The organism is Arthrobacter agilis (genome assembly GCF_006494655.1).
Taxonomy (GTDB): Bacteria; Actinomycetota; Actinomycetes; order Actinomycetales; family Micrococcaceae; genus Arthrobacter_D; species Arthrobacter_D agilis.
This window is the reverse complement of sequence record NZ_VHIM01000007.1, coordinates 172204-224285: the sequence shown is the minus strand read 5'-3', so window position 1 is coordinate 224285 and position 52082 is coordinate 172204. Positions and strand designations below refer to the sequence as shown.

Annotated in this window: 51 protein-coding genes, 1 pseudogene and 2 riboswitches (1 of these 54 running past the window's edge); of the genes and pseudogenes, 22 read left to right on the top strand and 30 right to left on the bottom strand. The window is 69.3% G+C overall.

Annotation, left to right across the window (positions count from 1 at the left end):
* A partial coding sequence (locus FJV46_RS12425; RefSeq protein WP_140995578.1) for an integrase core domain-containing protein occupies positions 1 to 126 on the top strand: 126 nt, incomplete at its 5' end.
* A 53-nt stretch (positions 127 to 179) separates the two neighbouring features.
* Here FJV46_RS12425 and FJV46_RS12420 read toward each other — a convergent pair.
* The 5 genes from FJV46_RS12420 to FJV46_RS12400 all read right to left on the bottom strand — a co-directional run bounded on the left by FJV46_RS12420 (position 180) and on the right by FJV46_RS12400 (position 3309).
* On the bottom strand, positions 180 to 821 hold the full coding sequence (locus FJV46_RS12420) for a vitamin K epoxide reductase family protein (protein ID WP_087026373.1): 642 nt from the start codon (positions 819 to 821) through the stop codon (positions 180 to 182).
* A 5-nt stretch (positions 822 to 826) separates the two neighbouring features.
* A complete protein-coding gene (locus FJV46_RS12415; protein WP_087026369.1) occupies positions 827 to 1531 on the bottom strand; it encodes a DsbA family protein in 705 nt (234 codons plus the stop codon).
* Positions 1532 to 1621: 90 nt separating this feature from the next.
* A complete protein-coding gene (locus FJV46_RS12410; protein WP_087026365.1) occupies positions 1622 to 2371 on the bottom strand; it encodes a cation efflux transmembrane domain-containing protein in 750 nt (249 codons plus the stop codon).
* Positions 2371 to 2682, bottom strand: coding sequence for an ArsR/SmtB family transcription factor (locus FJV46_RS12405; RefSeq protein ID WP_306298273.1), 312 nt, complete (start codon positions 2680 to 2682; stop codon positions 2371 to 2373). Before FJV46_RS12405 ends, FJV46_RS12410 begins: the two co-directional genes overlap by 1 nt.
* Positions 2683 to 2832: 150 nt before the next feature.
* Positions 2833 to 3309: a DUF1990 family protein gene (locus tag FJV46_RS12400; protein ID WP_087026362.1), complete on the bottom strand. Its 477-nt coding sequence runs from the start codon at positions 3307 to 3309 to the stop codon at positions 2833 to 2835.
* A gap of 156 nt (positions 3310 to 3465) precedes the next feature.
* On the opposite strand from FJV46_RS12400, the gene FJV46_RS12395 reads away from it, so the two are divergent.
* A complete protein-coding gene (locus FJV46_RS12395) occupies positions 3466 to 5475 on the top strand; it encodes a M3 family metallopeptidase (RefSeq protein WP_087026360.1) in 2010 nt (669 codons plus the stop codon).
* A 25-nt stretch (positions 5476 to 5500) separates the two neighbouring features.
* Positions 5501 to 6253: a GNAT family N-acetyltransferase gene (locus tag FJV46_RS12390; protein WP_158294868.1), complete on the top strand. Its 753-nt coding sequence runs from the start codon at positions 5501 to 5503 to the stop codon at positions 6251 to 6253.
* A gap of 148 nt (positions 6254 to 6401) precedes the next feature.
* Here the strand turns inward: FJV46_RS12390 and pdxS are convergent, their stop codons facing one another.
* Together pdxS and FJV46_RS12380 are read right to left on the bottom strand one after the other, a co-directional pair.
* A complete protein-coding gene (gene pdxS / locus FJV46_RS12385) occupies positions 6402 to 7316 on the bottom strand; it encodes a pyridoxal 5'-phosphate synthase lyase subunit PdxS (RefSeq protein ID WP_087026354.1) in 915 nt (304 codons plus the stop codon).
* 169 nt (positions 7317 to 7485) lie between these two features.
* Positions 7486 to 8595, bottom strand: coding sequence for a spore photoproduct lyase family protein (locus tag FJV46_RS12380; protein ID WP_087026351.1), 1110 nt, complete (start codon positions 8593 to 8595; stop codon positions 7486 to 7488).
* Between the two features lie 163 nt (positions 8596 to 8758).
* Positions 8759 to 8871: riboswitch (SAM riboswitch) on the top strand.
* A gap of 35 nt (positions 8872 to 8906) precedes the next feature.
* Between FJV46_RS12380 and FJV46_RS12375 the strand changes: the two genes are divergently transcribed.
* Both FJV46_RS12375 and FJV46_RS12370 read left to right on the top strand, forming a co-directional pair.
* A complete protein-coding gene (locus tag FJV46_RS12375) occupies positions 8907 to 9521 on the top strand; it encodes an AmiS/UreI family transporter (protein ID WP_087026348.1) in 615 nt (204 codons plus the stop codon).
* Positions 9522 to 9582: 61 nt separating this feature from the next.
* Positions 9583 to 10839, top strand: coding sequence for an acyl-CoA dehydrogenase family protein (locus tag FJV46_RS12370; protein ID WP_087026345.1), 1257 nt, complete (start codon positions 9583 to 9585; stop codon positions 10837 to 10839).
* A gap of 44 nt (positions 10840 to 10883) precedes the next feature.
* On the opposite strand, the gene FJV46_RS12365 is transcribed toward FJV46_RS12370, so the two are convergent.
* Positions 10884 to 11084, bottom strand: a complete 201-nt coding sequence (locus FJV46_RS12365) for a hypothetical protein (protein WP_087026342.1) — start codon at positions 11082 to 11084, stop codon at positions 10884 to 10886.
* Positions 11085 to 11341: 257 nt separating this feature from the next.
* Here FJV46_RS12365 and FJV46_RS12360 point away from each other — a divergent pair, with 257 nt between their 5' ends.
* Positions 11342 to 11785 (top strand): DUF7793 family protein, encoded by a 444-nt coding sequence (locus FJV46_RS12360; protein ID WP_087026339.1) that lies wholly within the window; start codon positions 11342 to 11344, stop codon positions 11783 to 11785.
* A 213-nt stretch (positions 11786 to 11998) separates the two neighbouring features.
* Positions 11999 to 12823, top strand: coding sequence for a sigma-70 family RNA polymerase sigma factor (locus FJV46_RS12355; protein WP_087026337.1), 825 nt, complete (start codon positions 11999 to 12001; stop codon positions 12821 to 12823).
* 28 nt (positions 12824 to 12851) lie between these two features.
* On the opposite strand, the gene pgsA is transcribed toward FJV46_RS12355, so the two are convergent.
* From pgsA to FJV46_RS12335, 4 genes are all read right to left on the bottom strand, one after another.
* Positions 12852 to 13472: a phosphatidylinositol phosphate synthase gene (gene pgsA / locus FJV46_RS12350; RefSeq protein ID WP_087026334.1), complete on the bottom strand. Its 621-nt coding sequence runs from the start codon at positions 13470 to 13472 to the stop codon at positions 12852 to 12854.
* Positions 13466 to 14104 carry an HIT family protein gene (locus tag FJV46_RS12345; RefSeq protein ID WP_087026331.1) on the bottom strand — a complete coding sequence of 213 codons (639 nt, stop codon included), beginning with the start codon at positions 14102 to 14104 and terminating at the stop codon, positions 13466 to 13468. The genes pgsA and FJV46_RS12345 overlap by 7 nt, the downstream gene beginning before the upstream one ends.
* Entirely contained in the window at positions 14104 to 16098 is a 1995-nt protein-coding gene (thrS, locus tag FJV46_RS12340; RefSeq protein WP_370684663.1) for a threonine--tRNA ligase, read from the bottom strand. Before thrS ends, FJV46_RS12345 begins: the two co-directional genes overlap by 1 nt.
* A 154-nt stretch (positions 16099 to 16252) precedes the next feature.
* Positions 16253 to 16555 (bottom strand): chorismate mutase, encoded by a 303-nt coding sequence (locus FJV46_RS12335; protein WP_087026325.1) that lies wholly within the window; start codon positions 16553 to 16555, stop codon positions 16253 to 16255.
* 195 nt (positions 16556 to 16750) lie between these two features.
* Between FJV46_RS12335 and FJV46_RS12330 the strand changes: the two genes are divergently transcribed.
* The 3 genes from FJV46_RS12330 to FJV46_RS12320 all read left to right on the top strand — a co-directional run bounded on the left by FJV46_RS12330 (position 16751) and on the right by FJV46_RS12320 (position 18831).
* On the top strand, positions 16751 to 17008 hold the full coding sequence (locus tag FJV46_RS12330) for a mycoredoxin (RefSeq protein WP_087026322.1): 258 nt from the start codon (positions 16751 to 16753) through the stop codon (positions 17006 to 17008).
* A gap of 108 nt (positions 17009 to 17116) precedes the next feature.
* Positions 17117 to 18202, top strand: a complete 1086-nt coding sequence (locus FJV46_RS12325; RefSeq protein ID WP_087026319.1) for an S-(hydroxymethyl)mycothiol dehydrogenase — start codon at positions 17117 to 17119, stop codon at positions 18200 to 18202.
* Complete coding sequence (locus FJV46_RS12320; RefSeq protein ID WP_087026316.1) at positions 18202 to 18831, top strand: MBL fold metallo-hydrolase; 630 nt, start codon at positions 18202 to 18204, stop codon at positions 18829 to 18831. The genes FJV46_RS12325 and FJV46_RS12320 overlap by 1 nt, the downstream gene beginning before the upstream one ends.
* A gap of 146 nt (positions 18832 to 18977) precedes the next feature.
* Here the strand turns inward: FJV46_RS12320 and FJV46_RS12315 are convergent, their stop codons facing one another.
* The 6 genes from FJV46_RS12315 to FJV46_RS12290 form a co-directional block, all read right to left on the bottom strand.
* Entirely contained in the window at positions 18978 to 19718 is a 741-nt protein-coding gene (locus FJV46_RS12315; RefSeq protein ID WP_232008633.1) for a lipoate--protein ligase family protein, read from the bottom strand.
* Between the two features lie 86 nt (positions 19719 to 19804).
* Positions 19805 to 20482 carry a thiamine phosphate synthase gene (gene thiE, locus FJV46_RS12310; RefSeq protein ID WP_087026313.1) on the bottom strand — a complete coding sequence of 226 codons (678 nt, stop codon included), beginning with the start codon at positions 20480 to 20482 and terminating at the stop codon, positions 19805 to 19807.
* The gene (gene thiM, locus FJV46_RS12305; RefSeq protein ID WP_087026410.1) at positions 20482 to 21327 is read right to left on the bottom strand and encodes a hydroxyethylthiazole kinase; all 846 of its coding nucleotides are present in this window, start codon (positions 21325 to 21327) and stop codon (positions 20482 to 20484) included. The genes thiE and thiM overlap by 1 nt, the downstream gene beginning before the upstream one ends.
* A 42-nt stretch (positions 21328 to 21369) precedes the next feature.
* A riboswitch (TPP riboswitch) is annotated at positions 21370 to 21469 on the bottom strand.
* 37 nt (positions 21470 to 21506) lie between these two features.
* Positions 21507 to 22538 carry an aldo/keto reductase gene (locus FJV46_RS12300; protein ID WP_087026311.1) on the bottom strand — a complete coding sequence of 344 codons (1032 nt, stop codon included), beginning with the start codon at positions 22536 to 22538 and terminating at the stop codon, positions 21507 to 21509.
* Between the two features lie 129 nt (positions 22539 to 22667).
* Positions 22668 to 22952 carry a DUF427 domain-containing protein gene (locus FJV46_RS12295; RefSeq protein WP_087026308.1) on the bottom strand — a complete coding sequence of 95 codons (285 nt, stop codon included), beginning with the start codon at positions 22950 to 22952 and terminating at the stop codon, positions 22668 to 22670.
* A gap of 137 nt (positions 22953 to 23089) precedes the next feature.
* Positions 23090 to 23866, bottom strand: coding sequence for a thioesterase family protein (locus FJV46_RS12290; RefSeq protein WP_087026305.1), 777 nt, complete (start codon positions 23864 to 23866; stop codon positions 23090 to 23092).
* A 358-nt stretch (positions 23867 to 24224) separates the two neighbouring features.
* On the opposite strand from FJV46_RS12290, the gene FJV46_RS12285 reads away from it, so the two are divergent.
* Both FJV46_RS12285 and FJV46_RS12280 read left to right on the top strand, forming a co-directional pair.
* Positions 24225 to 25799: a DHA2 family efflux MFS transporter permease subunit gene (locus FJV46_RS12285; RefSeq protein WP_087026302.1), complete on the top strand. Its 1575-nt coding sequence runs from the start codon at positions 24225 to 24227 to the stop codon at positions 25797 to 25799.
* Between the two features lie 125 nt (positions 25800 to 25924).
* Entirely contained in the window at positions 25925 to 26725 is an 801-nt protein-coding gene (locus FJV46_RS12280; RefSeq protein ID WP_087026299.1) for a glycosyltransferase family 2 protein, read from the top strand.
* 21 nt (positions 26726 to 26746) lie between these two features.
* Here the strand turns inward: FJV46_RS12280 and FJV46_RS12275 are convergent, their stop codons facing one another.
* Together FJV46_RS12275 and FJV46_RS12270 are read right to left on the bottom strand one after the other, a co-directional pair.
* A complete protein-coding gene (locus tag FJV46_RS12275) occupies positions 26747 to 27373 on the bottom strand; it encodes a DNA alkylation repair protein (protein WP_087026296.1) in 627 nt (208 codons plus the stop codon).
* On the bottom strand, positions 27370 to 28248 hold the full coding sequence (locus FJV46_RS12270; RefSeq protein ID WP_306298272.1) for a CPBP family intramembrane glutamic endopeptidase: 879 nt from the start codon (positions 28246 to 28248) through the stop codon (positions 27370 to 27372). The genes FJV46_RS12275 and FJV46_RS12270 overlap by 4 nt, the downstream gene beginning before the upstream one ends.
* 154 nt (positions 28249 to 28402) lie before the next feature.
* On the opposite strand from FJV46_RS12270, the gene FJV46_RS12265 reads away from it, so the two are divergent.
* Positions 28403 to 29305 carry a ribonuclease Z gene (locus FJV46_RS12265; protein WP_087026293.1) on the top strand — a complete coding sequence of 301 codons (903 nt, stop codon included), beginning with the start codon at positions 28403 to 28405 and terminating at the stop codon, positions 29303 to 29305.
* Between the two features lie 73 nt (positions 29306 to 29378).
* On the opposite strand, the gene FJV46_RS12260 is transcribed toward FJV46_RS12265, so the two are convergent.
* Both FJV46_RS12260 and FJV46_RS12255 read right to left on the bottom strand, forming a co-directional pair.
* Positions 29379 to 31007: a metallophosphoesterase gene (locus tag FJV46_RS12260; protein ID WP_087026290.1), complete on the bottom strand. Its 1629-nt coding sequence runs from the start codon at positions 31005 to 31007 to the stop codon at positions 29379 to 29381.
* A gap of 241 nt (positions 31008 to 31248) precedes the next feature.
* On the bottom strand, positions 31249 to 31506 hold the full coding sequence (locus FJV46_RS12255) for a hypothetical protein (protein WP_087026287.1): 258 nt from the start codon (positions 31504 to 31506) through the stop codon (positions 31249 to 31251).
* A 30-nt stretch (positions 31507 to 31536) separates the two neighbouring features.
* Here FJV46_RS12255 and FJV46_RS15635 point away from each other — a divergent pair.
* Positions 31537 to 31731, top strand: a pseudogene (locus FJV46_RS15635) (hypothetical protein); the annotation flags it as partial.
* A 65-nt stretch (positions 31732 to 31796) separates the two neighbouring features.
* Here FJV46_RS15635 and FJV46_RS12245 read toward each other — a convergent pair.
* Complete coding sequence (locus tag FJV46_RS12245; protein WP_087026284.1) at positions 31797 to 32522, bottom strand: TetR/AcrR family transcriptional regulator; 726 nt, start codon at positions 32520 to 32522, stop codon at positions 31797 to 31799.
* 220 nt (positions 32523 to 32742) lie between these two features.
* Here FJV46_RS12245 and FJV46_RS12240 point away from each other — a divergent pair, with 220 nt between their 5' ends.
* The 8 genes from FJV46_RS12240 (at position 32743) to FJV46_RS12210 (ending at position 44651) form a co-directional block, all read left to right on the top strand.
* A complete protein-coding gene (locus FJV46_RS12240; RefSeq protein ID WP_087026281.1) occupies positions 32743 to 34242 on the top strand; it encodes an amino acid permease in 1500 nt (499 codons plus the stop codon).
* 34 nt (positions 34243 to 34276) lie between these two features.
* On the top strand, positions 34277 to 35152 hold the full coding sequence (locus tag FJV46_RS12235) for an urea amidolyase associated protein UAAP1 (protein ID WP_087026279.1): 876 nt from the start codon (positions 34277 to 34279) through the stop codon (positions 35150 to 35152).
* Complete coding sequence (locus FJV46_RS12230; protein ID WP_087026276.1) at positions 35149 to 35814, top strand: urea amidolyase associated protein UAAP2; 666 nt, start codon at positions 35149 to 35151, stop codon at positions 35812 to 35814. The genes FJV46_RS12235 and FJV46_RS12230 overlap by 4 nt, the downstream gene beginning before the upstream one ends.
* Positions 35811 to 39539, top strand: coding sequence for an urea carboxylase (gene uca, locus FJV46_RS12225; RefSeq protein WP_087026273.1), 3729 nt, complete (start codon positions 35811 to 35813; stop codon positions 39537 to 39539). Before FJV46_RS12230 ends, uca begins: the two co-directional genes overlap by 4 nt.
* Positions 39536 to 41461 carry an allophanate hydrolase gene (gene atzF, locus FJV46_RS12220; protein WP_087026270.1) on the top strand — a complete coding sequence of 642 codons (1926 nt, stop codon included), beginning with the start codon at positions 39536 to 39538 and terminating at the stop codon, positions 41459 to 41461. Before uca ends, atzF begins: the two co-directional genes overlap by 4 nt.
* A 98-nt stretch (positions 41462 to 41559) precedes the next feature.
* Positions 41560 to 41730 carry a hypothetical protein gene (locus FJV46_RS15260; RefSeq protein ID WP_158250114.1) on the top strand — a complete coding sequence of 57 codons (171 nt, stop codon included), beginning with the start codon at positions 41560 to 41562 and terminating at the stop codon, positions 41728 to 41730.
* Between the two features lie 230 nt (positions 41731 to 41960).
* Positions 41961 to 43001, top strand: a complete 1041-nt coding sequence (locus tag FJV46_RS12215) for an AAA family ATPase (protein WP_087026267.1) — start codon at positions 41961 to 41963, stop codon at positions 42999 to 43001.
* A gap of 282 nt (positions 43002 to 43283) precedes the next feature.
* Positions 43284 to 44651: an HNH endonuclease gene (locus FJV46_RS12210; protein ID WP_087026404.1), complete on the top strand. Its 1368-nt coding sequence runs from the start codon at positions 43284 to 43286 to the stop codon at positions 44649 to 44651.
* A 217-nt stretch (positions 44652 to 44868) separates the two neighbouring features.
* On the opposite strand, the gene nrdF is transcribed toward FJV46_RS12210, so the two are convergent.
* The 7 genes from nrdF to FJV46_RS12175 all read right to left on the bottom strand — a co-directional run.
* On the bottom strand, positions 44869 to 45843 hold the full coding sequence (gene nrdF, locus FJV46_RS12205) for a class 1b ribonucleoside-diphosphate reductase subunit beta (protein ID WP_087026264.1): 975 nt from the start codon (positions 45841 to 45843) through the stop codon (positions 44869 to 44871).
* A 96-nt stretch (positions 45844 to 45939) separates the two neighbouring features.
* Positions 45940 to 48099: a class 1b ribonucleoside-diphosphate reductase subunit alpha gene (gene nrdE / locus FJV46_RS12200; protein WP_087026262.1), complete on the bottom strand. Its 2160-nt coding sequence runs from the start codon at positions 48097 to 48099 to the stop codon at positions 45940 to 45942.
* Complete coding sequence (nrdI, locus tag FJV46_RS12195) at positions 48096 to 48566, bottom strand: class Ib ribonucleoside-diphosphate reductase assembly flavoprotein NrdI (protein WP_370684662.1); 471 nt, start codon at positions 48564 to 48566, stop codon at positions 48096 to 48098. The genes nrdE and nrdI overlap by 4 nt, the downstream gene beginning before the upstream one ends.
* Before the next feature lie 39 nt (positions 48567 to 48605).
* On the bottom strand, positions 48606 to 48851 hold the full coding sequence (gene nrdH, locus FJV46_RS12190; protein WP_087026260.1) for a glutaredoxin-like protein NrdH: 246 nt from the start codon (positions 48849 to 48851) through the stop codon (positions 48606 to 48608).
* Positions 48852 to 49331: 480 nt separating this feature from the next.
* Positions 49332 to 50621, bottom strand: a complete 1290-nt coding sequence (locus FJV46_RS12185; protein WP_087026257.1) for an SAM-dependent methyltransferase — start codon at positions 50619 to 50621, stop codon at positions 49332 to 49334.
* 65 nt (positions 50622 to 50686) lie between these two features.
* Positions 50687 to 51967: a class I SAM-dependent methyltransferase gene (locus tag FJV46_RS12180; protein ID WP_087026254.1), complete on the bottom strand. Its 1281-nt coding sequence runs from the start codon at positions 51965 to 51967 to the stop codon at positions 50687 to 50689.
* A protein-coding gene (locus tag FJV46_RS12175; RefSeq protein WP_087026251.1) for a DUF1365 domain-containing protein crosses the window boundary here: on the bottom strand, positions 51964 to 52082 show its 3' end. The gene runs 607 nt beyond the window's last position; 119 of the gene's 726 nt are visible here — the last part of the coding sequence; its start codon lies beyond the right edge, outside the window; the stop codon is at positions 51964 to 51966. Before FJV46_RS12175 ends, FJV46_RS12180 begins: the two co-directional genes overlap by 4 nt.

Below are 52082 nucleotides of genomic sequence, written 5' to 3'. Positions count from 1 at the left end.
GAATCAGCCCGCCGGGCAGCACTACCGGGCTGGCTCCACGAATACAATCACCACAGGCCCCACACCGCCATCGGAGGCAAACCACCCATCACCCGGCTAACCAACCTCCCTGGGCAGTACAGCTAGATGTCCTGCCGCCGGCGCTCGATGACGCGCCCGCGGGGCATCGACGCGCCGCGTCAGATGAAGACGTGCAGGAAGCGGAAGAACACGGAGGCGGCGACGGCGAGGTAGGCCACGACGATGATCGGCCCGACCCATTCCCCGAGGACGCGGGTGAGGGCCCGGGGTGCGGGGATGACCCCGTGGACCAGGTTGCGGACGGTCGTGAGGATGACCAGGGGGATCATCGCCGCCCAGACGATCATGCAGTAGAGGCAGAGGATGTAGATGTCGAACAGGGCCTGGCTCCAGAGCCAGATCGCGAACACCGCACCGAGTGCGACACCTGCCTGCAGGCCCACCCAGTACCAACGATCGAAGCGGGCTCCGGCGAGCAGGGCCATCCCCGTGGTGATGATGATGGTGAAACCGACGAGTCCGATGAAGGGGTTGGGGAAGCCGAAGACCTCGGACTGCCAGGTCTCCATGACCCGGCCGCAGGACACCCACGGGTTGATGTCACAGCTGGTGACGTGAGCCGGGTCCTTCAGTAGCTGGAGTTTTTCGAGGATCAGGATGCCCGCTGCGATCCAGCCGGTGATACCGGTGACCACGAGCATGATCCCGAAGGGGACCCTGCGCGTGATCGCGGGTGCGGCGGCGTCCGTGTCGTGGCCGGCTTCCGGGTGGGATCCGACGCCGTCGGAGGTGTGTGCCATGGCATTCAGTCCGCGATGGCGGTTTCGATGAGGCTGCGGAACTCCTCGATCGTCGCGGGCTGGATCATCCGGCCCTCGAGGAAGAACGTCGGGGTTCCCTGCACCTCCAGGGCCATGCCGTCCGCCTTGTCCGCGTTCACGCGCTCCATCGTCGCCGGATCGGCGATCGCCGCGTCGTACTCCGCCAGGTCGAGACCGAGGTCTTCGGCGTAGCCCCGGAAGACCGGGGAGCGGTCCTCGTTGGTGTGGCTCCACTCGGTCTGAGTGTCGTACATGCGGGCGTGCATGTCCTTGAACCTGCCCTGCTGCGCGGCAGCCTCGACGGCGGCAGCAGCGGTCTCGGAGTTCGGGTGCCCCGGCAGCGGGAAGTACCGGGAGACGATCGTCAGATGCTCCCCGTAGTCCTCCGAGAGGTCCTCCACGACCGGGTACGCCGCGAGGCAGGATTCGCACTCGAAGTCGAGGAACTCGACCAGGACTGCCTTCTCGTCCGGTGCCTGGTACAGGCGGTGGCTGTCATCGCGCACGACCTCGGCGGTGGAGGTCGTGCCGGCAGCCTGCCCCTCGTCGTCGCCGAGTGCGCTGACGAGGACCACAAGGCCGACGACGAGGGCAGCGGCGACGAGGAGGCCGATCGCGATGCGGTTCGGCAGGCTCAGGCCCGCCTTCGTGCGGGGCTTCGTACTGGTCGTGGGTGCGGGGGTCGGCACAGGGAGGTCTCCTCGTCGGCTGAATGCGTTGTCATGCTCGGATCCGGCTGCTGGCCGGGACCCGGTGGATCGAAGTCCTGCTCGGTCCCGCTAGTCGTGGGCGCAGCACGCGCAGGACGCTCCACCCGTCGTCGATGCGGACTTCCCCTCGACATCCGCCGCGGCGTCCGCGTCCAGATTCCCGAAGGTCGGGGCGCAGCAGGAGTCGCCCTTCCACGCCTCGCGGCCTTCCTTGATGGCGACGGCGGCGATGATCAGCGCGGCGATCGGGTCGGCCCAGGACCAGCCGAGCGTGCTGTTGAGGAGGAGGCCGACCAGGAGGACACCGGACAGGTAGGTACAGAGCAGGGTCTGCTTGGAGTCCGCGACAGCAGAGCGTGACCCGAGCTCGCGCCCGGCGCGGCGCTGCGCCCAGGACAGGAACGGCATCACAGCGAGACTGACCGCGGCCAGGATGATCCCGACCAGGGAGTGCTCGGCCTCCGCCCCGCCGAGCAGGCTACGGATCGCATCGAAACCCACGAACGCGGCGAGGCCGAAGAAGGAGAACGCGATCAGGCGCAGCGCGGTCTTCTCACGGGCTTCCGGGTCCCGGCCGGCGAACTGCCACGCCACCGCGGCCGCGGACAGCACCTCCACGATCGAGTCCAGACCGAAGCCGATCAGGGCGCTCGAGGACGCCACCGTGCCGGCACTGATCGCGACGACGGCTTCGACGACGTTGTATGTGATCGTCGCTGCGACGAAGAGACGGATGCGCCGGGACAGGACCGCGCGGCGTGCCGTGGTCGGCGCAGGTCGCCCCGATCGGTCCGACGTGGTTGACGTGTGGGTGGACATCAGCAGCAGGCCTCTCCGTCGACGTGGTTCTCCTTCGTGGTGCAGCAGCACCCCGGCTCGCTGACGATCACGACCTCGAGCAGTGCCGCCAGCGCATCACCGAGCTTCCGGTCAGCCAGTTCGTAGCGGACCCGCCGGCCCTCCGGAACGGCGACGACCAGCCCGCATCCCCGCAGGCAGGCCAGATGATTTGAGAGCCGCTGCTTGCTCACGCCCGCCAGGCTCGCGAGATCGCCCGGATAGGACGGTGCTTCCCTCAGCGCGAGCAGGACCCGGGCCCGGACCGGGTCGGACCGGGTCGGACAGGGCATAACCGAACCTGGCCAGCACGGTGTGGTGGGTGAGCGTATCCATCCCTCGAGAGTACATGTACCCATGTACTCAGGCGTGCACGGCGTCACCCGGCCGGACGCGCACCGCTGCCGGGAACGACAGCCGTGGGCTGCCGCGCCGCAGCCACCTCAGCGCAGCGCCCGGACGTAGCGGCGCCGCACCAGGCGCTGGGCGACGAGGAGGAGGGGAAAGAGCGCGCGCCACGGCTGACGGGCAGCCGGACGGGTGAGCGACCGGATGGTGAGGCGGACCTCGTCGCCCCTCCGGTGGACGATGAAGGCTTCTTCGCCCGCCACGGGATGCCCGGGGAGCGTGCGATAGGAGAAGCCGGCGCGCTCGTCGCTTCGGACGACGGTGACCACCTCGACGGGTTCGACGACCGTGAACCCGAGGAATCGCACCGTCACGGCGAGCTGCGCGCCCTGCTCGACCGGGCGCGCGTCCTTCACCCGGAAACCGCTCCTGGTCTTCACCGCCCAGCAAAGGACAGCCGTGGCGGCCCGCTGCCAGCACTCGTCGCCGCGACCGATCACGGCCGTCACCTCCGAGCGGCGGAAACCGGCATCCGTGATCGGCCATACGCTCGATTCCGGCGACGTACTCACATCAGCCCGTCAGGAAGAGCAATCCACCGAGGGGCGGTCCTGATGCCGGTGCGTCGTTCCACGGGTCGATCCTACGCGGACGAGGTCCGCGGCTGCCCCCGGGTGAGCGTCCGGGGTAGTGCGCACACGGGCACCGACGTGCAAAAGTTAGTTCTCATGAGCAACCCTTTCTTCGAGCCGAGCACGCTCGACTATCAGCTGCCACCCTTCGCCTCCATCCGGGACGAGCACTACCTCCCGGCCTTCGACGCAGGGTTCGCCGAGCATCTCGCCGAGATCGATGCCATCACGGACTCCGGGGAGGTGCCGACGTTCGAGAACACGGTGGTGGCGCTGGAGCGCGCCGGCGCCACCCTGCACCGTGTCGCGACCGTGTTCTTCAGCAACTCCGTCAGCCACGCGACGCCCTTCATCCAGGACCTGGAGCAGCAGATTGCGCCCCGCCTCGCCGAGCACGAGGACAACATCACGCTGAACCGCGCGCTGTTCGCGCGGCTGCGGGAGGTACCACTGGACGGGCTCGACGACGAGTCGGTCCGGCTCGTGGAGGAATACCTGAAGAGCTTCGTCAGGGCGGGTGCGGAGCTCGACGACGACTCCCAGGCCACACTCCGGCGCCTGAATTCCGAACTCTCCGCACTCAGGACCGAGTTCTCGCAGAAACTGCTGAAGGACACCAATGATTCCGCGCTGCTCCTCGACTCGGCCGAGGAGCTCGACGGACTGTCCGCCGATGCCATCTCCGCCGCCGCGGGTGCCGCGGCCGACGCCGGCCACGAGGGAAAATATCTGCTGACGCTGATCCTGCCGACCGCGCAGCCCGCGCTCGAACTGCTGACCGACCGCGGCGTCCGACGGCGGCTGCACGAGGCGTCGGTGAACCGCGGCGCCCGCGGGAACGACGCCGACACCCTCGCCATCGCCACCCGCATGGCGTCCCTCCGGGCCGAGCGTGCCGCCCTCCTGGGCTTCGACACCCATGCGGCCGCAGCGACCGACAACCAGACGGCGCCGTCGCTGGAGGCGATCACGGACCGGATGCGCGAGCTCGCCGCCCCGGCCGTGCGGAACGCCAGGAGCGAGGCGGAGGAGCTCGAGACGGCGGCCGGTCACGCCATCGAGCCCTGGGACTGGGCCTTCTACGCGTCCCGGGTCCGCAAGGCGAAGTTCGACGTCGACCTGGACGCACTGCGTCCGTACTTCGACCTGGAACGCGTCATCAACGAGGGAGTCTTCTTCGCCGCGAACCGGTTGTACGGGCTCACCTTCACGGAACGCCCCGACCTCATCGGCTACCACCCGGACGTGCGCGTGTGGGAGGTCTTCAACGAGGACGGCTCGGGTCTCGGCCTGTTCCTCGGCGACTACTACACGCGCGACACCAAGAGCGGCGGTGCCTGGATGAACTCCTTCGTGGACCAGTCCGCGCTCGAGGGCACCCGCGCGGTCGTCATCAACAACCTCAACATCTCGAGGCCCGGTGAGGGTGAGCCGACGCTGCTCTCCTACGACCAGGTGGTCACCACGTTCCACGAGTTCGGCCACGCCCTGCACGGGTTGTTCTCGGACGTCACCTATCCCCTGTTCTCCGGCACCTCCGTGCCCCGCGACTTCGTGGAGTATCCGTCCCAGGTCAACGAGATGTGGATCCTGTGGCCCGAGATCGTCGCGCACTACGCGCGACACCACGAGACCGGCGAGGCCCTCCCCCAGGACGTGATCGACAGGATCCACGCCGCGGGTGCGTGGGGCGAGGGCTTCGAGACCACGGCGTACCTCGGCGCCGCGCTGCTCGACCTCGCCTGGCACTCCATCCCCGCCGGCACCGTGATCGAGGACCCGCTGGCCTTCGAGGCGGCTGCGCTCGCCGATGCCGGTCTGGACTTCGCACCCGTTCCGCCGCGCTACCGCACCTCCTACTTCAAGCACATCTTCGCGGGCGGCTATGCCGCCTCCTACTACGCCTACATCTGGAGCGAGATGCTCGACGCCGACACCGTCGAGTGGTTCAGGTCCTCGGGGGGACTGACGCGCGGCAACGGCGATCACTTCCGGCGCGAGCTCCTGTCCCGCGGCAACAGCATCGACCCGCTGGAGGCGTTCCGGCGGTTCCGCGGGCGCGATGCCGAGCTCCAGCCGCTGCTGGTCCGCCGGGGCCTGGCATGACGTCGGAGCCTGGTGGCGGCTCCCCGTGGTGACCATCGCGCAGTGCCAGCGGCTGCAGACGGCGTGGTCGTCGGCGCTGGCGTCCGCGACGGGCGGGAAGACCTTCTCGACCCACGGGAACACCTGGGTGTGGCTGCCGGCCCGCAGGGAACTGGCGCTGATGTTCCCGTCCTCGGTCAGCGCCTCCGCTGTGCGGCCCGCGCTGGCCGAGGGGGTCCGGCTCGGTGCCGCCTCGGTGCGCGCCTGGCTCAACGGCGCCGTTGACGCCGTCGAACTCCGCGACCTGGGCTTCCAGCCGAGCTGGCAGCCGTGGTGGATGGCTGCGCCGGTGTCCGCGGTCGTCCGCCACGACGGCAGCGCGCCGCGCGGAGTGGGCGGCAGCGGGCACGACGGCGCCGCGCGGCTGACGGACGAGGTACCCGACTATTCCGGACCCCTGGCCCAGGAACTGCGCGTGGTGCGGTCGCAGCCCAGGCAGGCGTGGCACGCGGTTTCGCGATCGGCCGGCACCGGGAACATCACCGGAGCCGCCTACTCCTTCTACCCCTCCGGCGTCGCGGGGCTGCGCGGCCTCGGCGGTATCCATCACCTCGAGGTCCTCCCGGACCACCAACGGCAGGGGCTCGCGACCTCGCTCGTGGCGACGACCGCCCGGCGGGCTGCGGCGGCCGGCGCACTCGACCTCGCGGTCAACGCAACCCCCCAGGGCTCCGAGTTCTTCGCCCGACGCGGCTTCACGCTGCTGGGCCGCGGGAAGACGATCTCGCTGCCGCTCTGAGCCAGGTGACCCGTCCGTCGCCCGGTGGCACACCAGATCGGGAAAGCCCTGCTCGGGATCACCGGGCCGGAACAGCAGGAGGACCGCAGCCCGGGGGCTGCGGTCCTCCTGTCGTTGCTCGCCGTGCTCTACCGCGAGGGCGGCGCTGTTACCAGCCGCGCTCGGCGAGGCGGTGCGGCTGCGGGATCTCGTCCACGTTGATGCCGACCATGGCTTCGCCCAGTCCGCGCGAGACCTTGGCGATCATGTCCGGATCGTCGTGGAACGTGGTCGCCTGGACGATCGCGTTGGCACGCTCCGCCGGGTTGCCGGACTTGAAGATGCCGGAGCCGACGAAGACGCCGTCAGCGCCGAGCTGCATCATCATGGCGGCGTCGGCGGGCGTCGCGATGCCGCCGGCGGTGAACAGGACCACCGGCAGGCGGCCCGCGGAGGCCACCTCCTTGACGAGCTCGTAGGGCGCCTGAAGTTCCTTCGCAGCGACATAGAGCTCGTCCTCCGCCATCGACGACAGGCGGTTGAGCTCCGCGCGGATGGTGCGCATGTGCATCGTGGCGTTCGAGACGTCGCCGGTCCCGGCCTCTCCCTTCGAACGGATCATCGCCGCACCCTCGTTGATGCGACGCAGGGCCTCGCCGAGGTTGGTCGCGCCGCACACGAAAGGAACCGTGAACTTCCACTTGTCGATGTGGTTCGTGTAGTCGGCCGGCGTGAGGACCTCCGACTCGTCGATGTAGTCGACGCCGAGGGACTGCAGGACCTGCGCCTCCACGAAGTGGCCGATCCGCGCCTTGGCCATGACGGGGATGGACACGGCCTCGATGATGCTGTCGATCATGTCGGGATCGCTCATCCGGGATACGCCGCCCTGGGCACGGATGTCCGCGGGAACCCGCTCGAGCGCCATGACGGCTACCGCACCGGCGTCCTCGGCGATGCGGGCCTGATCGGCTGTGACGACATCCATGATGACGCCGCCCTTGAGCATTTCGGCCATTCCGCGCTTGACCCGGTTACCGCCGGTCTGTGCTGTGGTTGCCGAATTGTCTTCAACGGTGGACACAACTTGCCCCTAAAGGTAGAAAAAAAGTGACACTTCATGATACGCCGCCGGCAGTGCTGCCCTGCTCCCCTGCGACGCCCGGAGACCGAACCGCCCGCTGCCCTCCGCAGCCGCCCTCCGTCGCCGCGCGCCGTCGTCCCGCCGTCGATGACGAACGGGTGCCGGGCGGTCAGGTCCAGTACAGGAGGCGCGCCGCCGGAACGCGCCGCCCCAGCTCCTCGACGAACCAGGTGCGCATCTCCGCCATGGTGTCCTTCGGATACACATACTTCACCCCGCCGAACTTCGAACGCTTCCGGCTTCGCAGCTCCTCGTCCATCTCGAGCTTCGTGTTCGGATACCAACCGAGCAGCACCTCCTTGCTGGCGGGGGTGAAGCGGTGCGTGATGATCTCCGCCGTCAGATCGAGATCATCGATGCCGGCGACAGCCCGGGCGACGTCGTCCAGCAGGGCCCCGTACTGGTCCCGCCAGCCGGGGACGGGCATGATCGGTGCGATGGTCAGCCCCACGCGGTATCCGGCCGCGGCCACCGAACGGAGCGCCGAGAGCCTGGCCGGCATGCGCGCCGTGCCGCCCTCGAAGCGGCTCGCCACCTCCGCGGCGTTTACGGAGAACCTCACGCGCGTCCTGCGCCCGTGGTCCAGCGTCACCAACTCGCCGACGTCGTCGAACTTGGTGGTGAAACGCAACTGGACGTCCTCGCCGAACTCACCCGAGCCCACGCGCGAGATCGCCGCGGCGAGCGAACCCGTCACGCTCTCGATCCCCAGCGGGTCCGTGTAGCAGGACATCTCGAAGGTGGTCCCCTCGCCGCCGCGCTCGATGGTTCCGCTGGTGACCGTGCCCCGACCCGCATGCGTGCGGACGCCCTCCAGCACGTCGTCGAGATTGGCGTAGACCCGGGTCACGGGCGGCCCCTGCAGGGACCCGGCGAGGTAGCAGTACTGGCAGTGGGCCGGGCATCCCTTCGCGAGGTCGATGCGCCAGTCGGCGCTCGGCGGGATGGGCTGCGGTCTGAGGGCGCTGGGCGGCGCGACGACGACGGCAAGCGTGTTCTTGGCGGACGCGTAGGTCTCGCGCTCGGTGGCGCCGCGCAGACCCGTCAGTGCGTTACCCCTGAGGATCCGGATGTCCTCGACGCCGGCCGCCTCGCAGCGGCGGATGATCTCGGCGGTGTGCGGCAACTCGGCCGCCGCGCGCGTGACCACCACGTGTCTGGGGACCCACAGACGGGTGGGCGTGATCGTGGTCAGGTCCTGATCCAGGGGTGTCGTCATCACCCGGTACAACACCGCACGGGGCCCTGATGTTCCCCCGTGGACGGGGGTCGCGTGGCACCGGACGGGGCGGCTCGGGGACATGACACAGGACGTCACCTCCCGTCACCTTTCGTCGCATTGCTCCACCGGGTGATGCGCACCGCATAGTCTCGGGAGCACAGATCAAGAGTTCCGACGCGAAGCCCTGGCTCGTCGGACGGCAACCCCCTCCGTGGCGGGGTGCCCCAGGTGACGATCCGGCCCTGCGCACACCGCGCCGGGCAAGCACGGCGCGGACTTCGGGTCTGCGTCCCGTCGATGGGACCTCCATGTCGTACATCTGCCTCCTGCTCTCCGGAGCAGCCCTCCTGATCAACGGCCTCGGCCTGCTGGGTCGCGTCCCGGCTCGCGACTCCGGCTTCTTCAACCTGGCCATCGGTGCACTGCAGCTGGGCATCGCCCTGCTGATCGCATCGACCGGCGGCACCGGCGCGGCCACCTCGGCCGCGGGGATCGTCCTGTTCGGGCTCACCTACCTGTATGTCGGGCTGAGCTCGGTGGCCGGCCTCGGGTCCGCCGGCGTCGGCTGGTTCTGCGGATTCGTCGCGGTACTCGCCCTCGGCTTCGCGGCCACCTCGGCAGCCCGCGACCCCCTGACCTCCGTGCTGTGGCTGAGCTGGGCGGTGCTCTGGACGCTCTTCTTCCTGCTGCTGGCCCGCGGCGCCGCCCGGCTGACGAGCGTCACCGCGTGGAGCGCGATCCTCGTCGGCACCTGCAGCACAGTACTCCCGGCCGCTCTCGGCCTGACCGGCGTCTGGCCCACCGACGTCACGGCCGTCATCATCTCCGCCGTCGTCCTCGGGGTCCTGTACGCGGTCGCGGCGACCGTCGGTGCCCGCCCCGTACAACCGGTCGCAGCACCACGGACACCCGTCACCGCCTGACCTGACTGACTGCCTGCTTGCCTGACTAGCTGACTACTCACCCACCCCCGAAAGGTTCGCCATGACCACCCTGACCCACGCCCATCCCGCCGCCGACGCCGACTACGAACTCCTCGCCGCCCGCTTCCGCCCCCTCTTCGCACGGATCGCCGAGGGCGCATCGCGCCGGGAGCGCGAGCACGAGTTGCCCCGCGCAGAGATCAGGTCCCTGATCGACGCCGGCTTCGGCGCTCTCCGGGTTCCTGCGGCCGACGGCGGCTTCGGCGCCTCACTCCCCCAGCTGTTCCGGCTCCTCACCGAACTCGCGGCAGCGGATTCGAACATCCCGCAAGCGCTCCGCGCGCACTTCGCCTTCGTCGAGGACCGGCTCGTCTCCACCGGCCCGCAGCGCACTGCCTGGCTGAAGCGATTCGTGGCGGGCGAGACGGTCGGCAACTCCTGGACCGAGGTGGGCGGGGTCACCATCGGCGACGTGATCACGAAGGTCAGCCCCGACCCGGACAGGAACGACGGCGGCTTCCGCGTCAGCGGCACCAAGTACTACTCCACGGGCAGCATCTTCGTGGACTGGATCGACACCTTCGCCCAGCGCACTGACAACGGCGTCAAGGTGATCGCGGTGGTCAGCGCGCATCAGCCGGGGGTGACCCACGCGGATGACTGGGACGGCTTCGGTCAGCAGACCACGGGGTCCGGGACCTCCACCTTCGACGCAGCACGCGTCGACGCCGAGAACGTCATCGACTTCGACACGCGGTTCAAGTACCAGACCGCGTTCTACCAGGCGGTTCTCCTCGCCGTCCTCGCGGGCACCATCACGGCTGCGGAGCGGGACGTCGCCCACGAGGTTCGCAACAGGACGCGTATCTTCAGCCACGGCAATGCGTCGTCGTTCGCAGCCGATCCGCAGATCCTGCAGGTCATCGGCGAGGTCTCCGCGGCGGCATATGCGGCCGGCGCGACGGTCGAGCGTGCCGCGAGGGCGCTGCAGCACGCCTACGAGGGTGCGTTCCTCGACGACGACGTCGAGGACGAGCGGCGCAACGACATCGCGGAGCTCGAGACGGCGAAGGCACAGGTGGTCCTCTCGGCGCTGGCCACCCGGGCCACCTCCGACGTGTTCAATGCGCTCGCGGCCTCCGGGGTGAGTACGTCGAAGAACTTCGACCGCCACTGGCGGAACGCGCGCACGGCCGCCAACCACAACCCCTGGGTGTTCAAGGCGCGGATCGTCGGCGACCACGCGGTCAACGGCGCAGTGCCTCCGCGCGTCTGGTCCATCGGATCGGCACCGACCACCCCGCAACCCGGAGCCTGAGCACGCTCGGCATCACCTGACCGGACGGGACCTTGCCCGTCCGGTCAGGCCGTGACCGCCGCGTCCCTGCGATCGAGCTCGTCCAGCACGCGGTCCACGGCCTCCGCCGCCCAGGGAGAGGCCCGACGCCCCGGTCCGTCGCCTCCACGTCCCGGACCCGGTGCGGCCCTGCCCGCCTGCAGCAGCAGCAGGTCCCCCTCCGAGACGATCTGCAGGTCCGCGGGCTGGAATCCGAGGGGTGGCATGGTGCTGTCCTTCCGGAGTGCATGACTGATACCCGTTGGACGGTTCAGCCGGCCCGGAATCATCGATCGCAGCATGCACGCGGTAGACGGCACCGATGAGGCGCGACGTCGGAACCCGGTCGCGTCATGGACCGACCGGGTTCCGGCGGACGGTCCGCCGGTGCCTATGATGGATCCTCCGGCGATCCCTCAGGTCTCGAGCAATACACGTGGTTCGGTCGTCCGGTGCAGCTCCTCCGAGACCGGCGAAAGAGACCATGACCAGCAGCAAGCCCTCCCGCCCCTTCGTCCTCCAGCGCCTCGAACGGTGCGCGGTGCTCCTGCGGGTCGACCAGGGGTCCGTGATCACGGAGGGCGACGCCGTCGAGATCCTCCGGCAGAGCTTCGACCTGACGGGGAACCGCCAGTACGTGCTGCTCTTCGAGCTCGGCCGCGTGCGGTCCATCTCGCCGGGAGCCCGGCGCGTCCTCACCTCCGCCCGGGACATCCTCGCGTGCGCCCTCGTCGGCGCCGAGCCGATGGACCGCATGCTGTCCGCACCCTACGAGCAGGCCGCGTACCCGGCCGAGTACTTCACGGAGCGCAGCACCGCGCTCGAATGGCTCGCCCTCATGCACGACATCCTGTGCGCCGACCCCGTGGAACACACGATGAGCCTCACCGTGGACCATGATCCTTTCCAGCGGCGGCGCGCGTCCTGACCCGATGGGGCCACGCCCCCGCTTGAGGTGTTCTTGCGCATCGGCACCGCCTGACCGGGGTCCGACGGGCGAAACTCAGCCTTTGCACAAGATTGGCCACAGCACCCGGATCCGTGGGAACGGCGCTGATACTTTCAGGAGGACATCGACCGACGGGCGGATCTCCTGGATCTGTTTCGACGGTATTCGCACAAGCGGCTGGGGAGCTTGCTCATGCATTCACGTGACCGTGAAAAACTCATCGTCGACAACCTGCCTCTGGTCGGGTACCTCGTCTCGGCGCTCTGCGCGCGCGCCACGCACCTGTCGCGTGACGACATGGCCTCGGTGGGTGCGATCGCCCTCGTGACGTCGGCCGACTCCTTCGATTCCTCGCTGGGGGTGCCCTTCGGCGCCTACGCGCGGCGTCGGATCACCGGCGCCTTCGCCGACGAGATGCGCTCCCAGGACTGGGCCCCGCGGTCCGTCCGCCGTCGGATCGGTGACACGCTCGCAGCGCAGGATGCGCTCGCGGCATCCCTCGGCCGTCGGCCGTCCACCGACGAACTGGCGAGCACCCTCGGCATCAGCCGGCAGGAAGTACAGACGGCCCTCGACGACGCCGCACGCTCGGTCCACACCCTCGATGAGATGGTGCTCGATTTCGTCCCGAGCGCTGACCAGCTGCCCGAGGCCTCCATCCTCGCCGAGGAACAGATCCGGCATCTTCGGGTCGCCGTCAAGCACCTTCCGCTGCGGATGCGCCACATCATCGAACAGGTCTTCTTCGAGGGCCGTTCGGTGAGCGAGGTCGCCGCCGATCTCGGGATCACGCACTCGGCCGTGTCCCAGCAGAAGTCCGAGGCGCTGAAGATGCTCCAGGAGGGCATGACGACCCACTACGGCGACGCCGCAGCGGCCAGGCCGGCAACTCCTGCGAAGGCCTCCCCCAAGCGTCGCGCCGACTACCTCTCGGCACTCGGTTCAGCGCTCTCGCCCCTGCGCCTCCACACGCCGGGCTCGGCCGTGCCGCAGGCGGCCTTCGCGTCGGCCTGCTGAGAGCGGACCACCGCTCGAGCGACCGGCGTCAGGACGGCGACGGCGCCTCGAGCGACTGGCGCCGCACCGCGCGGACGCGCTGGTACACCGTGACGAGGCTCGCCAGCGCCAGGACCACGAGGACGACCAGGAGGAATCCCTGGGGCAGTCCCAGTCCCGTCAGGCCGGTGACCACGAGGACGGACACGAGGCGCTCGGCGCGCTCGGCCACTCCGACATTGGCCGTGAAGCCCAGGGACTCGGCCTTGGCGCGTGCGTAGGACACGATCATCCCGAGGACCAGGCAGGCGAGGGCCGCGATCGCGATGGCCGGATTGTGGCCGCCCGTGAAGAACCAGATGGCGACGGCGGCGAAGAGAGCACCGTCGGCGATGCGGTCCAGGGTGGAGTCCAGGAAGCTGCCCCAGGGCCCGCCGGAGCCTTTCATGCGCGCCATGATGCCGTCGATCACGTCGGAGAAGACGAACAGCGTGATCACGACGGTGCCCCAGAACAGCTGGCCGATCGGGTAGAAAACGAGGGCGGCGCCCGCCACACCGACGGTGCCCGCGATCGTGACGGCATCGGGCGTGACGCCCCATCGCAGCAGCAGCCGCGCGAGCGGGGTGAAGAGCCGCGTGAAGAAGCCGCGCGCGTACCGGTTCAGCATGGAGCCGTCGATCCCGCCGCACCGGTTTCGTCGTCGCTCACCGGCCAGGCGGCCGCGACCTGCTCGCGGACCTCGCCGAGTGTCTGTGTCATGGCTTTCGTCTGCGCGATGATCGGCAGGAAGTTGCCGTCCCCGCCCCATCTCGGCACCACGTGCTGGTGCAGGTGGGCCGCGATGCCCGCACCGCCCGTGGCACCCTGGTTCATCCCGAGGTTGAACCCGGTCGGGCTCGCGACGCGGCGCAGCACCCGCATGGCAGTCTGTGTGAGCGCGGCGATCTCCGCCGTCTCCGCCTCGTCCACGTCCGTGTAGTCCGGCACGTGCCGGTACGGGCAGACCAGCAGGTGGCCGGCGTTGTAGGGGAAAAGGTTGAGCAGCACGAAGGCGTGGCGACCCCGGTGCACGATCAGCGCCTCCTCGTCCGTCTGGTGGGGAGCCCGGCAGAAGGGACACGTGTGCTCGGACGTCACCTGGTCCTGCCCGCCCTTGATGTAGGCGAGACGGTGCGGGGTCCACAGCCGCTGGAAGGCATCCGGTACACCCGCAAGCCCGACGTCGTCGGTCACGTCGACGTCCCCCGGATAGACACCGGTCGAAGCGCCCGCGGGCGTACCCTCATCCCCCACCCCCATCAGACGGTGGCTTCCCTGCTGCGGACCGCCTCCACGATCCGGCGGACGGCCTCGTCCACCGGGACCTGGTTGTCCTGGCTGCCGTCACGGAACCGGAAGGACACGGCGTTGGCCTCCTGGTCCTCTCCGCCCGCGATCAGGACGAACGGCACCTTCTCCTTGCTGGCCGTGCGGATCTTCTTCGGGAAGCGATCGGAGCCGGCGTCCACCTGCGCCCGGATGCCCTCCGCCTTCAGCTTGTCGACGACGTCGTACAGGTAGTCGTTGAATGCCTCGGCCACGGGGATGGCGAGGACCTGCACAGGCGCCAGCCAGGCGGGGAACGCGCCGGCGTAGTGCTCCGTGAGCACGCCCATGAAGCGCTCGATCGAGCCGAAGAGGGCCCGGTGGATCATGACGGGGCGCTGGCGTGACCCGTCCGCGGCCTGGTACTCGAGCTCGAACCGCTCGGGCAGGTTGAAGTCCAGCTGGATGGTCGACATCTGCCAGGTGCGCCCGATCGCGTCACGCGCCTGGACCGAGATCTTGGGCCCGTAGAAGGCGGCGCCCCCGGGATCGGGCACGAGGTCCAGGCCGGAGGCCTCGGCGACCTCGGCCAGCGTGCGCGTGGCCTCGTCCCAGATCTCGTCCGAACCGACGGACTTCTCGGGATTGCGCGTGGAGAGCTCGAGGTAGAAGTCCTCGAGGCCGTAGTCCTTCAGCAGGCCGAGCACGAAGTTCAGCGTCCCGGTGAGCTCGTCCTTCATCTGCTCACGCGTGCAGTAGATGTGGGCGTCGTCCTGGGTCATCCCCCGCACGCGGGTCAGACCGTGGATCACACCGGACTTCTCGTAGCGGTACACCGACCCGAACTCGAACAGCCGCAGCGGCAGTTCGCGGTAGGAGCGCCCGCGGGAGCGGAAGACCAGGTTGTGCATGGGGCAGTTCATGGGCTTGAGGTAGTAGTCCTGCCCGGGCTTGCGCACCGAACCGTCCTCGTTGAGCTCCTCGTCCACGTGCATCGCCGGGAACATGCCGTCGCGGTACCAGTCGAGGTGGCCCGAGACCTCGTACAGGTGCCCCTTCGTGATGTGGGGCGTGTAGACGAACTCGTATCCGGCGTCGGTGTGGCGCTGGCGCGAGTAGTCCTCCATCGCCTTGCGGATGATTCCACCCTTGGGATGGAACACCGGGAGGCCCGAGCCGAGCTCGTCCGGGAAGGAGAAGAGGTCCAGTTCGGTGCCGAGACGCCGGTGGTCTCGGCGTTCGGCCTCGGCGAGGCGCTCCTGGTACGCCTTGAGGGCGTCCTTGGTGGGCCACGCCGTGCCGTAGATGCGCTGCAGCTGCTTGTTCTTCTCGCTCCCGCGCCAGTAGGCGGCGGCCGAACGGGTCAGCGCGTAGGCGTTGGAGATGACCTTGGTGTTCGGCAGGTGCGGGCCGCGGCAGAGATCCTGCCAGACGACGTCGCCGGACTTGCGATCCACGTTCTCGTAGATGGTCAGCTCGCCGGCGCCGACCTCCACGGACGCACCATCCTCCTCGGTCGCCCCGCCCTTGAGCCCGATCAGCTCGAGCTTGTACGGCTCGTCCTTCATCGCCTCGCGGGCCTCGTCCTCGGACACGACACGGCGCACGAAGCGCTGGTTCGCGTTGACGATCTTCAGCATCATCTTCTCGAGCTGCTTGAGCTCGTCCGGTGTGAAGGGCTCCTCGACGTCGAAGTCGAAGTAGAAGCCGTCGGTGATGTACGGGCCGATCCCGAGTTTTGCGCCCGGACGCAGGGCCTGCACGGCCTGCGCCATCACGTGGGCGGCGGAGTGCCGGAGCACCTCGAGGCCCGCGGGGTCCTCCAGCGTCACGGCCTCCACCGATGCGCCCTCGGGCAGCACCTGGTCGAGGTCGCGCAGCTCCCCGTCCACGCGCATGACGACGACGTCGCGCCGGTCGAAGAACACCTCGGCGCCCGTGGTACCCGTGGTCGCCTGCGCCTCTTCGCCGTCGACGATGAGTTTCATGGGCTGCGGCGCTGACACGGGTGGTCTCCTCGGGGAATCGGAAAGAAGGGCGGCCCTGACGGGCAGGGCGGCACCGCGAAAGGGCCGGAACCGCCCTCCTGATCGTATCGGCTGGGTGCAGGGCCGACCAACACGCTCGCCGCGCGGAGGCGCGTCAGTGTCCGCGCCGCACCTTGAGCTCGTAGTCGATGAAGGCGGAGATCATCGCGCGGTAGGTGTGTTCGACGACCGTGGGGTCCACGCCGAGGCGCTCGGCATACCCGCGCACGTTCGTGATCACCTGCTCCACGCGTGCCGGCGCGCGGACGGATTCGTCGTCCCGCTTCAGCGCGCCGGCCCGCCGCACCAGGCGCTCCCGCCGGGCGATGAGCGAGACGATCTGCTCGTCGACCTCGTTGATGGCCACACGCACCGCTGCCAACTGCTTCGCGTTTTGCTCTTCGTTCTCTCCGGGCATGCCGTGAGCCTACCGCTGCCCGCCGCCGGATCGCGGTGGAGCGGCAGGCGGATGACGAAACACGACGGAGACGACGGATGAGACCGAGGAGACGGAATGTCAGCTGCACCGGACGCGTTGTGGGAAGTGCGGGCGCCAGAGCCGTCCGCCGAATACCATCCCGTGCGGGACCGCCGCACCGATCGAAGGAGCACCGTGGACTTCACGCCAGAATTCGGTTCCATCACCATGTTCTCCACATCGTGGTGCGGCTACTGCCGCCGTCTCAAGTCCCAGCTGGACGCCCAGGGCATCGGGTATACCGAGGTGAACATCGAGGAGGTCGAGGGCACCGCGGAACTCGTGGCCTCGCTCAACGGCGGCAACCAGACCGTTCCCACCGTGATCTTCCCCGACGGCAGCACGGCCACGAACCCGTCCCTCGCCGACGTGAAGACCCGGCTCGCAGCCTGACCTGCGGCGCCTCGGCGCGCACCGTGCGCCCCCCCTATGCTGGAACAGGCGGGCAGGATCGACGAGGTCCGCCCGCCAGTACGTACCCAGCGGAAGGACAGCGAGACCATGGTGCATAGAGTTCAGGGCGTCGTCGTGCGGGCCAAGGATGCCCCCGCCACCATCGAGACCATCCTGGTCCCGGATCCCGGGCCGGGCGAGGCGCTGGTGGACATCCTCACCTGCGGCGTCTGCCATACGGATCTCCACTACAAGCAGGGCGGCATCAACGACGAGTTCCCCTTCCTCCTCGGCCACGAGGCCACGGGAGTGGTCAGCGCCGTGGGCGACGACGTCACGCAGGTTGCACCGGGCGATCGCGTGATCCTGAACTGGCGTGCCGTCTGCGGTGAGTGCCGGGCGTGCCGGCGCGGCGAGCCGCAGTACTGCTTCGACACGCACAACGCCACGCAAAAGATGACGCTCGAGGACGGCACGGAGCTCACGGCGGCACTCGGGATCGGAGCCTTCGCGGAGAAGACCCTCGTGGCCGCCGGGCAGTGCACCACGGTGGATCCGGCGGCGGATGCCGCCGCCGTCGGTCTCCTGGGCTGCGGGGTCATGGCGGGCATCGGCGCGGCCATCAACACGGGCAACGTGTCCCTCGGCGATTCGGTCGCCGTGATCGGCTGCGGTGGAGTGGGCATCGCCGCCGTCGCCGGGTCGAAGCTCGCGGGCGCCACCACGATCATCGCCGTCGACATCGACGACCGGAAGCTGGAACTCGCGAAGGGCCTCGGCGCCACCCACACCGTCAACTCCAAGGAGCAGGACCCCGTGGAGGCCGTCCACGCCCTGACCGGCGGCAACGGCGCCGACGTCGTGATCGACGCCGTCGGGCGTCCCGAGACGTACAAGCAGGCGTTCTACGCCCGCGACCTCGCCGGGACGGTCGTGCTCGTCGGCGTGCCGACGCCCGAGATGACCCTCGAACTCCCGCTGCTGGACGTCTTCGGCCGCGGGGGCTCGTTGAAATCCTCCTGGTACGGGGACTGCCTGCCCAGCCGGGACTTCCCGATGCTCGTCAGCCACTACCTGCAGGGCACCCTCGACCTCGAGGCCTTCGTCACCGAGCGCATCTCGCTCGACCAGGTCGAGGAGGCCTTCGAGAAGATGCACGGCGGCGCCGTGCTGCGCTCCGTGGTGGAACTCTGATGGGCGCGCGGATCGAGCACCTCGTCACCTCGGGCACGTTCTCGCTCGACGGCGGCACGTGGGACGTCGACAACAATGTCTGGATCGTGGGTGATGACGACGAGTGCGTCATCATCGATGCGCCGCACGACGCCCAGGCGATCGTGGAGCAGGTGAACGGCCGGACTGTGCGGGCGATCCTCCTGACCCACGCGCACGACGACCACATCCGTGCCGTCGGGGACCTCTTCGACGCCGTCCGAGCACCGATCCACCTGCACGAGGCCGACCGCGAACTGTGGGACATGGTGTTCCCGGAGCTGAGCCCCGACCAGTGGATCGCCGACGGCGACAGGATCGACGTCGCCGGCGTCAGCCTCACCGCCCTGCACACGCCCGGCCACTCCCCCGGGTCCACCTGCTACTACCTCGAGGAGGCCGGCACGGTCTTCACCGGTGACACGCTGTTCCAGGGCGGACCCGGCGCCACCGGGCGGTCCTTCAGCGACTTCCCGACCATCATCGAGTCCATTCGCTCCCGTCTCCTGACCCTGCCCGCCGACACGATCGCCCGCACCGGCCACGGCGACAGCACGACGATCGGCGACGAGGCCCCGCACCTCGAGGAGTGGATCGCGCGGGGCCACTGACACCGCGCGGCTGCTCCTGCAACGATCGACGGTGCCCTGTTCCCTCCACCTGAGGGACCGGGGCGCCGTTCCGTGTCCGTCCGGGGCCCTCGATTTGGACGGGATCCGGAGAACGTCTCAGATCTGCGGCGGACCCGCATCGGGCCTCACGGGCCCGCAGCCAGCCGGACGACGGCTACATAGGACGCGAGGAGCGCGCGCTCGACGTCGTCGACCGTGACACCCGCCGCGAGGTCCTCGGCCGCCCCCGCGGTCGACGGATCCCAGGCGAGACCGAGCGCGGCGTACACGTCCGTCAGGACGGCGCGCAGCGGACCGGCGTCCTGGACCACCACCACGGACGAGAACAACCAGGCCCCGGCGACCACACGCTGCGCTGTGCCGACGAGCTTGACGGCGGGGACGCCGCCGCGCCGACCGTGGACGCTGAACTCGCCTGGACAGTACTCACCCGGCACCTCGCCGACGTGCGCGTCGAGGCCGACGTCGCCCAGGACTCCCGCGAAGAAATCACCGAACGCGGCGAAGCGCGCCCGCGTTCCGGCGACGCCATCGGGTGCCGGCTCGATATGGTCCACCACGAGGCAGCCCCGGTGGTAGGCCGCCGCCCGGCCTCCCGCCCGGCGCACGAGGGGGGCGTAGCCGTGCGCGGCCGCGGCATCGGCGGCGTCGGGGAATCCGGGAAGGCGTGCGTCCCGCTGTCCGAAGGCCACGGTGGGGCTCGGCCGGTAGAGGCGGAGCACCGGCCCACGGGTGCCGGCCGCGGCCTCACGGAGCAGGGTGATCCCCCGATCCAGCTCGGCGGCAGCGCCGGTCTCGCCGGGATCGGCGTCCCCCGCCCCGACGACGACGGCGAGCGCGTCGGCGCCGTTCCAGGGAGTGCTCATCCGTCCATCGTATTCAGCACGCAGCGTTCCACCGACCAGCACGGCGATGGAGGCGTCCCTGGCGGTGTCCAGGCGTTCTAGGCGTTCTAGGCGTTCCAGGCACCGATCAGGTCCCGTGCGGCGGCGGCAGGGTCCGCGGCTGCGCAGACAGCGGAGACGACCGCCATGCCTGCCGCGCCGGCGCGACGGAGCTCGGCGGCGTCGACGGCGGACAGGCCGCCGATCGCGACGCTCGGCAGCGGCGCGGACGCCAGAAGGGCCGCGAACCCTTCGAGACCGAGGGGCACCGGGTGGTCGGGTTTCGTCGACGTGGCGTACACGGCGCCGACGCCGAGATAGTCCACGGTGCCGGGCGGGAGCGCAGCCGCGCGGCGGAACTCCTCCGGCGTCGCGGCGCTCAGCCCGACGACGGCGTGCGGCCCGACGATCTGCCGCACGAGGTCCGCCGGGAGATCGGATTGCCCTACGTGGACGCCGTCGACGCGCGCACCGCGCGCGCGTGCCGCGAGGTAGACGTCCACGCGATCGTCGACCAGCACGGGGACCCTGCCGTCCACGGCGTCGGCCACGGCCACCAGCAGCTCCACGAGGGCGCGCCCGCCCGCCGCCTTGTCCCGCACCTGGACGCAGGTCGCACCTCCCCCGACGGCGAGCGCGACGACGTCGGGCACGGACCGCGGCGAGCACAGCGCGGTGTCGGTCACCAGGTAGAGCGGCAGGTAGGACGACGGCGCCCTCCGGCCCGCGCTGTCCTGACACACCATCAGAGGCTCTCCTGCAGCTGCAGTCCGCGCTCCACGTCATCCGGTGCGAGGGCGGCGAGCGCGTCGAGGAAGTGGACGGCGAAAGTGCCCGGCCCTGCCGCCCGCGCCGCAGCAGCTTCGGCGGCGAGTGTGTACGCACCGGTGGCGGCCGCAGCCGCGAGCAGTGGGTCCGGGGTCAGCGAGGCGAAGGCCGCCATGACCGCCCCGAGAGCGCAGCCGCCGCCGGTGACGCGCGTGAGGAGGGGCGTGCCGTTGGCCACCCCTACGACGGTGCCGGACGGTGGGACGATGGCGTCCACCGCACCGGACACGGCGACCACCGAGCCGTGGCGCGAGGCCAGGCTCCGGGCGGCGTCGAGGGCAGCATCGGGTTCATCGACGGAGTCGACACCCCGGCCGCCGCCTCCGGCACCCGCGAGGGCGATGATCTCCGAGGCGTTCCCCCGGATGATGGTGGGCCGCCGGGAGGCGAGCGTGGCGGCTGTCTCCGTGCGGAGGGTGAGGAAGCCGACGGCCACGGGATCGAGCACCCAGGGCGTCCCGGCACTGTTCGCCGCATCTGCGGCCTCCAGCATGGCTTCCCGCTGCGGGCCCGTGGGCGTCCCGAGATTCAGCAGCACCCCCGAGGCGACGGGTGCGAACTGGCGGGCCTCGCCCGGGAGGTCGACCATGGCCGGCGCGGCGCCGATCGCCAGCAGCACATTGGCGGTGAAGTTCGTGACGACGGCGTTCGTGACGCACTGGACCAGCGGGACGGTCCCGCGGAGGTCTGCGAGCAGCTGCGCGCAGTCCCCGGCGGTGACCGGGCCCGGAGGGGGCGGGGAAGCGTCCTTGTCGTGGTGCATGGTGGCGGCCTCTCGCGGTAGGGCGGAGGGACGCACGGGGCTCACGGCCCGGCAGGACATTCCTTCGCCAGTATGAGCTGGATCAGGTTCGACGGGTCTCATCTCAGCCCCTCCGCCTGGAGGGACACCCCGTGTCACTGCTCGAACGATAACCCGTCAGGCGGGCACGGCCAACTGCGTCAGCGGCCGCCGTCGATGGATCGGCTGCGCTGCTCCATGCCGGGACCGCCGTAGGGGTAGTCGCTGAACGTCGGTGCGCTGACGTCGTCGAGCCTGCCGAACTCCTCGTTCGAGAGCTCGACGTCGGCGGACGCCATGTTGTCGGCCAGTTGCTCCCGGGTGCGAGCCCCGAGGATCACCGATGTCACGCCCGGCTTCGCGGCCACCCAGGCGAGGGCCACCTGCGACGCGTTGACGCCGCGCTCGGACGCGATGCCCGTGACGGTGTCGATGATGCGCCAGGTGCGGTCCTGCGCATTGCGCTTCTCCCAGGCTTCCATGCCACGCTGCGGGTTCTCACCGAGGCGGGTCTCGCCCGTCGGTTCGGTGTCGCGGGTGTACTTGCCCGTGAGCCAGCCACCGCCGAGCGGGGACCAGGGCAGCATGCCCATCCCGGCGTCGAGCACTGCGGGGACGATCTCCGCCTCGATCTCGCGGACGAGCAGGGAGTATTGCGGCTGCAGCGTGACCGGCAGGGAGTATCCGCGCCCGCGGGCCGTCATCACGGCCTTGGTGAGCTGCCAGCCCGTGTAGTTGGAGAATCCGTAGTATCCGATCTTGCCCTGCACCACGGCCTCGTTGAGGAAGCCGAGGGTCTCCTCGAGCGGGGTCAGCGGGTCCCAGGAGTGCACCTGGTACAGGTCGATGTGCTCCACACCGAGGCGCGTGAGCGAGGCATCCAGGGCGCGGCGGAGATGCCGGCGGGACAACCCGAGGTCGTTGGCGTCGGTGCCCATCGGGAAGCGGCCCTTCGAGGCGAGCACCATGCGCTCGCTGTCGGCCGGGTTCTTCGCGATCCAGCGCCCGATGATCTCCTCCGATGCCCCCGCGGTGTAGACGTCGGCGGTGTCCACGAGGTTGCCGCCCGCCGCCGCGTAGTCCGAGAGGATGGCGTGCGAGGTCGCCTCGTCGGACTCCGCGCCGAAGGTCATCGTGCCGAGCGCGAGGTGCGAGACCGAGGTTCCGCTGTTGCCGAGTGTCCGGTTCTCCATGGTGCTCCTTCATCCTGCGCCGTGCGGCGCCGTCGTCCGTTCGGGGGGTGCGGGCTGCGCCGGTCCGGCGCGTGACCGGTCCGGAACAGGAAAGGGCGCCATCGTCCGACGGCGCCCTTTCGCTGGTGGTCACTCGCTGACCGTGACGCCCTTCCAGAAAGCGTAGTGACCGCGGATGTTCTCCGCCGCTTCTTTCGGCTCCGCATACGTCCAGGCGGCGTCCTTGTTCTGGTGGCCGTCGACCTCCAGACTGAAGTAGCTCGCTGTCCCCTTCCAGGGGCAGACGGTCTGCGTCTCGGTCGGGACGAAGAACTCGCTGGTGATGGAGCCGGGCGGGAAGTAGTGGTTCCCCTCGACCATGACGGTGTCCGCGGACTCCGCGATGACGTGGTCGTTCCAGATTGCTTTCGGCATGGTTCCTCTTCCTCGACGTCGTCCCACGGTCGCGTGGGCGCGGTGACCGCTCGAGCGCCGGAGGCGCGGCAAGCGTCCGTTCCTTCTCCAACGGTGCAGGGGCCCGGGGCATTCCGGCGCCGGACAGGAGGTCCGGTTCAGAGCTTCCGGATGGTCAGGATCTGCTCGAGCCTGCCGAAGGGTCCGGCCAGGTCGTGGACGACGCTCGATGTGAGACCGACGCCGTTCGCCCCGAAGGTGACGCGTGTGTCGAGGCCCAGCCATTCCCCGGCGGGCTCCCGGTGCAGGTGGATTTGCAGGTCCACGTTCGGGAACATCCAGCTCTCTCCGCCCGGCGCCACCCGCGACGCGATGCCGTTGGCGGCATCCATCATCCCGACCAGGCGTACGACGTCGGGCGTCCGTCTCCCGTCCAGCATGGCGAACGGGTTGCGGATCCAGACCTGCCCGCGCCCGGGGCGGTGACCGGGTACCACGCGCACCTCCAGGGAGCGGATGAACCCGCCCGGCCAGGCCGTCATGCCCTCGTGCGGTCCGGCCTCGTCGGGACCGGGGATACGGGGATCCTCGATCGCTGCCACGTCCACGGTGTCCTGCGTGCTCAAGCGCCACGCCCTGGCGATGATCGCCGTCCTGCCCGCCGCCTCCATACGGGCCTCGAGCAGTTCGATCGTGCGGCCCGGACGCACGACGGTCGTGGAGATCTCGAACTCGCCCTCGGGGATCATGCCGAGGATGTCGAAGCTCAGGCGGCTCAGCTGCATGCCGGCGCGCGGCTGGTGGTCGAGCAGGCACTGCGTGAGGAGCCCGGAGATGGGCGCCATGTGCTGCTCGCGCGGATTCCAGGCGCCCTGGGCATGGACGGTGGACGCGAAGCGCCCGTCGCCGAGGTCACGGTAGAACGAATCGTGCACTGAGGAACTCCTTCGTCGAGTGGCCGGGTCGTGGCTCGGCCCGGAACCGGCACGGGCCGATCACAGCCGTGGCTCGCGGCTGATCACCCGCCTATGCTAGTCATCGCCGACGGCGACGCCCTGACCGCGGCCGGCTGTACGCCGTCGGCGCTCCCGTAGCCCCTGGCCCACACGCCGGCTCCGAGCCCCGTCCCACGGACGGGTCGCGGCGCTGCGGAATAGAGCGCGGACCACCGCGGTTCAAAGTGATTGACTGCATCAACCATTTCCCGGCAGGTGGTCGGGCAGACCACGCACCTGGCACGACGGCGGAAGGATCCCGCCCGCGCCGCACAGCAGACCGAACGAGCGGAACATCATGACCCAGAGCCCACCCCCACGCGTCTCCGACGCGACCCCGAGCCCGGAGGTGCCAAGTTCAGGCGCCGCCGTCTCTCCCGATCGTGGCATCCCGGGCGCGACGTCCACGCTCTCGAAGGCCTCGACCACCGCGGCCCCGCCGGCCGACGACGCCCTGCCGGCCCGCGACAAACTCGTCATCACGCTCCTGCTGATCTCGGCCTTCGTGGTGATCCTCAACGAGACGATCATGGGCGTCGCGATCCCGCGCCTGGTGCAGGAACTCGGTGTGACCGTGGGCGCCGGTCAGTGGCTCACCACCGCCTTCCTGCTCACCATGGCCGTGGTGATCCCCGTGACGGGATTCCTCCTGCATCGGTTCAACACACGCCCGGTCTTCCTGGCGGCCATGACCCTCTTCAGCCTGGGCACCCTGATCGCCGCACTGGCTCCCGGTTTCGGCATGCTGGTCGCCGGGCGCGTGGTGCAGGCGAGCGGCACCGCCATCATGATGCCGCTGCTGATGACCACGGTCATGACGCTGGTGCCCGTGACCTCGCGTGGCAAGGTCATGGGCAACATCTCGATCGTGATCGCCGTTGCTCCCGCTCTGGGCCCCACCATCTCCGGCGGCATCCTCAGCGTCCTCGAGTGGCGCTGGATCTTCTGGCTCGTCCTGCCGATCGCCCTGGCGGCCCTCGCGATCGGCGCTGCGAAGATGCAGAACGTCACCACGCCCCGGCGCTCCGCCATCGACGTGCTGTCCGTGATCCTCTCGGCCTTCGCCTTCGGCGGCATCATCTTCGGCTTCAGCCGACTGGGCGAGGCGTCCGAGGGAAGCGCCGTTCCGCCGTGGCTGCCCCTCGTGGCCGGTCTCGTCATCCTCGCGGTGTTCGTCGGCCGCCAGCTCTCCCTGCAGCGCCGTGATGCGGCCCTGCTCGATCTCCGGGTCTTCTCCTCGCGGAACTTCACCATCTCCCTCACCGCGATCGCCGTGAGCATGATGGCCCTCTTCGGGACCATCATCCTGATCCCCATCTATGTGCAGACGGTCCTCGGCCAGGAACCGTTCGTGTCCGGTCTCCTCCTCCTGCCCGGCGGGCTCGCCATGGGCCTCCTCGGCCCCGTGGTCGGCCGCATCTACGACCGTCGTGGGCCGCGCGTCCTGCTCGTCCCCGGCTCGCTGCTGGTCAGTGCCGTCTTCTGGGCCATGACACAGGTCACCGAGACTACGCCGGTCCTGCTGGTGCTCGCCGCCCACGTGGTGCTCAGCATCGGGCTCGCCCTGATCTTCACCCCCCTGCTCACCTCGGCGCTCGGCTCGGTCAAGCCGCAGCTCTACTCCCACGGCAGCGCGGTCTTCGGGACGGCCCAGCAGCTCGCAGGTGCTGCCGGCACCGCCCTGTTCATCTCCGTGATGACACTGCAGACGGCGGCGCTCACCGCGGAGGGGGCCGCCGGCCCCGCCGCGATGGCCGGAGGAATCCGCGCAGCGTTCCTGTACGGAGCGGTCATCTTCCTGGTGGCCGTCGTCGCCTCGTTCTTCGTCCGCGCACCGCAGAACGCAGGGGATGCCCCGGTGGCCGCCCACTGATCCGCCTCCGGGCACCCTGACCGCTCCCGCCTCCCAGGGCGGGAGCGCTTCGGCCGGACTGTCCAGCCGTGGAGCGCCGTGACCGGTGTGCAGAGCGCGACGCTCAGTCACCTTAGGGTGGGAGTGTGAACGTGAACCCTGCGGCGCGGACCGATCCTCCGGGGATCCGCGACCGGCTCGCCGTCGTCGTCCCCGTCTTCAACGAACCCGACATCCACCGCACACTCGACGCTCTCCGGCAGCAGGGGGACGCCGCCGATCTGCGGATCTACGTGGTGGACAACGCCTCCACGGACGCCACCGCGCAGCGGGTCCGTGACTTCGCGGCCGCCCACCCGTCCCTCGACATCGTGGTGCTCACGGAGCGGCAGAAGGGCACGGGAGCCGCGTGCGATACCGGTTTCCGGCAGGCGATCGCGGACGGCTTCCCGATCATCGGCCGCACCGACGGCGACAGCGAGCCGGAGGGTGACTGGAGCGCACGTATCCGCAGGACCTTCGCAGAACACCCCGGGGTCCAACTGGTCGGAGGGACCAGCGTCCCGCTACGGGACCGGCACTACCGGTGGGGGGACACCGTCCTCATGACCGGGGCCCTGCACCTGCTGCGCATCATGATGGCCGCCCGGCACCTCGATGCAGCGTTCCTCCGCTTCGTGGCCGGGCACAACATGGCCGTCCGGTCCTCGGCCTACCTGACCGCGGGCGGATTCGCGCGGACCGCCATCGACGAGCGTGACGAGGACATCGATCTCTCGGCGCGGATCTCGCGCCGCTTCGGCTACCGGGCCGTCCGGATAGATTCGGCCCTCCGCGTGGCCACCTCCATGCGGCGCGTCCGCCGATACGGGGTCGGCATGATGGGCGTCCACCACCTGGTCCCCGCCCTGCGCGGGAAGCTCATCCGCACGATCGATATCCGCTAGGTCTCCTGCCCGGGTCCGCGGCTACGGAGCCCCGCTGGACCGCACCAGGGCGATCGCCTCCTCGACCTCGGGCGAGCGGTTCCGCTGCACCCCGGAGATCGCGCGGACCGTCCGCCGGAAGGCGTCGTCGTCGCCGTCCCCGGACCGGAAGGCCGGTAGATGAGCCAGGACGGCCGCACGCCGCAACCAGGCGTCGTCTGCCCCGGCCCACCGTGCGAGGACCGCGCGCGCACGCGCGGCGTCCTGTCCCGTCAACCGCTGCAGCATGGCTCCGACGACGTCGACGGCCAGCGGATCCACGAGGTCGGGGACGTGGGCGGAGCGCAGGAAGCCCTCGATGCGCGTCAGGTCGGAGTGGCGGAGGGACGCCACGGCTGACTGCAGCAGGACGACGGCCGCGAGCCGGCGCTCGAACACGGGTCGGGCCCAGAGGGCCGATGCGAGGGCGGTGACGTCGTCGTGCGTCATCTCCGGGTACCGGCGTCCCGCGTTCCGGATGCTGCCGCGCACCGCGCCGACCGACGCCCCGTAGTACTCGAGACCGGCTCCGTAGCGGCGCTCGTGCTCCTCCGCGCGCTCCCAGGTGCTCTCCCACTGCAGGGACTCGTCGATGAAGTCCGCCGCCTCGGCGACGCCTGCGGCATTCAATAGACGAAGATGTCGAGCCAGGCCCGGGTGTGGGCGTGGATCAGGACGAGGAACAGGACGAAGTCGAAAAGCAGGTGGACGCAGATGATGTAGGAGAGCGAGCGCGTGCGCGTGAAGATGAAGGCCTGCAGGAGGGCGAACGGGAAGATGAAGAAGGGCGCCCAGGCGTGGAAGCCGAGCTCCCACAGGAACGAGGTGAAGAGGACGGCCTGGAGGAGGTTGGCCTGCGCCATGGGCAGGTGGCGCCGGAGGAGGGCGAACACCGTGCAGATGAAGAACAGCTCGTCCCAGATCCCGAGGCCGTTGGTACCGATGAACAGCCGGGCCACCTCACCGGGTTCGTCCGCTGCCGGCCAGTTCGTGTAGACACCGGTCCCGACCATGTAGACGGGCAGCAGCGCGTACCCGATGACGACGACGGCGGGCAGATACCACTTCTCGGTGCGGGTCCAGGGCTCCCCCGTACGCACGGGGAAGGTCACGGCGTGGTCCCGGTAGACGAACCGGGAGACCGCGTACGGCACGGCGACCGCGACGATCATGGCGGTCCCCATCACGCTCATATGGCCCAGGCTGATGTCGGTGGTGATGGGCACGAGGCTCATGACCGTGAGGCTGAAGGCGATGAGCAGCAGATCCCGGAACAGTGGCCGATCGAGGGCTGCGGACACCACGAGCGCCAGGACGAGGAGCCCGTAGCCGACCACTGAGGCGTGCAGCACGAGCAGCGTGAATCCTGCCAGCGACACCAGCGCGGCGGGTCCCAGGGCCCGGGAGGGCACCCACCACGCACCCTGCTTCCAGGCGCGCCCGGCCTTCACTGCCGGCCGGTCACGCCCGAGCTCGCGTGCTGTCGCTCCGGGCTGCTGTTCCACCTGATCGATGCTCCTTCGTGAGGCCGTGCCGACCCCAGCGGTACACCGCCCGGCTGCGCCGTCGGCACTTCCGCCATTGTCTCCCGACCCGCGGACGCTGCACCACCGCCGTGCCGCTCCGCGCGCCGATATCCGCTGGTGCGAGACTGGGACCATGCGCGAGCTCGTCATCCTCGGGACGGCGTCCCAGGTGCCCACCAGGACCCGCAACCACAATGGATACTTCCTGCGGTGGGAGCGCGAGGGCATTCTCTTCGATCCCGGCGAGGGCACGCAGCGGCAGCTGATCCACGCGGGCGTCGCCGCGTCACGGATCACGAGGATCTGCCTCACCCACGTGCATGGGGACCACTGCTTCGGGCTACCCGGAGTGCTCTCCCGCATGGTGCTCGACGGAGTCGCGCACCCCGTGCACCTGCACTACCCGGCGTCCGGCGAGGAGGTGGTGCGGTCGCTCGTCTCCCTCGCGACCCCGGGCCTCGACCTGCGCCTGCACCCGCACGGGGCGGCGGGACCCATCGCCGACGGTATCGACATCGAACGCCTCCGCCACCGGATCGAAGCGTTCGGGTACCGGGTGGCCGAGCCGGACGGCCGCACCTTCCTGCCCGCGCTGCTCGAGAAAGCGGGCGTCGGAGGGCCCGACGTCGGCCGCCTGGCGCGGGACGGCTCGCTCGGAAAGGTACGGCTCGAGGACGTCAGCGTTCCCCGTCGGGGGCTCCGCTTCGCCTTCGTCATGGATACGGCCGTGTGCGACGGCGCGTACGCACTGGCCGAGGGCGCGGACCTGCTGGTCACGGAGAGCACGTTCAGCGACGACGACGTCCGGCTCGCCGAGCAGTATCTCCACCTCACGGCGGGGCAGGCCGGATCCATCGCAGCGTCCGGATCGGCGTCGGCCCTCGTCCTGACGCACTTCTCGTCCCGGTACGACGACGTCGAGCTGCTCGCCGCGCAGGCCAGGCTGACCGCCGGGGCGGCCACGGTGGTCGCGGCGTCGGATCTCGACCGCATCCCGTTCCCCGCGCGTCGCAGCAACGACGGCCGGGCGCCCTGACGGCGACGGTCCGGCTCGGCAGCGCCGATGATCAGGTCATCGCGGCGCCGACCGTCACTGCCGGGGGTGCTGCCTACCTGGTCCTCCGCGGGTCGGTCCGCTCGAACCGTCGTACCGTGCGGCTCACCGCCCGGACCTCACCCCGGGGAGCGGAACCGTCGTTCCGGGGGTCGGTCGTGAGCGACTGTCGGACTCCGATCACCCGGAGGCCGGTCGAGGCGTGATCGTACTGCTTCCAGGTCGTGTCCAGGGACGGCGCGTGCACCGTGCTCCTGACCGTCCCGGCCACCGTGTCGATCTCGAGGATCCGCACGGGGTTCGTCTCGTCGGAGTGGAAGGCACCGAGGTACGAGAAGATCTTGTTCCCGTGCACACCGACGTCCTCGCGCGTGGCACCCTCGCCGACATGACCCGAGAACACCATCCTGATGTTCGGATACACCTTCACCAGGCTGTCGAAGACGTCCTGCGGCGAGTGGGAGCCGTAGTCACTGGATTGGGCGATGGTGCCGTCGGCAAGCAGGTAGGAATGGGTGTTGATGATGACGTTGTGGTTCGGGTGGGCTTCGACAACGCTTCCCGCCCAGGTCAGGGCTTCCGTGCGCGGCCACAGTTCGAGGGTCAGGACCAGCCACTCGGCGCCACCCGCCTGGAAGGTGTGGAAGGTGTTGTCGATCTTGCCCGGCTCGAACATTCCCTCGATCCCGGCGTTCCCGGTGGCGGGGAAGTACGTGTTGAAGGTCGTGGTGTCGCGCACCAGGTCGTCGGTGAGGCGGGGGTCCGCGGCACTCCCGCCCGGACCGACGGCGGCCGTGTCATGGTTTCCGATGGCCAGGGAGTTCTCGATCCCGGCGTCTTCCAGGATCTTCATGCCCTTGCTCGCCACCGTGAACTGTTCGTGGTTCTCGGTGTCCCAGTTCACGACGTCGCCCGTGTGGATGACGTAGCGCAGGTCCAGGTCGTCCGCGTTGTCCACCAGCCACTGTGCCCGCCCGGAGAAGCGTGCGTTGCCCCCGTCGGGTAGATCTGCATGCACCTCGAGCTGCGTGTCGGGGATGACGGCGATCGAGAAGGTGGGGTCATCCGGTGTCACCGCCGGCGGTCTCGGGACTGCCGGTGCGGCGGAACCCGACGCTGTGCCCTGCGCGGCCCAGTACGCCACTCCTTCGGAGACCCACCCGTCGTCGGCGAGTGCCTTGCCGTCGGTCGGGTCGGCGGAAGCCCGGTACATGTCGCCGCGTCGGTAGTTCTCGACCGCCGTTCCGCAGTCGATACTCGTCGGAGCCGCGAAGAAGGCGACGCCGAGATCCGTAAACCCCTGCGGAGCGACACCAGCGGTCGGCCCATCGGTCGGTTCCGATGCCGCCAGCCACCGGAACTGGCCGTTCTTCTCCAGGCGGTGAACGGGTACGAGTCCCGGCAGCTGCAGGGATGACGCCTTGAACGCGACGCCGCGCTTCTCGGTGTAACCCTCCCGGGCAGCCGCGCTCGCCACCTCCGCCGGCCACTGCGTCAGGAGAGACGCGCCGGTCTTCGGATTGACCACCTGATAGATGTTGGTCGTCATCGACGCGCACACCGACGACGAGTCGGGTGCGGTTGATCGTGCGATCGCTCCCGGTGCACCAGATGTCGTAACGAGCAGGACGGCCACGGCGGAGGCAGCAGCGAGCGACCTGATGGAATGCCGTTCTTGCGTCACGTAGTACCTTCGTGGTCTGGGATGCGGTGCTGACCCGGGCTCCGGGCTGATCGCCCATAGGAAATCTTTCGGACAGACCTGTGATCACGACCGAAACGTGGTCGCCGCATGATGACGCAGATGGAAGTCCCGCTCAATTATCACCGACGCGGGCCGCTCCGTCCATGAGGAGAATGCGTCTCCTCCGTCCGCCGCGCGCCAACACCCGGGCGACGGGTGTGGGCGGTCTGTCCCTGGCCTGTCAGGGCGCCGTGCTGCTGTCCCGCAGGCGCCGGAGTTCCGCGAGTTCGGCGCGCCGGACCTGCCGTCCCCGAAGGGCGAGGACGACCCAGTAACCGGCGAGCCCGATCCCCACGGCGAGGAACACCCAGTCGAAGCCGTTCCCGCCACCCTCGGCCAGCCGGATCACGATCGGGATGGTCAGGAGCACGGCTCCCAGGAAACCGATGATCTGGGCGCCGTCGCTGTGCAAGCGGTCGTCACGATCAGATGTCCCCATGGGTCCAGCTTGTCAGGATCTCTCGGCGGAGTGAAGACCTCTCCCCGCATTCCGGGTGACGCACTGGAGGACCTCACGTTCGCAAGCGCTGCCGCGCAAGCCAGGATCGCCGTTGCCTTCGATCTCGCCCAGCGCAGCGAGCAGGCCCGGGCCGGAGTTCCCGCTGCGGACCAGGGCCCGGGCGTCGCCGCGCAGATCGCGCTTGCCCGCGGGGAGTCGCCGTCGCCGGTACCGGTACCGGGCTGTCGCCGCCGCCGGTCCATGCCCAAGTCAAGTCCCCGGTCGCCGCCTCACGCGCGAGCGGGTCCACCCGGAGATGACGGGCCGGCCGGGAGAACACGTCCCAGCGCGGTGATCAGCGCCAGGCCGTCATCGCACACAGTCGGGAGCTCTCCCCCGAATCCGCACAGCGCCAACGCCGCGTCCGCGACCTGGTGAGCGGACGAGGGCGTGATCTGACCGTCGACCCGGAGGCTCACGAGGGATTCGACCAGCCGGAACGCGAGCTCGCCGTGCTGTCGGGTGTCGCCGGACCACAACCCTGCGGGAACAGCGGCAGCGCCCAGCGACCTGTACAGCCGACGAAGCTCGTCACGGTCAGCCAGGAACTGCGTGAAGCGGGGATCACGCGCCTCGGGCAGGTGGTACAGGATGCCGATGTTCCAGCGGCCGCTGCAGAGGTGGGACCCGTCGAACAGGGCCACGGCGTAGAGCCGCGCCGCAGGAGAGACATCATCCGCGGCGGAGCCACCGGCCGAGACCGCCCGCGCGAAGGCGAGCCCCTCCGTCACGGTGCCGGCGAGCAGCACCTCGAGGATGTCGTCCTTCGTGGCGAAGTGGTGGTACAGGGAGGACTGGCGCATGCCGACCGCCTCGGCGATCGCGCGGGTCGAGGTCGTGGCGTACCCCTGTGTCGTGAAGAGTTCCGCCGCGGCATCGAGGATCTCCTCGCGGGCGGTGGCTCCGGGGCGGGTCGATTGGCGTACCCGGGGACGTCCCGGTCCGGTCAGGGTCACGCACCCATTCTTGCACCGCTCTTCCAAAGCGATCGGGGACGCCGCGGGCGGCGCAGCTCGCCCGCCGGCCGGAAACATCCCGGCAACAATCTGCTCACACGCCTTTTACAACGGGGTAACCACCGAGCGACATGCGGTTGGAAAACTATCAAGTGACCGGTATTACCGCGTCGCCGCTGCCCAGCAGACCACCCCTCCCGTCCGAACCACGGAGCCTCCGATGACGATCCCCACCTCGACCCCCACGGACGACGCCGCCGACCTCACCTCGCTGGGGTATCAGCCGTCGCTGCACCGCAAGCTCGGCCGCTACGCCTCCTTCGCTGCAGGATTCTCCTTCGTCTCCATCCTCACCACCATCTTCCAGCTCTTCGCGTTCGGCTACTCGTTCGCCGGCCCGGCCTTCTTCTGGACGTGGCCCATCGTGCTCGTCGGCCAGCTCCTCGTGGCCCTCAACTTCGCGGAGCTCGCCGCGCGCTATCCCCTCTCGGGTGCCGTCTACCAGTGGGCACGGCGCATCGGCGGGGAGACCGTCGGCTGGTTCGCCGGCTGGTTCATGGCCGTGGCGCAGGTGGTCACCGCCGCCGCGGCGGCCATCGCCCTGCAGGTCGTCCTGCCGCAGCTGTGGAGCGGCTTCCAGCTCGTCGGCGGCGATCCCGCCCTGAACACCGTCACGGGTGCAGCGAACGCCGTCGTCCTCGGCGCCGTCCTCCTGGTGGCGACCACCATCATCAACGCGATCGGCGTCCGCCTCATGGCCCACGTCAACTCGATCGGTGTGACCTGCGAGATCGTCGGCGTCATCGCCGTCGTCCTCGCCCTTCTCACCGCCGCGCAGCGCGGGCCCGACGTCGTGCTGGACACCACCGTGCTGCAGGGATCGGATCTCGGCTTCGTGGGTGCCTTCCTCGTCTCCGGACTGATGGCCGCCTATGTCATGGTGGGCTTCAACTCGGCGGGCGAACTGTCCGAGGAGACCAAGGATCCGAGGCGCACGGCACCGCGCACCATCATCTCCGCCCTCGTGATCTCCGGGATCGGTGGGGCGGCCATGATCGTCACGGCGCTCATGGCGGCACCCAGCCTCGACGACGGGCGGCTCGCGACGGAAGGCCTCCCCTACGTGCTGACCGCGGTCCTCGGCACCTTCTGGGGGAAGGTGCTCCTGGTCGACGTCGCCATCGCGATCTTCGTGTGCACCCTCGCCATCCAGACCGCCGGCTCCCGCCTGGTCTTCTCCATGGCACGCGACGGCAAACTCCCCGCCTCCGCCCTGCTCTCCTCCGTCCACCCCCGCCGCGGCACCCCGATGTGGCCGTCGATCGCCATCGGCGCCCTCGCCGTCGGCGTCCTGGCCATCAACGTCGGCAACGCAGCCCTCTTCACCACGCTGACCAGCGTCTGCATCGTCATGGTCTACATCGCGTACCTGCTCGTCACCGTCCCACAGCTCATCAACCGGCTGCGCGGCGACTGGGACCGCGTGGGGCAGACCATGCCGTCCGGCCTCTTCTCCCTCGGCCGCTGGGGCCTGCCCGTGAATGTGCTCGCCGTCCTCTACGGCGCACTCATGGTCGTCAACCTCGCCTGGCCCCGCCCGGAGGTGTACGACCCCTCCGGCGAGAACGGGATCCTCCTCTACTCCGCTCCCCTGATGGTCGCCGTCGTCCTGCTCGGAGGTCTCTGGACCCGCCGACGCATCGCGGCCAAGGCCTCCTAGCACCCACTTCCTCCGCACCACCGACAGGATCGACATGCCCCAGACCATCGAGACCCCGGCGGGCACGGCCACCACGGCCGGAGCCCGGGCCCACGCCCGCGAACAGCATCACCACACGGCGGACACCATGCGCCACATCCCGGTGGCCACCGCACCATCCGCGCTCACGGACGTCCTGCCCGACGGCGCTGCGGAGCGCCTCGTGTGGTCCGAAACGCTGGCCTTCGGCCGCTACACGACCCTGCACCTCGCCCGCGGGACGCGCCTCCGCCTCGCGGACACCGGTGACGCCTGCGTGCACGCACTGCTGTACCGGGCCGGCGCCCTGCACGAACGCTTCAACGCCGCCGACACCGTCAAGGTCCCGTGGCAGGCCTACCCCGGCACCGGACACCCCCTCCTGTCCGACGCCGGGCGGGTGCTGGCCACCATCGTGGAGGACACCTCGGGCAGGCACGATGCCCTGACGGGCGCCACCACCGTAGCCGGCAACACGGCGCGGTACGGAGCCGGCACGGCCCACAGTGCGTCACCCGCGGCCCGGGAACTGCTGACACTCGGGGCGCTCAAGAGCGGCCTCGGCCCGCGCGACGTCGCGCCGTCGCTCACCTTCTTCAAGGGCATCCGGGTCGACCCCGACGGCGGCATCCGCTTCACCGGCGGCGCCGGCCCCGGTGCCCATCTGGACCTGCTGCTGCAGGTGGACACCGTCGTCGTCCTGGCCAACACCGCGCATCCGCTGGACCCGCGCGCAGACTTCACCGGCACCGCGGTCGACATCACCGCCTGGCGGGCCCCCGAGGAGCTGGCGTCGCTGGCCGACGGCAGTCTGGTCGGCCCGCTGGCACCCGAACACCTGCAGGCACTGCACAACACCGAACACGATCTCGCCGCAAGGAGCACCCGATGACCATCACCCTCCCGCAGCCGGCCGGCAGCGTAGCCCTCGCACCCGGCGCCGTCGTCCTCGACGAGTACGTCGAAGCACGTGGACCGTGGTCCGCCGTCGTCGCCGCCGGCGATGTCCTCACCATCGTCGACCTCGACGGCAACCAGGCGGTCGACTGCCTGCTCTACGCCGCCGAAAATACCGCCGTCCGCTACTCGGCGGCCGTGACCATCGCCCAGCAGCGCTCCATCGTCCTCACCACCGGGTCCGCGCTCCGCGCCGACACCGGCCAGACGCTCATGACCGTCGTCGCGGACGAGGTGGGCGTGCACGACACCATCGGTGGCGCCTGCTCACAGGAATCCAACACGCTGCGGTACGGGCAGCACACGCGCGAGCAGCACGCCTGCGTGGAGAACTTCCTCATCGAGGGCTCCCGCTGGGGGCTCGGCAAGCGCGATCTCGTCTCCAACATCAACTGGTTCATGAACGTGCCGGTGGACCCGGATGGCGCCCTCGGGATCGTCGACGGCCTCTCCGCCCCCGGCAAGCGCGTGGCGCTCCGGGCCGAGGTGGACACCCTGGTGCTCGTCTCGAACTGCCCGCAGATCAACAATCCCTGCAACGGCTTCGACCCGACGCCCGTCCGCATGATCGTCACCCGCCCGGAGGAGGCCGCATGAACCGCTTCGACACCCTGCTCGTCGCCAACCGGGGTGAGATCGCCTGCCGCATCATCGAATCCGCCCGTATGCTCGGTCTGCGCACCGTCGCCGTGTTCTCCGAGGCGGACCGCGGCGCCCGCCACGTCCGCCTCGCCGACGAGGCCCTGCTGCTCGGTCCGGCACCGGCCAAGGAGTCCTACCTCCGCGTCGAGGCGCTGCTCGCTGCCGCCGCATCGACCGGCGCCGGCGCAATCCACCCCGGCTACGGCTTCCTGTCCGAGGACGCCGACTTCGCCGAGGCCGTCGAGGCTGCGGGGCTCGTGTTCGTCGGCCCCACGCCCGCGCAGCTGCGCACCTTCGGTACCAAACACACCGCCCGCGACGCCGCCCAGGCCGCCGGCGTGCCCATGATCGCCGGGTCCGGCCTGCTCGACGACGTCGAGGACGCCCTGGCGGCCGGGGCGGCCATCGGCTTCCCCCTCATGCTCAAGGCGACCGGCGGTGGCGGCGGTATCGGGATGACCGTGTGCCGTACGGAGGAGGAACTCGCCGAGAGCTTCCCCCGCGTCGCGCGCCTCGCCGGGGCGAGCTTCGGCACCGCCGGTGTCTTTGCGGAGCGCTACGTGGAGAATGCCCGCCATGTGGAGGTCCAGGTCTTCGGCGACGGCGAGGGGCGCGTGGTCAGCCTCGGCGACCGCGACTGCTCGCTGCAGCGCCGGCACCAGAAGGTCCTCGAGGAAGCGCCGGCGCCCGACCTGCCCGACGCCGTCCGCGAGGAACTGCACCGCAGCTCACGCGCACTGTGCGCCTCGCTGGGCTACCGCTCGGCCGGCACCGTCGAGTTCGTCTACGACTCCGTCCGCCAGGAGGCCTCGTTCCTCGAGGTCAACGCCCGCCTCCAGGTGGAACACCCCGTCACGGAGTCGGTCACCGGCGTCGACCTCGTCGCGTGGATGCTCCGCCTCGCGCAGGGCGGGCCCGACGCCGCGGCGGTCCTCTCCGGTGTTCCCGACAGCGTCCCCGTCTCCGGCTACGCCGTCGAGGCGAGGGTCTACGCCGAGGATCCGGCACGCGACTTCCAGCCCAGTGCCGGCACCATCACGAACGCCGAGTACCCCGGGGCCGATCACATTCGGGTGGACACCTGGGCCGAGACCGGCAGCGAGGTCTCCACCAACTACGACCCCCTGCTGGCGAAGATCATCACCTCCGGCGGCACCCGCGAGGAGGCCTTCGACCGGCTGGCCGGCGCCCTCACCGGCACGCGGATCGATGGCATCGAGACCAACCTCGGCATGCTGCGCGCCGTCAGCACCCTCGACGTCGTCCGCCGGGCAGGGCACTCGACCAGCACGCTCGACACGGTCGGCGACCCCGAGCCACGCATCACGGTGGAGCGCCCGGGGCTGCAGACCAGCGTGCAGGACTGGCCGGGCCGCACGCAGTTCTGGCAGGTGGGCGTCCCACCGAGCGGTCCGATGAACGATCTCTCCTTCCGGCTCGGCAACCAGTCCCTCGGCAACCCCGAGGGGGCGCCGGGCCTCGAATTCACGATGACGGGGCCCAGCCTAACGTTCTCGCACGAGACCGTCCTCTGCGTCACCGGCGCGGACGTCCGGGTGACGGTGGACGACGTCGAGGCTCCTACCTGGGAGCCGATCACCGTTCCCGCCGGCGGGACGCTCGACGTCGGGACGGCGGAGGGTGCAGGGCTCCGCGGCTACATCCTCTTCGCCGGCGGCCTCGACCTCCCGCTGTATCTCGGCAGCGCGTCCACGTTCACGCTGGGCCAGTTCGGCGGGCACGCGGGCCGCGTCCTCCGGACCGGCGACGTCCTCCGGACCGTGCGTGCCGAGCTACCCGCCGAGATCGCCGGCCCCGTCGCGCTCGACGCCAGGCCCGCCCTGACGTCCCGGTGGGAGCTCACCGTCGTCGAGGGCCCGCACGGCGCACCGGAGTTCTTCCAGCGGGAGGACATCGACGAGCTCTTCGCCACCGACTACGAGGTGCACTTCAACTCCGCGCGAACCGGCGTCCGGCTCATCGGGCCGAAACCCCGCTGGGCACGCAACGACGGCGGCGAGGCCGGCCTGCACCCCTCCAACATCCACGACACCGCGTACTCCGTCGGCGCCCTGGACTTCACCGGGGACACGCCCATCCTGCTCGGCCCGGACGGGCCCAGCCTCGGCGGGTTTGTCTGCCCCGTCACGGTCGTAGCCGCGGACCGCTGGAAGCTCGGGCAACTCCGCCCGGGCGACGCCGTGCGCTTCGTGCCGATCACGACGGTCCAGGCGCCGTCGCTGCAGGATCTCGGCCCGGGCCGGCAGCTGATCCTGCCGGCCGACCCCCACCTCGCCGCGGCGCCGGGCACCTCGGCCCTGCACGGCCGACTGCTCCGCGGTGGGGACGGCGACGACGGCGTCCTGGCACGCGGCGCGGCAGAACCCGACAGGCCTGCCGTGACCTACCGGCGCTCCGGCGACGACAACCTGCTCGTCGAGTACGGCGAGATGGTCCTCGACCTCGGCCTCCGGGCCCGCGTGCACGCCCTCCACCAGGCCATCGAGCAGCAGCGCATCCCCGGCGTCGTCGACCTGACGCCCGGCATCCGCAGCCTGCAGATCAAGGTGGACCCCTCCGTCCTGACCACGCACCGGCTGCTCGCCGCCGTCCAGGAGATCGATGGTGCCCTTCCGGCCAGCTCGGATCTCGTGGTGCCCAGCCGCTCGGTGCGCCTGCCCCTCTCCTGGGACGATCCGGCGACCCGCGAGGCCATCGAACGCTACATGGCGGGAGTGCGCGACGACGCCCCGTGGTGCCCGTGGAACATCGAGTTCATCCGGCGGATCAACGGGCTGGGCTCGGTGAACGACGTGTTCGACACCGTCTTCGACGCCGAGTACCTGGTCCTCGGCCTCGGCGACGTGTACCTCGGCGCACCCGTGGCGACGCCGTTGGACCCGCGGCACCGCCTCGTCACCACGAAGTACAACCCGGCCCGCACCTGGACGCCGGAAAACGCCGTCGGCATCGGCGGTGCGTACATGTGCATCTACGGCATGGAAGGACCGGGCGGCTACCAGTTCGTGGGACGCACCACGCAGGTCTGGTCCCGGTACGCCGATTCCGCGCCGTTCGAGCCCGGCTCCCCCTGGCTCCTGCGCTTCTTCGACCGCATCTCCTGGTACCCGGTGAGCCCGGAGGAGCTGCTGGACCTCCGCGCCGACATGGCGGCGGGCAGGGGTCGCGGTGTCGGGATCGAGGAGGGCACGTTCTCCCTCGCCGAGCACGAACGCTTCCTCGCCGAGAACAGCGCCTCCATCGAGGAGTTCCGCGGCACGCAGTCCGCGGCCTTCGCCGTCGAACGTCAGGCCTGGGCCGACGCCGGCGAGTTCGACCGCGCGGAGGCAGCCGCCGCCGTCGTCCCCGAGTCCGAGGACCTCGTGGTGCCCGACGGCGCCACCCTGGTCTCCGCGCCTTTCGCCGCCAGCGTGTGGAAGGTCGACGTCACCGCCGGTGACACGGTGGTGAAGGGGCAGCCCCTCGTCTCCCTCGAGGCCATGAAGATGGAGACCGTCATCAGTGCCCCCTGCGACGGCGAGGTGCTGCAGGTCCTCCCCCTCGCCGGGTCGCAGGTCGTGGCCGGCGAAGCGCTCGTGGTCCTCGGCGCGTCCCCTGTACCGGAATCCGACCCGGGGCAGCACCCCGAATCCCGAGAGACAGAAGAGGTAGCCGCATGACCAGCCAGGCAACCGACCGCGTCCGCGCGGCACTCGCGGCGATCGACGCCGTGGACCGCCCCGAGATCTGGGTGACCCTCCGCACGGCGGAGGACCTGCTCGCCGATGCCGCCGACGTCGACGCACGGGTCAGCGCGGGCGAGGAGCTCCCCCTCGCCGGCCTCCTGCTCGCGGTGAAGAACAACGTGGACGTGGCCGGCATCCCCACGACGGCGGCCTGCCCCGGCTTCGCCTATCTGCCCGAACAGGATGCGGAAGCGGTACGCCGACTGCGGACGGCGGGCGCCGTCGTCCTGGGTGCGGCGAACCTCGACCAGTTCGCCACCGGGCTCGTGGGCACCCGAAGCCCGCACGGCGCGGTGCGCGACGCCCGCCGGCCCGAGTACATCTCGGGCGGCTCGAGCTCCGGCTCGGCGGTCGCCGTGGCCCTGGGGCTGGCGGACATCGCGATCGGCACCGACACCGCCGGGTCCGGACGGATCCCGGCAGGGCTTCAGGGCATCGTCGGCATCAAGCCGACGCTGCACATCGTCTCGACCGACGGGGTGGTGCCCGCCTGCCGGTCCTGGGACGCGGTGACCATCCTGGCGCGGGACCTCCCGCTCGCCGAACGGGCGATGGGTGTCATGGCGGGCGGTGCCCGTGCCTGGCCGTCGGACGTGCGGCTGGCGGCCCCGAGTAGGCCGCGCGTCGCCTACCCTGCCGAGCTGCCCGAGCTCTCGCCGGCCTGGGCCGCCGAATTCGGCCGTCAGGTCGCCCGGCTCGAGGCCACGGGCGTCGACGTCGAGCCGCTCGGCATCGACGTGTTCCTCCAAGCTGCCCGCCTCCTGTACGACGGCGCGCTCGTGGCAGAGCGGTATGCCGCCGTGGGGTCGTTCGTGGACAGCGTGTCCGGGGACGGCACTCCCGCCGGCCTCGATCCCACCGTCGCCGGCATCATCGGCCGCGCCGGTTCGCTGCCCGCCCACGCGTACGTGGCGGACACGGCCCGGCTGGCCGAGCTCAAGCGGGAGGCGCTCGGGCAGCTCGAGGGCTTCGACGCCCTCCTCGTGCCCACGGCTCCCCTGCACCCCCTCCTCGCCGAGGTGGCCGCCGACCCGGTGGGCGTCAACTCCCGCATGGGGACGTACACGAACTTCTGCAATCTGTTCGACCTGTGTGCCGTCGCCGTCCCGGCCGGCGAGGTCGACGGCGCCCAGTTCGGCGTGACCGTCGTCGGGCGGACGTTCGACGACGCCGTCGTAGCCGACATCGCCCGACGCTTCGACTACACGCCTGCTCCTCCTGCCCTCTTCGCCGCCGGGGCCGCGGGGCATGCGGGGGCGGGTTCGCCGTGGCCGCTCTTTGCCGGAGCCGTCGGTGTCCCGCTCGTCGTCGTCGGGGCGCACCGTCGCGGCCAGGTCCTCGCGCGCGAGCTCGAGGAGCTCGGGGCGTACTGGGACGGCCCGGTCCGAACAGCTGCGCGCTACCGCATGGTGGCACTCGGCACGCAGCCACCGAAACCAGGCGTGTACCGCTCCGATGACGGGGCCGAACTCGTCGGTGAGCGGTGGCTCCTGTCCGAATCCGCCCTGGGTCGATTCCTCGCCGCCCTACCCGAGCCCATGCTGCTCGGCTCGATCCGCCTCAGTGACGGCACGTCCGCCATCGGGTTCGCCTGCGATGCCGTCGCGGCTGCGCAGGGAACCGACATCACCGGATACGGTGACTGGTTGGCCGCCGTGGCGTCCGATCAGCTCGCGGGATCGGGGCGGGTGGCCGGGTCCGGGCCGGAACCGGAGGCTGGTACGGCATCCATGCAGGGGTCTGCGCACGCTCAGGCACAGCCCGTCACCGCCGATCGTCCGGCGACCGGTGGACTTCGCGACTTTCTCGTCACGGGGCTGTCCCGCGGCCTGCTGTCGGAAGCGAGGAAGCAGTGAATCCGCTCCGCCGGCCCCCTTCGGTGCCGGTTCCTCCCGGTCCACAACCGCCCCGGCCGACCGCTGCTGCCGGGAACGCTGTGAGGAACCGGCGCACTGTGCGCCAATGGACGCGGCTCCTCACGACCGCGGCCGTGGAAGAAGCCGACGCCGACGATGCGCCCGGCCGGTCAGCGGACCTCGGTGCTCGCTACTGGTGGCTGCTCCCCGGCGATGCCACCTACACGGGGCCGGCTGCCTGGTCGCCCGCAGACGCTGCACGCCGGTGAGGCACGCCTGTGCTTGATGCTTCCGAGCCAGCGTGCGTCGCGTCGCGGAACCGGGACGGGAGGGCCCAGGTGTGCGGTACGGCGGAAGCAGGGCTCCTGTGCGCTCTCCAGGTGCGGTAGCTTGGTCAGGATCCCATCGAACTGATGCATGGGCTGCTGCTGAGACATCAGGGCGGCCCCACCACCGCTCATCAGCGACTTCGTGCTCATCGGTCGCCCAGGAGGAACGTATGGCTGCCAGCCGCAATCCGCTCGATGACCTGCGCGAGACGCTCGGCCATCTCACCGAGCAGCTCAAATCGTCGGGGTCGGATCGGGTCGAGGACCTGCGCGGCGAATACTTCGCAGCGCGTCCCGGTCCGGCTCGCCCGCTGGCCGAGGTGCAGGCCGAACTCGACGCCCTGGTGGGGCTGGACACCGTCAAGGAGCAGGTCCGCGCGCTCGTCGCCCTGCTGCAGGTGCAGGCCCGGCGGAAGGCTCACGGGCTGCCGGAGGTGGCGACCTCCCAGCACCTGGTGTTCCTGGGGAACCCGGGCACCGGGAAGACCACCGTGGCGCGGCTCCTCGCCGAGATGTACCGCGCGGTGGGTCTGCTGCAGAAGGGCCACCTCGTGGAGGTCGACCGGTCGGGGCTCGTCGGGCAGTATGTGGGGGCCACCGCCATCAAGACCGACCGCGTGATCCGGCGTGCGCTGGACGGCGTCCTGTTCATCGACGAGGCGTACGCCCTGACGCCGGAGGACGGTCGGATGGACTTCGGCCCCGAAGCCATCGAGGTCCTGCTCAAGCGGATGGAGGACCACCGCCATCGGCTCGTGGTGATCGTGGCCGGGTACCCGCAACTCATGGAGGCGTTCCTCCTCTCGAACCCCGGCCTGCGGTCCCGCTTCGCGCGGGAGATCACCTTCCCGGACTACTCGGTGGACGCACTGCAGACGATCTTCCACCAGATGCTCGGGCAGCACGAGTACGTCCTGGCCGACGGCGCGGACGACATGCTGCGCCGTATCTTCCTGGGCCTCCACGTCGGGGAGGACTCGGGCAACGCGCGCTTCGCCCGCACCCTGTTCGAGCAGGCGCTGAACCGGCAGGCTCTGAGGCTGTCGCTCGACCCGGATCACGAACTCGATGCGCTCGACCGCGACGACGTCATGACGCTCACCGCCGCGGATCTCGTCGAGGCCGCGCAGGCGCTGGGAGGAGAGCCGAAGCCGGAACCGGAGCCCGAGCCCGAACCGTCGCGCTGGCGGAACTGGCGGACCTGGCCGTAGCGACGGCTCGAAATCGGTGCGATCGCGCAGTGCACACTTCACCTGCCGCTTGTCCACCTGCGCCGGGATCGAAGCCGCGGTGAGTGATGGCAGTCTGCCCTGTCCTCAGGGGCGTCCCCGACAGAATCCGACCGCCTGGTTGCCACGCCGCACCGGCGAAGAACGCGGGGTACTCCCAAGCCTGACACCCGCTTGGAATGTCAGTGGTGCGCGCGAAAATGGACCATGGACAGCACAAGGACGGCCCCATCTGAAGAGGCCCTGCTTCCTTGTGACGTGCCGATGGACGACGCTGTTCTGCCGACCGATGTTCGGGAGCTCATCGAAGGCCTGATGTCCTTCCGGCTCGGTTCTACGAGCGCAGAGCTGATCGATCAGATCCGTGACCTCGAAGACCTCACCTCGGCCGTCGCGGGTCTGCAGGCCCGCGCCGCCGTCGCCTTCGATCTCGCGGAGCGGAAGAACCAGGCCCTGTGGGGCGTTCCCGCTTCCGCGCAGGGGCAGGGCGTGGGCGCTCAGCTGGCGCTGGCGCGTAAGGAATCTCCCGCACGCGGTGGCCGCCTGCTCGGATTCGCTCGTGCGCTCATCACGGAGATGCCGCACACTCTCGCAGCTCTGGAGAGTGGCCAGCTGAACGAATGGCGCGCCACCCTGCTGGTGAGGGAAACCGCCTGTCTGGCTGCTTCGGATCGATGCGCCGTGGACGAGGAGCTCTCTGCCGACACCGGATCCTTCCTCGGACAGGGAGACCGGGCCATCGTCGCTGCAGCCCGGGCCGCTGCATACCGCAGAGACCCACGCTCTGTGACGGATCGGGCGCGGCACGCCGCCGCGGAACGGTATGTCAGCCTTCGGCCGGCACCGGACACGATGGCTTACCTCACCGCCCTGCTTCCGGTCGCTCAAGGCGTGGCGGTCTACGCGGAGCTCGCGCGGCACGCCGGTTCGCTTCGATCAGAAGGCGACATCCGAAGCCGTGGTCAACTCATGGCCGACACTCTGGTGGAACGCACCACGGGTACACCTGGAGGTGTGTCCGGCGTGGAGATCCAACTGGTCATGACCGACCGCGCCCTTTTCCAGGGGGACAGTGAACCGGCGCGCCTCTCGGGATACGGCGTGGTTCCTGCCGGTTGGGCGAGGACACTCGCCTCCACCCGAGAGGGCGGCCTCGGACAGGACCTTCGGGTCCTGATTCGGCGCTTGTACACCGCCCCTGGGAGTGGTGAGCTGCTCGCGATGGATTCCCGCGCCCGCCTGTTCACGGCGTCCCAGCGGCGGTTCCTCGAGGCCCGCGACCATACCTGCCGAACCCCCTACTGCGACGCGCCGATCCGCCACCATGATCACGTTGTACCGTGGCACGACGGCGGACGAACGAGTCTGTCCAACGGAGCCGGCCTCTGCGAGGCATGCAACCACTCGAAGGAAGTCCGAGGATGGCGGGCCCGAACCGGCTCCGGTCTGAGGCATAGCATCGACGTCGAAACCCCGACGGGTCACAGGTACCGATCGATCGCTCCCTCACCGCCTGGCAGCGCCGATGATCTCGCCGAAGAGTTGCTGCGGCGGCGCCGCGACCGGCGCATGATGCGTCAACGGGTGAAGGCGTTGCGGCGCGCACCTCGGTCGGCGCCGCTCATCGCGTGACATCGAGCCAGGCTGTGCCGCACTGTCCACCGAAAGCAGAACGAGCACCTCAAGAAAACACCGTTGCGCGGGTACTGGTCGTGCCGTACATGCCGCAAGGATGCCCCCTCAGGGTAGGCACGACGAAGGCCTGGTAGCAGTCGATGGGATCTCCCGATCCCGTCCCGTCGCTACCAGGCCTTCGGGCGAGGCTGTCTACCGCACTTCCTGTGAAGAGCTAGAAGTCCCAGTCCTCGTCCTCGGTGTTCACGGCCTTGCCGATCACGTAGGACGAGCCCGAGCCGGAGAAGAAGTCGTGGTTCTCGTCCGCGTTCGGTGACAGCGCCGAGAGGATCGCCGGGTTCACATCGGTGACGGAGGACGGGAACATCGCCTCGTAGCCCAGGTTCATCAGCGCCTTGTTGGCGTTGTAGTGCAGGAACTTCTTGACGTCCTCGGCCAGGCCCACGGAGTCGTAGAGGTCGTGCGTGTACTGGACCTCGTTCTCGTACAGCTCGAAGAGCAGTTCGAAAGTGTAGTCCTTCAGCTCCTGGCGGCGCTCCGGCGTCGCGCTCTCCAGACCACGCTGGAACTTGTACCCGATGTAGTAGCCATGCACGGCCTCGTCGCGAATGATCAGGCGCACCAGGTCAGCGGTGTTCGTGAGCTTGGCGCGTGAGGACCAGTACATCGGCAGGTAGAAGCCGGAGTAGAACAGGAAGCTCTCGAGCAGCGTCGAGGCGACCTTGCGCTTCAGGGGATCGTCGCCACGGTAGTAGTCGGTGACGATGTGCGCCTTCTTCTGCAGGTTCACGTTCTCCGTGGACCAGCGGAACGCCTCGTCGATCTCCTTGGTGGAGGCCAGCGTGGAGAAGATCGACGAGTAGCTCTTGGCGTGCACCGACTCCATGAACGCGATGTTCGTGAGCACGGCTTCCTCGTGCGGGGTCAGCGCATCCGGGATGAGGCTGACCGCGCCGACGGTGGCCTGCACGGTGTCCAGCAGGGTCAGGCCCGTGAAGACCCGCATGGTGAGCTGCTGCTCCTCCGGCGTCAGCGTGGCCCACGACTGCACGTCGTTGGACAGCGGCACCTTCTCGGGCAGCCAGAAGTTGTTCACCAGGCGGTTCCAGACATCCACGTCCTTGTCGTCCTGGATACGGTTCCAGTTGATGGCCTGGACCTGGTCTACGAGCTTCAGCTTCTCGCTCATGGTGTGTTCCTTGTCTGGGTGAAAGTAATGCCGGTGATCCCGGTGGAGCCTGCGGTGCCAGGCCGGACATGACGTCCGGCCTGACAATCTAGTTGCCTAGAGCATGCAACTGACGCAACCCTCTACCTCGGTCCCTTCCAGCGCGAGCTGGCGGAGACGGATGTAGTAGACGGTCTTGATGCCCTTGCGCCAGGCGTAGATCTGCGACTTGTTGATCTCACGGGTGGTGGCGGTGTCTTTGAAGAACAGCGTCAGGGACAGGCCCTGGTCCACGTGCTGCGTGGCAGCGGCGTAGGTGTCGATGATCTTCTCGTAGCCGATCTCGTACGCGTCCTGGTAGTACTCCAGGTTGTCGTTGGTCAGGTACGGCGCCGGGTAGTACACGCGACCCAGCTTGCCTTCCTTGCGGATCTCGATCTTCGACGCGACCGGGTGGATGGAGGACGTCGAGTTGTTGATGTACGAGATCGAGCCGGTGGGCGGGACCGCCTGCAGGTTCTGGTTGTAGATGCCGTGCTCCACGACCGAGGCCTTGAGCGCACGCCAGTCCTCCTGCGTGGGGATGTGCATGTCGGCGAACAGCTCGCGGACGCGCGCCGTCGTCGGCTCCCAGACCTGCTCCGTGTACTTGTCGAAGAACTCCCCGCTCGCGTACTTCGACTTCTCGAAGCCTGCGAAGGTACGGCCGGTCTCGATGGCCATCAGGTTCGACGCCCGGATGCAGTGGTACACCACGGAGTAGAAGTAGATGTTCGTGAAGTCCAGGCCCTCCTCGGAGCCGTAGTGGACACGCTCGCGGGCCAGGTAGCCATGCAGGTTCATCTGCCCGAGGCCGATGGCGTGCGAGGCGTCGTTACCGGCGGCGATCGACGGGACCGAGCTGATGTGGCTCATGTCCGAAACAGCCGAGAGGCTACGGATGGCGGTTTCGATGGTCCGGCCGAAATCGGGCGAGTCCATGGTCTTCGCGATGTTCAGCGAGCCCAGGTTGCAGGAGATGTCCTTGCCCACGGTGTCGTAGGACAGGTCCTCGTTGTACGTGGTGGGCTGCGATACCTGGAGGATCTCGGAGCACAGGTTGGACATGATGATCTTGCCGTCGATCGGGTTGGCCCGGTTCACGGTGTCCTCGAACATGATGTACGGGTAGCCGGACTCGAACTGGATCTCGGCGAGCGTCTGGAAGAACTCGCGCGCCTTGATCTTGGTCTTCTTGATGCGGGCGTCGTCCACCATCTCGTAGTACTTCTCGGTGACCGAGATGTCGGAGAACGGCATGCCGTAGACGCGCTCGACGTCGTACGGCGAGAAGAGGTACATGTCCTCGTCGCGCTTGGCGAGCTCGAACGTGATGTCGGGAACCACGACGCCGAGGGACAGCGTCTTGATGCGGATCTTCTCGTCCGCGTTCTCGCGCTTGGTGTCGAGGAAACGGTTGATGTCCGGGTGGTGGGCGTGCAGGTACACGGCTCCCGCACCCTGACGGGCACCGAGCTGGTTCGCATAGGAGAAGCTGTCCTCGAGGAGCTTCATCACGGGGATGACGCCGGAGGACTGGTTCTCGATCTGCTTGATGGGCGCCCCGACCTCGCGGATGTTCGTGAGGGCGAAGGCGACGCCGCCGCCGCGCTTGGAGAGCTGCAGGGCCGAGTTGATGGAGCGGCCGATCGACTCCATGTTGTCCTCGATGCGCAGGAGGAAGCAGGAGACCAGCTCGCCGCGCTGGCGCTTGCCGGCATTGAGGAAGGTCGGGGTGGCGGGCTGGAAGCGGCCGTCGATGATCTCGTCGACCATCTGCTCCGCCAGCTGCTCGTTGCCACGGGCCAGGTGCAGGGCCACCATGCAGACGCGGTCCTCGTAGCGCTCGAGGTAACGCTTGCCGTCGAACGTCTTCAGCGTGTACGAGGTGTAGAACTTGAAGGCGCCCAGGAACGTCTCGAAACGGAACTTCTTGGAGTAGGCGCGCTTGTAGAGGTCGCGGACGAAGTTCATCGTGTACTGGTCGAGCGTCTCGCGCTCGTAGTACTCGTTCTTCACGAGGTAGTCGAGCTTCTCCTCGAGATCATGGAAGAACACGGTGTTGTTGTTCACGTGCTGCAGGAAGTACTGGTGCGCCGCCTCGCGGTCGGCGTCGAACTGGATCTCCCCATTCGGCCCGTACAGGTTGAGCATGGCATTGAGCTCGTGGTAGCCCATGTCCTTGAAGCGCTCTACTGAAGCTGCGGGCGCACCCGTCTCCGTCTCTGCAACACTCATGTCCAAAACTCTTCCAATCCTGTGGTTACGCGGGCGACGTCTTCGGACGTTCCCATGACTTCAAATCTGTAGAGAACCGGCACATGGCACTTGGCGGCGACGATGTCGGCTGCGAGGCAGTAGGTCTCACCGAAATTGGTGTTGCCCGCCCCGATGACCCCCCGGAGGAGGCTGCGGTTCTGTTCGTTGTTCAGGAATTTCACGACCTGGCGGGGCACTGCACCCTTGCCGGTGATCCCGCCGTAGGTCGGGAGGACCAGGACGTAGGGCCGCGTGGCCCTCAGCGTCGGCTCCTTCGTGAGCACCGGCATGCGGGCGGCCCGCACTCCGAGTTTCTCGACGAAGCGATGCGTGTTATCGGAGACCGACGAGAAATAGATCAGGGCGGCATCGGTTACCGCACCCTCCGCCGTCCCGGCCGTTGCCGGGTCGGTGGTGGGTCGGTCGTCCACGGCGAGGGTGGTCACTGCCTGATGCCTTGCCTGCTGATCCCGGGACGGGATGGGTCAGGCCACCGAGCTGACGGCCGAGTCGGCGATCGCGCTGATCTTGTCGGGGCGGAAGCCGGACCAGTGGTCGTTGTCGGTGATGACCACGGGGGCCTGCATGTACCCCATGGAGCGGACGCGCTCGAGTGCTGCGGGGTCCTGCGAGATGTCGACGCTCTGGTAGGTGATGCCCTTCTTGTCCAGAGCGCGGTAGGTGGCATTGCACTGTACGCAAGCCGGCTTCGTGTAAACCGTGACGGTCATGTCCTAGTCCCCTTTTCGTCTACTGCTGTCGTGCTGTGGCGTGGGCGGTGCGCGGCCCCGGACAGGGGAAGAAATCCGGGGATTTCCGCGCTTCCGGGCCCATGCCCGTCCAGCGGTTGTTTCTGTAGTTCGATACTACATCTAGTGCGGCACGCTCGGGTCGACCCCTAGATGATGTATTACAAGTATGTCATTACCGGTGCGAGTAGTCCACACGATGTCCACAGTCGGACACCCGTGGAAAGCCCGGAAACGAGCGATTCCGGGGGCCTCACGGGATGCCGGTCCACATGCTGTGGAGGAGTTCCGCACAGGCAGAAAAAACTCCGTGTCGCGATTCCGCGGCGTGTCGCGGACGGGCTGGCGGACTCGATGGCGGTCGGTTCCCACCGCCCACGACGACGGCCGGCACCGCATCCTCAAGGAGCGGTACCGGCCGTGGGCCATATGTCGGCGTGACGGCTCGCGCCGTCCGCGGGCCTACCTCAGTGGGCGCTGCGCGAGGATCTGGTCGACGCCCATGCGGCCGTCCCGGAAGGTCATGGATGCGCCGACCATGTACAGGCGCCAGACGCGCGCGACTTCCTCGCCCATCATCGCGACGGCCCGGTCCCAGTTGGCCTCGAAGCGGTCCTCCCACGCGTCGATCGTCCGGACGTAGTGCTCGCGGAGCGCCTGGACACCGCGGATCTCGAAGCCCGCACCCTCGATCAGGTTCACGGTGTCCCCCACGGGACGCATGTGCATGTCCGGCGCGATGAAGGACTCGATGAACGGACCTCCGCCCGGGTGCCTGCCGTGGCGCGACATCTGCTGGATCAGCACCTTGCCGCCCGGCGCGACGTTCCGGAAGAGCGTGGACGTGTAGGTGCCGTAGTTCTCCTGGCCCACGTGCTCTCCCATCTCCAGCGAGGCGACGGCGTCGTACGGGCCATCGCGGACGTCGCGATAGTCCTGGAGCCGGATCTCGACGCGGTCGCCGAGCCCCCGCTCCGCGATCCGCTGGTCGATGAACGCCTTCTGCTCACGCGAGATCGTCACACCGGTGACCTTCGCGCCGAAGTGCTCGGCGGCGTACAGGCTCAGGGACCCCCAGCCGCAGCCGACGTCGAGGAACCGCAGGCCAGGCTCCGTGTCGAGGCCCACCTTGCGGCACACGAGGTCCAGCTTGTCGCGCTGGGCGTCCTCGAGGGAGTAGTCGGGGTCCTCGGACAGCCAGTACCCGCAGGAGTACGCCATGTGGTCGTCGAGGATGAGGCCGTAGAAGTCGTTGGAGAGATCGTAGTGGTGGCTGATGGCCGCTCGATCCCGCAGCAGGCTGTGCAGGCGGCCCTTGATCTTCGCCTGCGATGCCGGCGCCGGCAGCGGCGCTCCGAAGGCCCCGACCTCGCGCGCCACCTTCGTCAGCTGCAGGACGAGCTGGGGGGTCAGCCGCGGCATCGAGAGGCCGCGCTGCCCGATCACGGTCCACAGATGGGTCAGCGCCTGCCCGAGGGACCCGGGCACATCCAGTTCGCCGGTGACGTACGCCTGCGACACGCCGAGCTCGCCCGGACTCCAGAGGATGCGGCGCAACGCGTCGACGCTGTTCAGGCGGACCTCGGGCTGGTCCTCGCCCCCGGCGGCGCTGCCGTCCCAGGCGACCAGCCGGACGGGGAGCTCGCCACCCACGATCGGCCCGAGGATCGCCGCCAGCTTCTGCGCGACGCCCTCCGTGCCGCTGTGCGGGCGGCCGGCGGTCGCCGTGGTGCCGTGCTCGGGATCAGTCACGCGAAACTCCTTGGTGGAACGGTCCGGCGCGAGCGGGTGCACGGCAGGGTGGTGCGCGACGGGCGTCAGGGCCGCCGGTCGAAGATCAGCTGCTGCACGTCGAGGTAGCCGGCCTGGAAGCCCGCCCGGGAGTAGCAGAGGTAGAACTGCCACATCCGCTCGAACGTCTCGTCGAAGCCGAGGGCCTCGACGTCCGCGTGCCGGGCGAGGAAGCGCTCCTCCCACAGGCGCAGCGTCTGTGCATAGTGGTCCCCCATCGACAGGCGCTCCCGCACACGGAGGCTCGTGTAGCGGTCCGTGACGTCCTCGATGGCTCGGACCGACGGGATGAACCCGCCGGGGAAGATGTACTTGTGGATCCACGTGTAGGACCGCCGCGTCGCCAGCATGCGCTCGTGCGGGAGGGTGATCGCCTGGATGGCCACGCGGCCTCCCGGCGCGAGGACGCGGTCGATGGTCTGGAAGTACACCGCCCAGAACTCGTAGCCCACGGCCTCGATCATCTCGACCGACACCACGGCGTCGTACTGACCCTCGACGCCGCGATAGTCCTTCAGCTGGACCTCGACGCGGTCGGCGAAGCCGGCGTCGCGGATGCGCTGCTCCGCCAGGTCCTTCTGCTCACTGGAGAGGGTCATGGAGACCACGGTGGCTCCACGCGCTGCGGCCCGCAGCGCGAGCTCCCCCCAGCCGGTGCCGATCTCGAGCACGCGCGTGCCCTGCCCCACATTCGCCTGGTCGAGCAGGCGGTCGATCTTCCGATGCTGCGCCGTGGCGAGCTCGTCCCACGCGACGTGCAGGAGGTCCTTCCCGGTGGCGTCGAACAGGGCACTCGAGTAGGACATCGTCCCGTCGAGGAACAGGGCGAAGAGTTCGTTGGAGAGATCGTAATGCCGCGAAATATTCGAGCGCGTATTGGCCGTGCTGTTGCGCTCCCGGCGGGGCGGCTTGGGCAGCGAGAGACCCCGGAGCTTCTGCAGCGGCACGGGCACGAGGTGGGCGGCACGCGCCGCGAAGACCTCGATCACGTCGGTGAGGTCCGACGCCGTCCAGTCCTTCGCCATGTAGGACTCGCCGAGACCGATCAGGCCGCTGTCACCGAGCCTCGCGTAGAAGTCGGCCGGTCGATGGATGCGCATCTCGGGCCGCGGGCCGCCACCTGGCGCGCCCAGGACGGTGCCGTCGTCGTAGATGACCCGGAGCTCGAGGGTGTTGACCGCGGTCGAGAAGATCTTCTCGGCGATGGCAGCCCGGACCCTGACCCGCGTGCCGCTGGGGACACCGGCGATGCCCGGCCAGGCAGCCGGATCCACCTCCGCCTGCGAAGGAACAACCGTGGTGCTCATCGAACTGCCTCCTGGGGTTCATGGAGCGGCCTGGGACTGATGGGCAGCCGCCGCAGCCAGAGTCTAATCCCCTGCCAATGGATCTGGACGACGACGCGGAGGGGCGCCAGGGGGA

What these genes read in the sequence shown, in the direction of transcription:
- FJV46_RS12420 (WP_087026373.1), bottom strand. Translation starts at nt 821, where the DNA reads ATGGCACACACCTCCGACGGCGTCGGATCCCACCCGGAAGCCGGCCAC.
- FJV46_RS12410 (WP_087026365.1), bottom strand. Translation starts at nt 2,371, where the DNA reads ATGTCCACCCACACGTCAACCACGTCGGACCGATCGGGGCGACCTGCG.
- FJV46_RS12405 (WP_306298273.1), bottom strand. Translation starts at nt 2,682, where the DNA reads ATGCCCTGTCCGACCCGGTCCGACCCGGTCCGGGCCCGGGTCCTGCTC.
- FJV46_RS12395 (WP_087026360.1), top strand. Translation starts at nt 3,466, where the DNA reads ATGAGCAACCCTTTCTTCGAGCCGAGCACGCTCGACTATCAGCTGCCA.
- FJV46_RS12380 (WP_087026351.1), bottom strand. Translation starts at nt 8,595, where the DNA reads ATGACGACACCCCTGGATCAGGACCTGACCACGATCACGCCCACCCGT.
- FJV46_RS12375 (WP_087026348.1), top strand. Translation starts at nt 8,907, where the DNA reads ATGTCGTACATCTGCCTCCTGCTCTCCGGAGCAGCCCTCCTGATCAAC.
- FJV46_RS12370 (WP_087026345.1), top strand. Translation starts at nt 9,583, where the DNA reads ATGACCACCCTGACCCACGCCCATCCCGCCGCCGACGCCGACTACGAA.
- FJV46_RS12365 (WP_087026342.1), bottom strand. Translation starts at nt 11,084, where the DNA reads ATGCCACCCCTCGGATTCCAGCCCGCGGACCTGCAGATCGTCTCGGAG.
- FJV46_RS12360 (WP_087026339.1), top strand. Translation starts at nt 11,342, where the DNA reads ATGACCAGCAGCAAGCCCTCCCGCCCCTTCGTCCTCCAGCGCCTCGAA.
- FJV46_RS12355 (WP_087026337.1), top strand. Translation starts at nt 11,999, where the DNA reads ATGCATTCACGTGACCGTGAAAAACTCATCGTCGACAACCTGCCTCTG.
- pgsA (WP_087026334.1), bottom strand. Translation starts at nt 13,472, where the DNA reads ATGCTGAACCGGTACGCGCGCGGCTTCTTCACGCGGCTCTTCACCCCG.
- FJV46_RS12345 (WP_087026331.1), bottom strand. Translation starts at nt 14,104, where the DNA reads ATGGGGGTGGGGGATGAGGGTACGCCCGCGGGCGCTTCGACCGGTGTC.
- thrS (WP_370684663.1), bottom strand. Translation starts at nt 16,098, where the DNA reads ATGAAACTCATCGTCGACGGCGAAGAGGCGCAGGCGACCACGGGTACC.
- FJV46_RS12335 (WP_087026325.1), bottom strand. Translation starts at nt 16,555, where the DNA reads ATGCCCGGAGAGAACGAAGAGCAAAACGCGAAGCAGTTGGCAGCGGTG.
- FJV46_RS12325 (WP_087026319.1), top strand. Translation starts at nt 17,117, where the DNA reads ATGGTGCATAGAGTTCAGGGCGTCGTCGTGCGGGCCAAGGATGCCCCC.
- FJV46_RS12320 (WP_087026316.1), top strand. Translation starts at nt 18,202, where the DNA reads ATGGGCGCGCGGATCGAGCACCTCGTCACCTCGGGCACGTTCTCGCTC.
- FJV46_RS12315 (WP_232008633.1), bottom strand. Translation starts at nt 19,718, where the DNA reads ATGAGCACTCCCTGGAACGGCGCCGACGCGCTCGCCGTCGTCGTCGGG.
- thiE (WP_087026313.1), bottom strand. Translation starts at nt 20,482, where the DNA reads ATGGTGTGTCAGGACAGCGCGGGCCGGAGGGCGCCGTCGTCCTACCTG.
- thiM (WP_087026410.1), bottom strand. Translation starts at nt 21,327, where the DNA reads ATGCACCACGACAAGGACGCTTCCCCGCCCCCTCCGGGCCCGGTCACC.
- FJV46_RS12300 (WP_087026311.1), bottom strand. Translation starts at nt 22,538, where the DNA reads ATGGAGAACCGGACACTCGGCAACAGCGGAACCTCGGTCTCGCACCTC.
- FJV46_RS12295 (WP_087026308.1), bottom strand. Translation starts at nt 22,952, where the DNA reads ATGCCGAAAGCAATCTGGAACGACCACGTCATCGCGGAGTCCGCGGAC.
- FJV46_RS12285 (WP_087026302.1), top strand. Translation starts at nt 24,225, where the DNA reads ATGACCCAGAGCCCACCCCCACGCGTCTCCGACGCGACCCCGAGCCCG.
- FJV46_RS12265 (WP_087026293.1), top strand. Translation starts at nt 28,403, where the DNA reads ATGCGCGAGCTCGTCATCCTCGGGACGGCGTCCCAGGTGCCCACCAGG.
- FJV46_RS12255 (WP_087026287.1), bottom strand. Translation starts at nt 31,506, where the DNA reads ATGGGGACATCTGATCGTGACGACCGCTTGCACAGCGACGGCGCCCAG.
- FJV46_RS12240 (WP_087026281.1), top strand. Translation starts at nt 32,743, where the DNA reads ATGACGATCCCCACCTCGACCCCCACGGACGACGCCGCCGACCTCACC.
- FJV46_RS12235 (WP_087026279.1), top strand. Translation starts at nt 34,277, where the DNA reads ATGCCCCAGACCATCGAGACCCCGGCGGGCACGGCCACCACGGCCGGA.
- FJV46_RS12230 (WP_087026276.1), top strand. Translation starts at nt 35,149, where the DNA reads ATGACCATCACCCTCCCGCAGCCGGCCGGCAGCGTAGCCCTCGCACCC.
- uca (WP_087026273.1), top strand. Translation starts at nt 35,811, where the DNA reads ATGAACCGCTTCGACACCCTGCTCGTCGCCAACCGGGGTGAGATCGCC.
- atzF (WP_087026270.1), top strand. Translation starts at nt 39,536, where the DNA reads ATGACCAGCCAGGCAACCGACCGCGTCCGCGCGGCACTCGCGGCGATC.
- FJV46_RS12215 (WP_087026267.1), top strand. Translation starts at nt 41,961, where the DNA reads ATGGCTGCCAGCCGCAATCCGCTCGATGACCTGCGCGAGACGCTCGGC.
- FJV46_RS12210 (WP_087026404.1), top strand. Translation starts at nt 43,284, where the DNA reads ATGGACGACGCTGTTCTGCCGACCGATGTTCGGGAGCTCATCGAAGGC.
- nrdF (WP_087026264.1), bottom strand. Translation starts at nt 45,843, where the DNA reads ATGAGCGAGAAGCTGAAGCTCGTAGACCAGGTCCAGGCCATCAACTGG.
- nrdE (WP_087026262.1), bottom strand. Translation starts at nt 48,099, where the DNA reads ATGAGTGTTGCAGAGACGGAGACGGGTGCGCCCGCAGCTTCAGTAGAG.
- nrdH (WP_087026260.1), bottom strand. Translation starts at nt 48,851, where the DNA reads ATGACCGTCACGGTTTACACGAAGCCGGCTTGCGTACAGTGCAATGCC.
- FJV46_RS12180 (WP_087026254.1), bottom strand. Translation starts at nt 51,967, where the DNA reads ATGAGCACCACGGTTGTTCCTTCGCAGGCGGAGGTGGATCCGGCTGCC.